The sequence below is a fragment of the Acidobacteriota bacterium genome, assembly GCA_016208495.1.
Lineage (GTDB): Bacteria > Acidobacteriota > Blastocatellia > Chloracidobacteriales > Chloracidobacteriaceae > JACQXX01.
Genome location: JACQXX010000149.1, coordinates 1 through 52,055 on the forward strand (window position 1 = coordinate 1; position 52,055 = coordinate 52,055).

33 protein-coding genes are annotated in these 52,055 nt (G+C 51.2%); 27 read left to right on the top strand and 6 right to left on the bottom strand.

The genetic code is table 11. The features are described from left to right. The first annotated feature begins 193 nt into the window (after positions 1–193). The 8 genes from HY774_27970 (at position 194) to HY774_28005 (ending at position 14,065) form a co-directional block, all read left to right on the top strand. Complete coding sequence (locus HY774_27970; GenBank protein MBI4752344.1) at positions 194–2,098, top strand: PEP/pyruvate-binding domain-containing protein; 1,905 nt, start codon at positions 194–196, stop codon at positions 2,096–2,098. Positions 2,099–2,350: 252 nt separating this feature from the next. Further along, positions 2,351–3,892: a bifunctional metallophosphatase/5'-nucleotidase gene (locus HY774_27975; protein MBI4752345.1), complete on the top strand. Its 1,542-nt coding sequence runs from the start codon at positions 2,351–2,353 to the stop codon at positions 3,890–3,892. A 525-nt stretch (positions 3,893–4,417) separates the two neighbouring features. After that, positions 4,418–6,769: an adenosylcobalamin-dependent ribonucleoside-diphosphate reductase gene (locus tag HY774_27980; GenBank protein MBI4752346.1), complete on the top strand. Its 2,352-nt coding sequence runs from the start codon at positions 4,418–4,420 to the stop codon at positions 6,767–6,769. Between the two features lie 7 nt (positions 6,770–6,776). Then, positions 6,777–7,010, top strand: coding sequence for a hypothetical protein (locus HY774_27985; GenBank protein MBI4752347.1), 234 nt, complete (start codon positions 6,777–6,779; stop codon positions 7,008–7,010). A 189-nt stretch (positions 7,011–7,199) separates the two neighbouring features. Further along, positions 7,200–8,072 carry an AAA family ATPase gene (locus HY774_27990; protein MBI4752348.1) on the top strand — a complete coding sequence of 291 codons (873 nt, stop codon included), beginning with the start codon at positions 7,200–7,202 and terminating at the stop codon, positions 8,070–8,072. Between the two features lie 259 nt (positions 8,073–8,331). Beyond that, entirely contained in the window at positions 8,332–9,303 is a 972-nt protein-coding gene (locus HY774_27995; GenBank protein MBI4752349.1) for a MarR family transcriptional regulator, read from the top strand. Positions 9,304–9,713: 410 nt separating this feature from the next. After that, on the top strand, positions 9,714–10,574 hold the full coding sequence (locus HY774_28000; protein ID MBI4752350.1) for a helix-turn-helix transcriptional regulator: 861 nt from the start codon (positions 9,714–9,716) through the stop codon (positions 10,572–10,574). Between the two features lie 260 nt (positions 10,575–10,834). Further along, complete coding sequence (locus tag HY774_28005) at positions 10,835–14,065, top strand: PD40 domain-containing protein (GenBank protein ID MBI4752351.1); 3,231 nt, start codon at positions 10,835–10,837, stop codon at positions 14,063–14,065. 232 nt (positions 14,066–14,297) lie between these two features. On the opposite strand, the gene HY774_28010 is transcribed toward HY774_28005, so the two are convergent. Further along, positions 14,298–14,663, bottom strand: coding sequence for an RNA-binding protein (locus tag HY774_28010; protein ID MBI4752352.1), 366 nt, complete (start codon positions 14,661–14,663; stop codon positions 14,298–14,300). Between the two features lie 510 nt (positions 14,664–15,173). Between HY774_28010 and ppc the strand changes: the two genes are divergently transcribed. The 6 genes from ppc to HY774_28040 all read left to right on the top strand — a co-directional run bounded on the left by ppc (position 15,174) and on the right by HY774_28040 (position 26,213). Beyond that, entirely contained in the window at positions 15,174–17,954 is a 2,781-nt protein-coding gene (gene ppc, locus HY774_28015; GenBank protein MBI4752353.1) for a phosphoenolpyruvate carboxylase, read from the top strand. Between the two features lie 1,094 nt (positions 17,955–19,048). Beyond that, positions 19,049–19,474, top strand: coding sequence for a VCBS repeat-containing protein (locus HY774_28020; protein ID MBI4752354.1), 426 nt, complete (start codon positions 19,049–19,051; stop codon positions 19,472–19,474). Beyond that, positions 19,471–23,442, top strand: a complete 3,972-nt coding sequence (locus HY774_28025) for a VCBS repeat-containing protein (GenBank protein ID MBI4752355.1) — start codon at positions 19,471–19,473, stop codon at positions 23,440–23,442. Before HY774_28020 ends, HY774_28025 begins: the two co-directional genes overlap by 4 nt. 860 nt (positions 23,443–24,302) lie before the next feature. Next, positions 24,303–24,629, top strand: a complete 327-nt coding sequence (locus tag HY774_28030; protein ID MBI4752356.1) for a hypothetical protein — start codon at positions 24,303–24,305, stop codon at positions 24,627–24,629. A gap of 9 nt (positions 24,630–24,638) precedes the next feature. Beyond that, a complete protein-coding gene (locus tag HY774_28035; GenBank protein MBI4752357.1) occupies positions 24,639–25,622 on the top strand; it encodes an ADP-ribosylglycohydrolase family protein in 984 nt (327 codons plus the stop codon). Positions 25,623–25,703: 81 nt separating this feature from the next. Beyond that, positions 25,704–26,213: a hypothetical protein gene (locus HY774_28040; GenBank protein MBI4752358.1), complete on the top strand. Its 510-nt coding sequence runs from the start codon at positions 25,704–25,706 to the stop codon at positions 26,211–26,213. An 811-nt stretch (positions 26,214–27,024) separates the two neighbouring features. Here HY774_28040 and HY774_28045 read toward each other — a convergent pair. Further along, entirely contained in the window at positions 27,025–27,879 is an 855-nt protein-coding gene (locus HY774_28045) for a ParB/RepB/Spo0J family partition protein (GenBank protein MBI4752359.1), read from the bottom strand. Then, positions 27,872–28,675 (bottom strand): ParA family protein, encoded by an 804-nt coding sequence (locus HY774_28050; protein ID MBI4752360.1) that lies wholly within the window; start codon positions 28,673–28,675, stop codon positions 27,872–27,874. The genes HY774_28045 and HY774_28050 overlap by 8 nt, the downstream gene beginning before the upstream one ends. A gap of 504 nt (positions 28,676–29,179) precedes the next feature. Between HY774_28050 and HY774_28055 the strand changes: the two genes are divergently transcribed. Genes HY774_28055 through HY774_28065 form a run of 3 tightly spaced genes read left to right on the top strand, consistent with a single transcriptional unit; the run spans position 29,180 to position 31,098 of the window. Next, positions 29,180–30,220 (top strand): hypothetical protein, encoded by a 1,041-nt coding sequence (locus HY774_28055; protein MBI4752361.1) that lies wholly within the window; start codon positions 29,180–29,182, stop codon positions 30,218–30,220. Then, a complete protein-coding gene (locus HY774_28060; GenBank protein ID MBI4752362.1) occupies positions 30,217–30,360 on the top strand; it encodes a hypothetical protein in 144 nt (47 codons plus the stop codon). Before HY774_28055 ends, HY774_28060 begins: the two co-directional genes overlap by 4 nt. A gap of 21 nt (positions 30,361–30,381) precedes the next feature. Next, positions 30,382–31,098 carry a TlpA family protein disulfide reductase gene (locus tag HY774_28065; protein ID MBI4752363.1) on the top strand — a complete coding sequence of 239 codons (717 nt, stop codon included), beginning with the start codon at positions 30,382–30,384 and terminating at the stop codon, positions 31,096–31,098. 146 nt (positions 31,099–31,244) lie between these two features. On the opposite strand, the gene HY774_28070 is transcribed toward HY774_28065, so the two are convergent. Beyond that, positions 31,245–34,838 (bottom strand): DUF4132 domain-containing protein, encoded by a 3,594-nt coding sequence (locus tag HY774_28070; protein ID MBI4752364.1) that lies wholly within the window; start codon positions 34,836–34,838, stop codon positions 31,245–31,247. A gap of 213 nt (positions 34,839–35,051) precedes the next feature. Next, on the bottom strand, positions 35,052–35,483 hold the full coding sequence (locus HY774_28075; GenBank protein ID MBI4752365.1) for an HU family DNA-binding protein: 432 nt from the start codon (positions 35,481–35,483) through the stop codon (positions 35,052–35,054). A 570-nt stretch (positions 35,484–36,053) separates the two neighbouring features. Here HY774_28075 and HY774_28080 point away from each other — a divergent pair. From HY774_28080 to HY774_28115, 8 genes are all read left to right on the top strand, one after another. Next, complete coding sequence (locus HY774_28080; GenBank protein MBI4752366.1) at positions 36,054–36,197, top strand: DUF1569 domain-containing protein; 144 nt, start codon at positions 36,054–36,056, stop codon at positions 36,195–36,197. A gap of 251 nt (positions 36,198–36,448) precedes the next feature. Then, positions 36,449–37,867, top strand: coding sequence for an insulinase family protein (locus tag HY774_28085; protein MBI4752367.1), 1,419 nt, complete (start codon positions 36,449–36,451; stop codon positions 37,865–37,867). A gap of 4 nt (positions 37,868–37,871) precedes the next feature. Next, a complete protein-coding gene (locus HY774_28090) occupies positions 37,872–40,049 on the top strand; it encodes an insulinase family protein (GenBank protein MBI4752368.1) in 2,178 nt (725 codons plus the stop codon). A 260-nt stretch (positions 40,050–40,309) separates the two neighbouring features. Further along, entirely contained in the window at positions 40,310–43,321 is a 3,012-nt protein-coding gene (locus tag HY774_28095; protein MBI4752369.1) for a PAS domain-containing protein, read from the top strand. Between the two features lie 58 nt (positions 43,322–43,379). Further along, the gene (locus HY774_28100; protein MBI4752370.1) at positions 43,380–45,059 is read left to right on the top strand and encodes a response regulator; all 1,680 of its coding nucleotides are present in this window, start codon (positions 43,380–43,382) and stop codon (positions 45,057–45,059) included. An 84-nt stretch (positions 45,060–45,143) separates the two neighbouring features. After that, positions 45,144–45,662 carry a hypothetical protein gene (locus HY774_28105; protein ID MBI4752371.1) on the top strand — a complete coding sequence of 173 codons (519 nt, stop codon included), beginning with the start codon at positions 45,144–45,146 and terminating at the stop codon, positions 45,660–45,662. A 218-nt stretch (positions 45,663–45,880) separates the two neighbouring features. Next, a complete protein-coding gene (locus HY774_28110) occupies positions 45,881–48,682 on the top strand; it encodes an ATP-binding protein (protein ID MBI4752372.1) in 2,802 nt (933 codons plus the stop codon). A gap of 106 nt (positions 48,683–48,788) precedes the next feature. Continuing rightward, on the top strand, positions 48,789–49,604 hold the full coding sequence (locus tag HY774_28115; protein ID MBI4752373.1) for a mechanosensitive ion channel: 816 nt from the start codon (positions 48,789–48,791) through the stop codon (positions 49,602–49,604). Positions 49,605–49,721: 117 nt separating this feature from the next. Here the strand turns inward: HY774_28115 and HY774_28120 are convergent, their stop codons facing one another. Beyond that, the gene (locus tag HY774_28120) at positions 49,722–50,429 is read right to left on the bottom strand and encodes a hypothetical protein (GenBank protein ID MBI4752374.1); all 708 of its coding nucleotides are present in this window, start codon (positions 50,427–50,429) and stop codon (positions 49,722–49,724) included. 262 nt (positions 50,430–50,691) lie between these two features. Here HY774_28120 and HY774_28125 point away from each other — a divergent pair, with 262 nt between their 5' ends. Together HY774_28125 and HY774_28130 are read left to right on the top strand one after the other, a co-directional pair. Next, positions 50,692–51,408: a hypothetical protein gene (locus HY774_28125; GenBank protein MBI4752375.1), complete on the top strand. Its 717-nt coding sequence runs from the start codon at positions 50,692–50,694 to the stop codon at positions 51,406–51,408. Between the two features lie 111 nt (positions 51,409–51,519). Then, positions 51,520–51,918, top strand: coding sequence for a nuclear transport factor 2 family protein (locus tag HY774_28130; protein ID MBI4752376.1), 399 nt, complete (start codon positions 51,520–51,522; stop codon positions 51,916–51,918). Positions 51,919–52,055: the final 137 nt, after the last annotated feature.

Consider the following 52,055-nt stretch of genomic DNA (forward strand, 5'->3'; position numbering starts at 1 on the left):
TTGCCTGGGAAGACAAATTCAGGCGTGTTCTTCTTCGCTTTGAGCGCTATGCCCAACGTCATTTAGGCTTCAAACTTCTGGCCTTTACCCTCATCAACTTACGGGAGTTTTGTAAGGCTTAAAACTCGCAACCAGTTCTATAGTTCACCTTCGTCAACCAGTTTATTTCCAAAAAGAACAAGGTATTCGCTCCATGGTTTTGAAAGTGATTGGATCGTTCTTACTCCTGTGCGTACTGGTATTTCCAACCGTTGCTCTTCAAAAAAAGAAATCACCACATTTCCTGCATCAGCTTACAAAGCAAGCTGAATTTGACACGCTGAAACGGGTCTACTACCGGGGGCGGTTCGCTTCGATTCCGCATCTGATGTTTGTGATTGACCGCAATGAAAAGACGATTGCCTATGTGAACTCAAACCGCTACACGTTTCACACTGACTTTGTCTTTTCTAACTACTGGTCACTTGAACGCGGCGCGAAATTCTTTGAAAAGAATTATTTAAACCCAAACCGGCGGTTTATTCTGGGAACGCTGGCCTATCAAACTGAGGCGAAACTCTTCACGTTTGAATTTTGGGAAGGCGACCTGATCCCGAAAGAGCTGGTTGAATACACATTTTCCACGATCCAGAACTCATTTTTCGCGCCGATCAAATTTAAACCTAATTCGCTCCGACAAGAGCAGCTTTCCGACGAACTGCCCACCGTCCCCCGAATCCTGATTTCTGAACTGGAGCCGTTTAATACTGAAGAAATTATCCATCCTGGCGAAGCAGTCGGCATTTTGCGCCTGCGGGAAAATCTCCCGGATGAACAACCCGTCGAACCTGAAGACATCGTGATTTTCAAACAGGTCCCGATTTCGGTAACGCCGATTTCAGGCATTGTCACCACACGGCCTGGAACACCGCTGTCGCATCTCAATTTACTTTCCAAGACGTGGAACATTCCCAACGTCTTTGTCAAAGAGGCCGATGAAAAATACAAGGCGTTGCTCAACAAATGGGTCCGCCTCAAAGCCAGAAACGACGAAATTGTCATTGAACCTGTGGATGTCAATGCCACCAAGCGACTGAGTCCGCAGGTGGCGAAGCGGCTGCAACTCCAGGTGCCACGAGCCGACCTGAGCTGGAATCAGTTGACCGACCTGACTCAACAACGAAGCCGCGACGTCGTTCGCTTTGGTGCCAAATCAGCCAATCTCGGTCAGGTGGCACAGGCTAAAATCAAAGGTGTGATCGTCCCCGAAGGATTTACCATTCCTTTTGCCTGCTATGTGGAATTTGCCAAAAAGATTGGTCTGGAAGAACGCGTTCTGGAATTGCTCAACGACGAACACTTTCACCACGAACCAAAAGTCCGCAAAGTAAAGCTGGCTGAACTGCGTGCCTATGTGCAGACATCACCGATGCCGGAAGCATTAAAAGCAACTATTTTGGAAAAGGTCCATCGAGAATTTCCCACCGCCGGGCTTTTTGTCCGGAGTTCAACCAATGCTGAAGATTTACCCAACTTCAACGGCGCCGGGCTGTACACGACGGTGCCCAATGTCAAAGGTGACGACGCCCTGATTGAAGCGGTCAAAACGGTCTGGGCTTCAATCTGGAACTTCGAAGCCTTTGAAGCCCGCGAGGCCGCCAAAATTGATCATCTGGCGGTGTATCCGGCGGTGTTGTTGCAAACCGGCATCAACGCTGAGAGCGCCGGCGTGATGATTACCACCAACCCGTTTGATCCGCAGGATGCTGGCGGTGTCTATATCAACGCCAAGCGCGGATTGGGAATGAAAGTCGTTGAAGGCCAGAAGATACCGGAACAGATTATTTTTTCGACTCGGTCCAATGCCGTGCGGGTTCTCTCCCGATCAGGTGAAGACAGCCTCCTGACGTTTGATCAAAATGGAGGCGTCAAAGAAATTCAGTTTTTCTCAGACCGGGCCATTTTGACCGATGCCAGTGCCCGACGGTTGTCAGCCGCCGCGCTCAAGATCAAACACCTTTTCAATCAGAAAGAACAGGATATCGAATGGGCACTGGTCGGTGATCAGGTTTATATTCTGCAATCTCGACCCTATATTGACCCGCTCGCCCGACAGTGAGGGGTTTCAGCCCGATCTTAAAGCGGCAGAACGGGTTGAAAGTTTTGTTTATTTCAGACATTTTCGAATACCTGCCGCGCCACTCTGGGATAAAGCTCACTGATTATACCAATTTGCAATAGAATCCTCGCATTAGAAAACAGTCAAGTAATTCAATCAGATAAACTTAGTGAACTACTGACTACGAACTACTGACTACAAACTGGCATTAGACCCCGAGCTTTCGTAAAGAATAAGGACATCACACACCAGATGACTCACCTGACCTACATTTGCGGGCTGTTGCTTGTGTTTTCACCCTTCAGCCTCTTTGCCAAACCGGCTCAACCCATCGTTCCCCAATCAAAACCAAAAACCGTTTCAATCTTGTTTTTCAACGATGCCCATCAGGTGATGCCGATCAGCGATCACCTCGGTATCCGAGGGGGCGTGGCCCGGTTGAAAACCATTATTGACCAGGTCAAGCACGACAATCCGAACACACTGGTGGCGTTTGGTGGTGATCTGGCGGGTGGATTGCTTTTTGGTGCTGTCTTCCATGGTCACCCACAAGTACTTGCATTTAATCAGCTTCCGGTGGACGTAGCTTCGTTTGGGCAGCATGATTTTGATTTTGGATCGGCTGAAACCCGCAAACTGGTTGCTGAGTCAAAATTTGCCTGGATCACATCCAATCTGGTCGAACAATCGGGTCAGCCATTTGCCGGCGTTCCCCGGTACCTGATTCGTGAAGCTGGCGGCCTGAAAATTGGATTCATTGGGTTGACCGATGATTTTGACACCACACTGCCGGAAAACATCGTCACCCAACAAAATATTTTGCAATCCGCCAAATCTGCAGCTTCATCATTGCGCAAACAGGGTGCGGATTTGATCTTTGCTCTCTGTCAGGCAGATATGTCCAAAAACCTGCAAATGCTTGAACAAATTCCAGATATTGACGCGGTTTTTGGTGAAGAACAGTCTGAAAACCGAAGTATCATCCAGTTTGCAAACAACCGCCCCGTGCTCTCCCCTTGTGGAAATATCGGGTCAGTGGTTCAACTTGATATCGAACTGAACCAGGGCAAGTATGTTTTTTCAGTTCGGGTCCATTCAGTTGACGAAACGGTGGTCAGCGACCCCGAATTGCTCAAGATTGAACATCGGTATCAAACCGAGCTTGATACCAAACTGGCTCGCCCCCTGGCTCAGGTCAAAACACCTTTGCTTGCCGGATACAATACCGATCATGCCCTCCGACGACGTGAAACCAATATCGGCAACTTTGTGACAGATGCCTTTCGCCACCATTTTGGAACTGAAATCGGCCTGATCAACAGCGGTGGCATCCGGGCCGAAGCCGAAGGACCAACCTTTACTTTGAAAAATGCGGTGAGTTTGCTCCCTTTTGGAAACCGGCTGGTTGTTGCGAAATACACTGGCGCTCAGCTTCGGCAAGCCCTCGAACATGGCACCAGTCGGGTTGAAATTAATGGCGGGCGGCTATTGCTGGTTTCAGGGTTGAGTTACGAGTTTGATCCGAGAGCCCCGATTGGAAGACGGATTCAATGGGTTAAGGTCCAGGGGAAACCGCTCAAAGATGACCAAATCTATCGAGTGGCGCTTCCGAATTTCCTCCAACTCGGGGGAGAAGGCTTTGACATGTTCAAAACCGATACCCTTGAATCCGAGCCGCCCAATGGCTGGCCAGTTGATGTTGATGTCCTATCCGAATATGCCCGTACCCTGGGCGTGATTGATGTTGGAATTCAAGGCCGCATCGTGGCGAAGGATCAACTAAAGAGTGAGTAGCGAGGAGTGAAGGAGCGAAGGAGCGAGGAGCGAGGAGTCAACCCAAAACTCGCTCCTCGCTTTCTTTTTTGAGGTGCTGGCTGGCTGAAGTAGTGGTGGAAGGATTTTGGGACTGAAGATAATACCAATTTGCAATGGAGTCCTCGTATTAGTAAACAGTCAAGTGGTTCAACCAAATAAACTTAGCGGACTACTGACTACGAACTACTGACTACAATCTGGTATAACTGGTGGCTCTGATGAGTGAGAATCGGAACCCGGAACCCGGCTTTTCAAACCCTCAACCCTCATGATTTAAGTCACATCCAGAAGACCCCAGATACAACTACCCTGTAGACACCTTTTTTTCTGGCTTCGACTTCGGCCAGGAAATTGCTCTGTGTACATTCGTCATTTTTTCATTTTACCTACGGCACACGCTAACAGATTGATTTCAAATAACTTACAAAATCATCACTTTATTTTGACTGGTTAGCGTGCTGCGGAAATCTACTCAACCTTCCTTTCTTCAAGATGAAAACCATTATGTCCAAGCCAGTTGCTTCGCTCTCTCAACCAGTTCAATCAATTGGGATCAATGCTCAAACGGTCATTGCCAGACGCTATGCCCGCAAAGATATCAACGGACAACCGCTTGAAACCTGGCCGGAGATTGTCTCCCGTGTGGTCAAATATGTCGCCAAGGCTGAATCAGACCCTGACACCCGCCATCAGTTTCACCAGGAAGCAACCCAATTGTTGCTCAATCGCCAGTTTATCCCGAATACGCCGTGCCTGGTAAATGCCGGCCACGAACGCGCTCAACTTGCGGCCTGTTTTGTGCTCCCTATTGCAGATTCAATAGCCAGCATTATGGAACACGCCAAACAATGCGCCATCATTCATCAAACTGGCGGCGGGACTGGAATGACCTATGAATTGCTTCGCCCCGCTGGTGCCATCGTCAAATCAACCCATGGCGTGGCGTCCGGTCCGGTTTCGTTTATGAATATTGTCAACGCCACGACCGAGACAATCCGGCAGGGAGGCGTTCGACGTGGCGCGAATATGGGGATTCTGGCCATTCAACATCCAGATATTCTGCGCTTTATCCACGCCAAAAATGACCAGAACAGCCTTACGAACTTCAATATCTCCGTGACGGTGACCGATGCGTTTCTGCAGGCGGTTGAGCGCAACGAATGGTTTCAAACCGAGTTTGACGGCAAGCCCTGGGTGCAACCCATCATTGACCCGCTCACCGGGCAAAATTACGTGTTTGAAGGAACTGAACCGCCACAACCCGGCATGGTGTTTGCCCCCGATGTCTGGCAACGAATTGTCTTTTCAGCCTGGAAGTACGCTGAACCTGGTATCATCTTCATTGATGAAGTCAATCGCCGAAACCATGTCCTCAAGAGTTTGGGACGGATTTCGGCAAGTAATCCATGTGCTGAACAAATGCTCCATTCATATAATGCCTGCAATCTGGGCTCGCTCGACGTTGCGAAATTCGCAAATGAAGCTGGAGAGATTGACTGGGCCGGGCTTCAAAAAGCAATCCGCACCTGCGTTCGGTTTCTCGATAATGTCATTGAGATGTGCTTCTGGCCGCTTCCCGAAGTCAAACAGATGGTTTATCGCACCCGTCCGGTTGGGCTTGGAATTATGGGTTTTGCCGATTTGCTGCTTAAACAAAAGATTCGGTATGCCAGTCCTGAAAGTCTGAAAGTAGCTGAAGAACTCATGAGCTTTATTCGCCACGAAGCCTGGCTGGCCAGTTGCGAACTGGGCAAAGAAAAAGGCGGCTTCCCCGAGTTTGAACCAAATCACGAAGCCTACCAGTCATTTTTTGAGAATGAGTTACAAATTTCAGCCACCGAATGCACGCCACGTAACTATGAAGTCACCACCGTTGCCCCAACCGGTACGATTTCACTCGTGGCCGAAACCAGTTCAGGGATTGAACCAAACTTCAGTTGGGCCTATGTCCGGCGCGATACCATCGGAACACGGGTTTATGTCCATCCGCTGGCCGCCCGGGCACTTGGAATTGAATTTGATCCACAGGACCCGACCTCGATGGAGCGGGCAGCCACAGCAGTGTGTGACCGACAACGCCAGCTTCCAGTCGAGTTTATAACCTCGCACGAAATTTCTCCGGATGAGCACTTGCAGATGCTGGTGGCTTTTCAAAAACACGTGGACAACAGCATTTCCAAGACCGTGAATGGACCGGCTTCGCATACAATTGAACAAATTGATCAGCTTTTTCGAACGGCGGCCCGTCTTGGGGTCAAAGCTGTTTCCTACTATCGAGACAACAGCCGCGAAGGGCAGGTTTTAACCCAACTGGCCAGCCCCAAATCCAGCGAACCGCCCGCACCGACACCAGTTTCAACTCCACCAGAAGAGACCGTTGCGGTCATTGAACCAACCACCAAAAACCGACCCAAAGAGTTACAAGGCTGGACCTGGCAAATTCCATTTGAGGGCCAAAATCTCTATGTCACGGTCAACCACGATGGCACCAACGTGCTTGAAGTTTTTGCCACGGGGCCGGTGAGCGGTTCAGTCGGAATGCTTGTTTCGCGAATGCTTCGTGGTGGGTTTACGCCACCTGAAGTCGCCCGCATTTTAAATAAGGTCACTGGAACGCACGCGACGTGGTTTAACCGACGCTGTCTTTCAAGCCCGGAACAGGCGATTGCTGAATGTATCCTCCTGACAATGAACAGGTTAGAAGGAAAGATCGAACCTTCGTCCGGAAAAGTCGCTTCTGTCAAAGCAACCGCCTTACGCACCGGGTATCGTGCCTGTCCGGAATGTGGAAGTGAGGTCAACCATGCCTCAAACTGTGATATCTGCCCGGTTTGCGGGTGGTCGAAATGTACGTAGCAGGGTTGTGGCTTACCTTCGCCTGCAGGTTTTTGGATTTGCACCGCGAAGCGTTGCCGTTCGGACAGCCAGTCGGTTGGCCGCTTTGGGCCTACCACCGGCTAACTTTGCTCCATCCCTCCGGGATGAGAACCAAAAACCGACACGTGAAAGCTGGTGGCTCGAAGCTGAAGAAGACGGCGGAAGAACTGGTTTTATGTCATCCCTCATCCTTCATCCCTCATCCCTTCAATCGCCCTGAGCCCTCAGCCCTGGTTTTTTCAGCCCCAATTCCAGGGGGTGGGGTCTGGATTTAACCTTTATTCCTGCCCCCCCCTTCTGATTTCCTGCCTTTTCTATGCCCCCCCCTTCGTTTTTAATACTAATTCTTACCCCCCTCCCCCGGAATTAACTTCATTTTTCGCTGTGTCTCTGGTATACATGGCTGGATATGAAGGCTCATCAATTTTTTGGACTCCTCGAAAATTGTTTTGCTCCCTCACCCAACCCCCGATATCTCTTTTTGACTGACCAAATCAGTGCCTGTTTATTTAAATGCCGGTTTGTGATCGAAGAACGTCAAGGGTTATCAGCCATTATCGGCAAGGTCGGGTTTGGGAAAACCAGCGTCGTACGCTGTCTGGTGGACGGGTACATCGATAATCCTGATTATCGAATTGTGCTTTTGCCCAACGGGAATTTTCCGTCCGAAATGCAACTGGCCAAAACCATTTCTGATGAACTTGGTATTTCCAAGCGCCGATCAATGCTTGGGCAATTGCACGAAATTCGGGATTTTGCGATTGAGACCTATCATAAAGGCGGCAATGTCGTGATTTTTATTGACGAAGCCCAGGCCCTGCGTGGCAGTCAATTTGATTTTCTGCGGGAATTACTCAATTTCGAGACCAATGAATCGAAAGTGATTCAAATCGTGATTGCCGGCCAGCCCGAGATTGAAATGAAACTGGCCACCAAATCGGCCCTGGTTTCCCGCATTATTTTGACCAGTTATTTAGACACCTTCACGTTGGAAGATATGGTGAAAGCCATTGAACATCGAGTTCGGGTTGCCGGCGGGCAGCTCGACCAGGTGATGAACGAAAAAGCCCTGCATAGCCTGTATATTGCTTCGCGGGGCATCCCGCGTGAAATTGTCAAAATAGCCAATGCCGCCATGTTACTGGCTGCCATTAACGAAATTCGGCCAATCTCGGCGGAACTCGTTGAACTGGCAGTTGATAACATTCTGCAGTCCGAGGAAAGTCTGCATGTCGGACCAACCGAAGAAGCCACTGAACTTCGCCGAAGCGCTGCGGATTAAACACGGTGCGGCTCGATCCGGCCAATCTCAGTCTGCAGTTCCTGCTTCTCCCGCCGAAGAAAGCCTGACCGGGGGTATACCGGCTCAGGTCGTTCAGCTTCCATCTATTTCACCTCCACAACCACTTCCAGGCCCACCTCCTCCATCTCCAGCACCCGAAACTGGCACCAATCAAGCCCAATCACAACCTTCTGAAACCACCAACAAAACAGGCAAACGGGGACGTCCGAGGAAAAATTCATCGGAATCCACTAGCCTAGTGGATTTAAATAACCCAAAGAATAAAAATGATTTTTTGGGTTATTTTTTTACTAGCCTAGTGGATTTAAATAACCCAGCCGAAAAAAATAAAAAAAGCCTATTTAATGACCCAAACATCAATTTATTGGCCAGTCTTCCAACGACCGACGGCTACTTAAAATTACACCGACAAATCGTTGACTTTTTATATCCCCAGCTTGATCCAGCAGAACAGGCGATTCACCTCCAACTCTACAGACTCTCCTGGGGATATAATAAAACCACTTGCATCATAGGGTTACCTAAACTTGCCCAGCGCTCTGGAATGTCAACTTCAGCCGCCCAGCAAGCCGTCAATCGCCTGATGACAAAAGGGCTTATCAAAAAGGTCCGCATGATCTTAGGAAAAGGCATCGAACAGGGGGTTGAGTACGAGGTTCCATTACCCGATAGCCTATTTAATTCCACTAGCCTACCGGAATCCACTAGCCTAGTGGATTTAAATAGCATAATAGAAAATAAATACATAATAGAAAATTTTGACGCGCGCGCGCCCATGCGCGACACGCGTGCGAGGGCCGCTTCGCGAAATAAAAAGATCCAAACCCATTTCCAAACGTTGACCGGTAAACCGTGGCTTCCAACTGATGAACAGGCGCTGGACCTCATCGAACACCTTGGCGAAGACGCCATCGTCGAAATGATGACCCGCATCAGGCAACGCAGCCCAGAACCGATTGGAAGCTTTGCCTACTTTGCCAGAGCCATCATTCGCGAACTGCAGTTTCCAGAGCCACTCACCAACCTTGCGCTCAAACACCGTATCGCGGCCATTGTCGCCGAACTGAGAGAACTCCGAATCGGAGAATCCTATCCACCATCGGAACTGGTTCACGATTTGAAAAACCGCTGCCTGCAAGAAGACCTGCCCTGGAACGATGACCTGGTCAACGCAGTGCTCGCCAACGAAAACAAATCAAAACCAAAGTAGCGAAAGTGGAAGCCATCGGAATTTGCTTAAATCGCCTAAAACGCCCGTAAAGGGACGAAAAAACCGGAAACCAGCCTGCTACGTCATGTCACCCAGAAAAACACGCCAGAGAGCCGATAAACGCAATTAAACGCATACTCTCAAGCCACACTGTGGTCAGGAAACATCCCCGAAACAAAACATCACGTTTCCGAAAACAAACCCAATCGAAGGGAACGCGACCGAAAAACCAGCGATTCCACTCCACAAACCACATCCGAAAAGGTCAGGCTTTGCCGGCGGACCTCCTCCCCAAAACCCCAATGCAACCCATGCCCGGTTTGCTCCGTACTGGCTCGACATCCAAAGCCAAACCAACTCTGTTTCCAATCCACATCAGGCCAAGCATTCACTTTCACGGGGGGTCAGTGATGAAACCAGTCACCATCTCCGCTCAGCCGGGTTTGAGCGCCCCGCCAGAACCGTTTTACGGGATGACTCGTGAACGCTGGCGACTGACCGGAATTACCTTCTCGGAATCGAGTTATCCGTCGGGGTTGACCATGGCCCGGCACGACCACAACCATCCCTACTGCAGCTTCGTCCTGGCTGGCGCCTACACCGAAACCGTCGGTTCAAAAACCCGCTCGGTTGAATCGCACCACATTACGTTTCATCCCCGCGAAGAGGCTCACGCCGTCGGGTTTGGAAACCATCCGACACGGATCTTCCGGGTGGAATTCAATACCGACTGGCTGGTTGAACTGGTCGGAAATCACCGGACGCTGCACCTGCCGCTGCACCTGCGCAACGAACCGTTCAAACGTCACCGGGTTGCCCTGTACCGCGAATTTTCCCGCCAGGACCGATGGTCGGCCCTGGCCGTGGAAGGGATCGTGCTCGAACTGATCGCCGAGCTTGGCCGGTTGCTCGAAACGCGATCCAGCCCGTGCCGTCAGCCACTCTGGATTCAGCAAATCCGCGAGCAATTGGAGGCTGAGTTTCTGACGCCTCCATCACTGACCCAACTGGCGCAATCGGTCAATATTCATCCGGTAACCGTGGCGAAAACTTTCCGCTCTGTTTTTCACGTTACAATGAGTGAGTTCATCCGTCAGCAACGCATCGAATTTGCTTGTGATCAGCTATTACAAAGCCAGTTACCGATTAACCAAATTGCGCTTGAATCAGGGTTTTATGATCAGAGCCATTTTACGAATGCCTTTAAGCGGGTCATGGGAGTAACTCCGGCTGAATATCGTACAATAAATCAAAAAACTGTAGATTTGTAATTCTCTCCGCTTTTTTTTGATGTCAGCCTGGTTGCCATTTCTTCCACCACAACTGACTGTATCTCAAGCCGTCCATTTTCGACTTTGAACATCAGGGCTGAAGTTAATTTTTCCAACCACCCTAATTTTTTCCAAGACAGAATCAATTGTCTGAAAATAGAGTCACAACTGGCGCCGTAAAGAGTTCCTGCCAGCATCCTGCCGGCATCTGAACACAGCACGTGACTTTGGTGGAAACTTCAAAATCGAGGGATGGAAATATGAGACAATGGTTGTGGTTGGCATTGGTGTTTGGACTGTGGTCACTGTCGGTTGGCGGGCAACCGTCTGAAAAGCGATTGTATGCACGGGTGACGGCAAACCAAACCCAGATTGTATTTAGCCTGGCGGGTGATCTATGGACGGTTGATAAAGCTGGCGGCAGTGCCCGGCAACTCACCAATACTCCCGACGAAGAAGGAATGCCAGCCTTTTCTCCTGATGGACAACAGCTTGCTTTTTCACGCCAGTCAGGTGGCAACTGGGACATGTACCTGATGCCGGCAAGCGGTGGCGAAGCCCGGCGGCTGACGTTTCATCCACGCAATGACGTTGTTGTTGGGTGGCATCCGGATGGAAAACACATTCTCTATCGCTCAAGTGCCAGTGGCGTGCCGAAGCTGTATTCTTTGGCCGTGGATGGTGTCTTGCCGACTGAATTGCCCTTTGATCGAGCGTTCACCGGGTCATTTTCGCCAGATGGAAACCGGGTTGCTTTTAATCCAAACCTTTCGTTGAGCGACTGGCGCTACTATCGGGGCGGCTATCAGGGCCAGATCTGGCTCACTGAAGTGAAAACAGGTGTCACGGAGCGGGTGCCACAACTCGATTTCAATAATGACGTGCCGGTATGGATTGGGAATACCATCTATTTTTTGTCTGACCGAACTGGTGTTCACAACCTTTTTGCCTTTGATGTGAAAACCCGGCGCACAACACAGCTTACCAGCTTTGAACAATTTGGAATTCAAACCCTGGGCCAGGGACCACATTCGCTCGTTTTTGTCCGCGATGGCCAGTTGTATCTTTTTGAACTGGATAAACCGGGGCCCGCGCCTGTTTCTGTTTCGCTCACGGCCTCAGCGCCTGAGCGGTTGCCGCGAACGGTTGATGCGTCGCGGTTGATTGATTCGGTTGCCTTTGGAATGTCAGGTGATTCCCTGGTGGTTGGTGCCCGAGGGGAGGTATTTCTGGTTGAGCCAGCCACCGGGAAAAAGACAAACCTGACGCAAACTTCAGGCATTGCCGAACGCTGGCCGGTGGTGTCACCCGATGGAAAATGGGTCGCCTATTTCTCAGACGAAACGGGTGAATATCAGTTATGCGTGAAAACGACGTCAGGCTCAGGGGCGGTCAAACGGCTGGCCATCGAAGCCAAACCGTCATTTTACCGCGATTTGCTCTGGTCGCCGGATGGCAAAAAACTGGTCTTTTGTGACCGCCGGCTTGGGGTCTGGCTGGCTGAACTTGATCAGGAAAAGGTATCTCGCATTGATACCACACCCTATTCATATCAAATTGATTGGAATTTGAACTGGTCGCCGGATGGACGCTGGCTGGCCTATTCCAAAAGTCTTGCCAGCCGAATTCGGACCATCTTTTTGTATGACACCGACAATCGGCAACTCCACCAGATGACCAGCGGAAAAATCTGGGCTGAATTTCCCTGTTTTGATGCCGGTGGAAAGTACCTGTATTTTGTTTCAAGTCCAAATGCCGCGCTCAGTGGCTATGGATGGGGTGTCTTAAACGGTGTGATGGCTCGTCCGGGCATTACCCGGCGATTGCACCTGGTTACCCTTCGGGAATCTGACCCGCTCCCGTTTTTACCGGATGGCAAACCAAACCCGGCGGCACAGGCTGACGAAGTGCTGACCAGTATCACGATTGATTTTGCCAACCTGGCCACCCGGATGGTCAATGTTCCGGTACCAGAGCAGGATTTTGTGCAAGTGCTGCCCGGCAAACCGGGTATGGTGTTTGCGCTCACCAATGAATGGCCGTCGCCGCCAGTCTTTACGGCCCGTCCACAGAGAACCCTTTTCCAATGGAATCTGACATCTGCCAGTAAACTTGAAAAAATTGCCGAGAATACGCCCCTGGTCACTGTTTCCGGTGACGGTACAACCCTTTTCTATCAGGCTGATCGAAATTGGATTGTGGTTTCAACCGCCAATGCGCCCTCGGCTGAAAAGAAAAAGGTTGACCTTTCAAAGCTGGAACTGAACCTGGATCCATCCGCCGAATGGAAGCAACTGTATCGTGAAAGCTGGCACATCATGCGCGACTGGTTTTATGACCCAAATTTTCATGGTCAGGATCTGGCGTTTCTCGAACACCACTATGCGGCGTATTTACCAGGCATCACCCGTCGGGCTGATCTCAACACGCTGTTGAACCGAATGCTGGGCCATGTTTCAGTCAGTCACCTGGTAGTAGATGGTGGAGATGTTCCGCCTCCGGCTGGCCAGCCATCTCGTGGGGGTCTCCTGGGGGCAGATTTTGAAATTGCCGAAGGAAAATACCGGTTCAAACGCATACTCAGAACCAGCACGCTTGAGGATCCGCTCGGGTTTGTTCCAGCACCGCTTGACCGACCTGATGCCCGTGTGGCGGATGGTTCGTTTGTCCTGGCGATTGATGGAAAACCAGTGGAGGTTTCCAAACCAATTGATCTGTATCTGGAAGGCAAAGCCAATCGTCCGGTTCAACTTACGGTTGCTTCCGATGCCAGTGGGCGCAATTCGCAGACGCTGACGGTGTATCCACTTGCCAATGAGGCAACACTTCGGGCGGCCAATCAGGTCAAGGCATTTCAAAAACGGGTTGAAGAGGTTTCTCACGGCCAGCTTGGCTATGTGTATGTCGCCAATTACGGGGCGGCGACCATGGATGCCATTCGTGGATTGCTTGGAAACAGCCAGCGGAAAGGTGTCATCATTGACCAGCGGTATAATGGAGGCGGGATCACACCTGATTTTCTGATTGAATGGTTACAGCGTAAACCGTTGTATTTCTATACCTTCCGCGAAGGAGACGACATTGCAACCCCGGTCAATCCCGGTCCACAAGTGAAAGTATTGATGACCAACGAACTCAACGGCTCGGCTGCCGAAACATTTGCCTTGATGTTCAAACTGGCCAAACTGGGGCCCATTGTCGGAAAGCGAACCTTTGGCGGAGGCATCGGACCCTATTTCCCGACGCCAGATCTCATTGACGGAGGTTTTGTCCAGTTGCCCAATCGGGCTGCCTACCAGTCGGACGGCACCTCCTGGGGGATTGAAAACATTGGTGTCAGCCCAACCATTGATGTTGACATCCTTCCGACTGATGTTTTGGCGGGTCGCGACCCGCAGCTTGAAAAGGCAATTGAGGCAGCACTGGCCGAACTCAAAAAAACGAACCCCCCGACGGTTCGAAAGCCGAAATATCCGATCCATCCGAAATGATAGGGCTGAAGAATATCGGGCTGAAGAATATCGGGCTTGGGGCTGAAGACTCGCAAGCTCAGAGCTGAAGAAACTGGGTAAAACCAACCTCAACCCCACTGTCTTCAGCCCGACTTCTTCAGCCCGAAGTCTTCAGCCCCTGGTTTTTCCCCAAAAACAACAACCCCCTGGTTGTGTAACCACGACCAGGGGGTTGAATGTTGTAACGATCAGGGGCGATCAGATGGAGAAATTACCAGCGTGATCCGCCGCCACGATGACCGCCGCCACCGCCGCCGCCGCGGTGACCACCACCGCCGCCGCCACGATGACCGCCGCCGCCGAAGCCGCCGCCGCGATTGCCGCCGCCACGTTCTTCACGAGGACGGGCTTCGTTCACGGTCAGGGTCCGACCATCAAGTTCGGTGCCATGGAACTGGGAAATTGCGCGCATACCATCTTCTTTGGAGGCCATTTCGACAAAACCAAAACCGCGTGAGCGGCCAGTTTCACGATCAACCACGACAGTGGCGCTATCAACGGTACCAGCCTGGGCGAACAACTGGCTCAAATCTTCTTCAACGGTTTTAAAGGACAGGTTGCCAACGTAGAGCTTCATAAACTTAAATTCTCACCATTCTAAATAGGAGCAGGAAGCGAAATCCAAGTGGGTTCGGTGAATCTGACAGCAAACAAAACTTGCTTTGAAAAGTACCCAGAGAGGCTTCTGCAGGTTATGACCACCCTCTCAAACAATCCCAACCTACCGCCAGTTCACCCAAACAAGAAGCTACGAGGCAAATCACCGAAGGCCGAATGAGAGGAAAAAAGAACTCGGCGCAGTATGGGGGAAGAATTCCAAAAAGGCAAGCATCTGTTGCAAAAAAATTGTGGGTTTATTCTTCCAAAATACTTCTTCCCATTTGAGATTGACACAAGCACTGCCAATTCAAACTCAAATTTGGGAAAACACCTCAGCCCGCAAAACCAGCGGCGACTTTTTCGATGGCGATAACCGTGGTTTCTGTGATTCAAACAAGTTTTGACATAAACTCCACTCTTGGACACAATCCTCACTTTTTGAGTTCCCCCAGAATTTCTGATTCCTTCAGATGCAGGCTTTACTTCCATGACAGAAAAACCACTCTGGCATCCCCAGAATCAGGCAGAACGCCTGACCGAATTACTCAGTCAGGATCGAGCCGTTAAAGACACCCCCTTACGGCGTGATGTGCGCCTCCTTGGCCGCTTGCTTGGCGATGTGGTCAAAGAACAGGTCGGCCAAACACTGTTTGAAAAAGTCGAAGAACTCCGTCAACTGGCGATTCAGCACCGCGAACGGGTCATCCGTCAGGATACAACCGACACCGAAGCCGACTTAATGGCCCGGTTTGAAGTCCAGGTCGCTGGCGTTTCGCTTGAAGATGCCTACCGGTTGACCAAATCGTTTGCCATTTATTTTGAGTTGACCAATCTGGCTGAGACCAATCACCGCAAACGTCGTCGCCGGGCGGCATTGCTGGCCAGTGGACGGAACTCTGAACCTGGAACGTTCCGCGGGACCCTTGACCGCCTCAAAGAACACGGCTACACGCTCAACGAGGTACTTGACCAGCTTCGGAAGATCGAAGCCGTTCCCGTGTTTACCGCCCATCCCACCGAAGTTGCCCGCCGGACGGTGTTGTTTAAACGGCGTCGGATTCTGGCTGAGCTGGCGGCCCTTGACCGGCTTCCGCTCACCGAAGTTGAAGCCCTGCGCAGTGAAGCCGCCATTTCGGGTGAAATCACCGCCCTCTGGCAAACCGATCAAATCCAGCGTCGAAATCCGACCGTGCGTGACGAAATCAAAATGGGGCTGGATTATTTCCCTGGATGTTTGATTGAAACGATTCCAGTGGTGTATGCCGAACTGGCCCAGGCGTTGTGCGACGTGTATGACGTTGAAGTATCACCTTCGGACTTACCAGGCATGGTCCGGTTTGGGTCCTGGATTGGTGGCGACCGCGACGGAAACCCATTTGTCACGGCAGCCCGCACCGAAGATGCGCTTCGGATGGCCCGAGGCGTAATTTTGGAGTATTACATTCGCCAGATCCATGAACTTTTAAAATACCTGAGTTCTTCGGTTGGGCAGGTAGATGCCTCGACTGAATTGACTTCGGCGGTGGCAGCGTATCGTGAACGATTTAAACAGGTAAACCCGGCCAATCCTGCCCGTTCGTCGCACGAACTCTACCGGTGTTTTCTTGATTTTGTGCTCCATCGGCTGGAAGCGACGCGCACCACACCGACTCATATTGATGCGTATGCCGACACCAGCGAATTTCGCGACGACTTGCAGCTTTTGTGCCGCAGTCTGGCCGCTCATCGCGGTGAGCGGATTGCCCGATTGGAATTGGAGCCGTTGCTCAGGCAGGTTCAGACATTCGGGTTTCACCTGGTGACGCTGGATATCCGCCAGCATGGCCGGGTGCATTCAACTGCGGTGAAAGAACTTTCCCAGGGAAATCAATTCACTCTCGAAGCTTCCACGGCGTTGCCGGCACCATCGGCGACAACGCTGGAGCTTCTGGAAACACTCCGCACCATTGCCCGTCTCAAATCAAGCTATCCATCGGAAACCATGGAACGCTATATCATCAGCGGTTCCGAGTCGGAAGCTGATATTTTGAATTGCCGATGGCTGTGCGAACTGGGCGGCATTCGAACCGGTGGCAATCCAGCCCGTGGCGACCATGGATTGATGCCGGTTCCGCTGTTTGAATCCATCGAAGACTTACGCAACAGCCCGCGAATCTGTCGGGCGCTGTGGACATCTCCGGCCTATCAATCGCTGCTTGATGCCTGGGGACGCGAACAGGAAGTGATGCTTGGCTATTCCGACTCAAACAAAGACGGCGGCATGATGACGAGTTCCTGGGAGTTATACAAAGCTCATCGCGAACTACATCGGGTGGCTGAGGAAACCGGCGTGAAGCTCCGGCTGTTCCACGGACGCGGCGGCACGGTGGGCCGCGGCGGCGGTCCGACGCATCGGGCGATTATTTCGCAGCCGGTTGGTGCCTTTACTGGACATATCAAAATCACTGAACAAGGCGAAGTTCTCAATTGGAAATATTCAGATCCCATTTTGGCTGAGCGAAACCTGGAACTCATGATTGCCGCTTCGCTCGAGGCCCTGACCCGAACTGGAACCCCAGACACACCGCCGGGCCCTGAAATTGAAGCGGCGATGGATATGATGTCGGGGCTTGCGTTTGAATTTTACCGAATCAACATTGTCGAAAATCCTGATATTTTGACCTACTTTGAAGAAGCCACCCCGGTGAGCGAATTACAACACGCCCGGATTGGTTCGCGTCCGGCACGCCGAAGCGAACGCCGCGGGTTACATGACTTGCGGGCGATCCCGTGGGTCTTTGGCTGGATGCAAAGCCGCCACGTCGTGCCCGGTTGGTTTGGGGTTGGAACGGCGCTTGAATGTTTTGCCCGATCACAACCAGAAAATCTGACCCTGTTGCGCCAGATGATGCGGGATTTTGTGTTGTTTACCGATATGGTCCGCAACGTGGAAATGAGCCTGGCCAAAGCGGACTTAAACATTGCCCGCCGGTATGCCGCACTGGTTTCAAACAGTGCTCTCCGGGAACGGGTTTTTTCACTGATCGAAACCGAATTTCATCGCACGCGCCAGATGGTGCTTGAAATCACCGAGCAAAGCCGGTTGCTGGAAGCCAATCCGGTTTTGGCTCGTTCAATCCAACTGCGAAACCCTTATGTTGACCCAATGAGTTTTCTCCAAATCGAACTCCTGCGCCGCAAACGGGCTGGTGAATCGAGCGAAGAACTCAACTATGCCCTGGCAACCACCATCAATGGGATTGCTGCCGGATTGAGAAATACAGGGTGACAAGATGACGATTGGATTTTCCGAGCCCATCACCCACTCCTGAATATTCTAAGCCTGAGCGAAAATTCAACCCATTCGGAAAAAAAGAAAAAACTGGCTCTTTGGTATTTCCCGTGGAAACGAACGAAATCTCAAAAACGAATATTGATTCTAAAGAACTTACCGGTTCAGATTTTCATCAAAATGCTAATTTTCACGGGAAATACCAAAGAGCCAAAAAACTTTGAGCATTTTGAAGCGAAAATTTCGCGTTTGGTTATGAAGGTCAAACTAAATCTCAAAACTCGTACCTTTTGTGGAAGGATTACTGCCTGTAATTATGTGAAAAATAGATGTAACCTGGATACACCACTGAGAATCAGTGGTCACTCTGTCGTTTTGTAACCATGGTTCGCGCCGCAGGTTCGGCCAAAAGCCGTTAACACTGTACTCATACCCTTTTGGAACGATCCTATCGTATGAGCAAAAGGCTAGGTTGTTGATAAAACCGTACTTCCACCAGCCCTTAGCTCGATACCCTCAGCCCAAAATGGTATCAATCCTATCCAATTGAGAGTATCACCGACAGAAAAATCATCGAGCTATTTATAATCGTCAAGTTCCATTCTGGAAATTGAATAGAATTGTGTGCCTTGGAGACGAGGAGAATTCCTTTTTCTCGTTTTATGGGCGAGTTCTGTTCTTGATTCTTTCCAACCTGGGAATTGCGACAAATAGGTTGATTGAGCTGTATTTTATTGAAAAATAACGGCTTACTATCGTCGTTTTTCACAACTCATATTTCAAATTCATATTACTGAGGATTGGTGTGCTTTGTACGCCCATACTCAGTGTAGGTGGTTCCTTGCGATTTTTGTAACAGAAATCGTGCTGGCAATTGATAGGTTGTCAGGGGAACAAAACAAGGGGGATCAGCCTGAAGTTAGGGAATCAAGTCAGGTGAGCTGACGATACAAGGCGTCAGTGGCAGAGAGAGCGATCACATAGTGGGTTCGCTGAATAGAGAGCAGATGAACCCAAAATACAAAATGCGATCCACAGGGCACCACTCGTGCCGCTGTGGCGCAATAAATTTAAGGAGAAGGAATAGAGCTATGCAATTCAACAAGCTCAAACGCTTTTTAAAAGCGTCAGCATTGCTGATGTTGGCGGCCTTGATGGTCGTGACATTGGCACCCGTGAGCCAGGCGCAGGAACAGATCAACATCAACGCGTTGTTGCTTGATTTTCCTGGCGGTTTGGGGAATGTAATTACCGGGGGAACATCGGTTCCCGGATTGACGGTGTTGTTTCCGCGGGGAAATGCGGGATCAAACAACGGCATCTCGGACGTGATCACGGACGATTTTAACGGCGACGGATTTACGGACATTCTGGCCGGGTCATTTAGCAGCGACGAAGTGGCGCTGTTGTTGGGCCGGGGAAATGGATCGTTTGTGCGGGCGCGGCTGGGAACGCTGGTCGGCACCTGGACATCAACTTCAACGGGAACACGGCAGGAAACGTCGGGTTTTCAGTGAACGGACAGTTGGATTTCGCTGGCAACCCGGTGGCAGTAACTGTCGGTAATGTGACCGGTGGTTTAATTCCAGATGTGGCGTACCTGTGCTCAGGGTCATTCGACACCGGCGTGTCGGACGGGTTTGCGGGAATTGACATCGCCGCGGACGCGGCGACAGGGTCACCGGAACAGGTGATCGGCGGCGGTGTCGGCGCGGGCAACGCGGTGGTGAACGAAAACGGCTTCACGGGAAGTCTGTATGATGCGCAGGGAACCGTCGGCAGTGTCAACGACTATGACGATGAAGCGGGAACGATTGAAAACAACCGCCGTCAGTTTAAAGTGGCGCCGATTACCGCTTTCCAGGGGAATCTGTGCCCACGGGCGATTATGTTCTCCCGGACGTCACAGTTGCAGGATGGTTCAAACGACTTGTTGTTTGTGGCGACGGATAACGGCTCAGTCGGGGACGGCGTGGCCGGGATTGATAGCGACGGAGATGGGGTGGACGATGTGTTGTCAGCTCCGGACCGCAGTGCGAACCCAATCGGATCGGTGTTTGTGTTGTTGAACGACGCGACGAGTGCGGCATTCCAGGGAACAATTCTGCGCAATGCGCGCCGCCAGGATGAAGATTATGACTTTGGGTCAACCCCGCCCTTCCCATTTGGGAAACAGAATGGGTTGATTCTTCAATCAGGGAACCTGCCGTCAGGGTTGTCAGGTGGGGACTTCAACGGGGACAATGTGTTTGACATTTGTTCGTCAAACAATCTGTCGGCAACGGTGACGATCTTCAACTCCGGGCAGATTTCGGCGGTGCAGCCAACCGCCGCACCAACGTCACCCCAGGTGAGTTCATATCCAAACGTTTCGACGTCCTTCCTGCCAGTGGGTGGATCACCGACGACGGTGTACACACAGGATCTGAACGGGGATGGCAAACTCGACATTCTGGGAACCAACCTGTTGCCAGGCGGCTATGTGCTGTTCGGTTCATCCACCGCAGGCGGGAACCTGTTCAACCAGGGAACGCTACGCGGATTGGGTCTGGATTCAGTGACGACGAGTGGTGGCGCGGTGTCGCTGGCGGTTAACACGATTCCGGCGAGCGGCGTGATTCCGATCAACGGGCTGCGGGATCCGATTGAATTCGGGGACAATGCGGGAACGTTGCTGGATATCGTGATTGCGCGTGGCAGCACGGCTTCAGATTTGACGGGAGCGCCAGGCGGCCTCAACGTGGGCTACGGAACGGCGTCGGGAACGAACTTCGTGCAGTTCGGGACGGTGCGGTTGAGCAGCTTTGTGGGTGTGGCCGAAGGCAACATCAACAACGATGCGTTGCCGGATGTGGCGATTTTGGACCGCGGAGCGTCACAGGTTCTCACCCTTCTCAATAGTGCCGACGGACTTTCACAAACCCCAATTCGACGTGGTATTGGTCGGTTTAGCTTGCTGGACTTCTTTACTCGGACTGAAGTTGGCGGTCCGACATCATTGGATATCGCTGATGTCAATCGGGATGGCCTGCGTGATATCGTGGTGGCTATTGATGGACCGAATGACCAGGTCCTTGTCCTGACCAATCTGGGATCGAATGTGCTTGATTTTGACACGCGGTTTGCAGTGCGGTCATTCCCAGTAGGGGGGGATCCAACCTCAGTCAAGCTGGTGGATCTGGCTGGACCAGCCGGACCAGGCAGTGGGACGGCAACCGGCAAAGACGGTGCTCCGGAAATTATTGTTGCCAACCGGCGAACAAACAGTATTCAAACCTTGATCAATGACGGTGCAGGCCGATTTGGACAGGGCCGCACGGCTGAAACAGGCGGGTTTGACACGCTCTCAATCGCCCTGTGCGACATGAATGATGACGGCAAAATGGACGTTGCGGCCTTAAACCGTGGACGTCGTGGACTTGGCACCGGCACCGGCGAAGAAGACGACTCAAACGTGAGCATCATGTTGGGCAATGGCGATGGTTCATTCCAGGCCACTGGCACTTTGATTCAAGTCCCACGACAATCCGTGTCAATTGCGGCTGCCGGGTACAATATCGTGCGCAATGGAATCAACATTGACATACCAGATTTGAACCTGGATGGCATTGCCGATCTGGCTGTCGCCTCACAGCTTGGTGGTGGGTTGACCAACGATATTGACAATCCATTTACCCCAAATGATAGCGATGGAACCGACGAAGCTGGTTCGATGACAATTCTGTTTGGGAGTGCCTCACAACCGGGTCAATTCACCCGGTCAACTGACTCACAATCGCTGGTGGATACAGTTCGGAGTGGTGGCCGTGTGGCAACCTTCCCTGGATCACCAGATCCGTTGGGCCTCTATCCCGTGATTGGATATGGCTCACTGGCAATCAACGCCGACTTTAACCAGAATGGACGCCCAGACGCTCAAGTTGGCGGGGTTGAAACCAACAACGGTAATCTGATTGGCGGCGGCGGTTCAAACAATGGCGCTTTGGAAAACCTGTTTGCTGGAACAATGACGAGCCTGGATAACCTGAGTTCGGCGTTTGCCGCGCAACGGACGACCAATGTGTTTCCCTCAGGATTGAATAACCTGCAGACAACCAACGGAACAGCCCCAGTGGATGAAGACAACGTAACGGGCGTGGCGGCGGCTGGTGCCTATGTGGTCAGCGATACGGGGGCAATTGTTGGTCAAAACACCAACGATTTTGACCCTGGGAATTTCCAGACTGTGCCAGATGTGGTGAGCGTGACCCGCATTGGCCGCGTGTATGAAAGCATCAACATCACCAGTGTCTTAAATCACGCGCCCATGGTGACGACTTCAAATGGGAATCGTGCGTTTGATGGACCTGGCCGAAAGGTAGCATTGACTGAAAATGAACAAAAAACCATCAACGTGAAAGCTTTCGACGTTGACCAGACCCTGGATGGACGATTGTTGAAATTCCGGCTGTTGGAATCCCCTCCCTTTGTGACATTGACGGATAACACAAACGGGACGGCATCAATCTCAGTGAAACCAGGATTGACGGATGGTTCAGCCAGTGCCAACAACGGTTTGGGTCAAGACTACAAGGTGGTGGTGGAAGTCGCCGATCAGGACTTCCGATTGCCATTGACTGGTCTTCTCTTCTTCCGAATCTTTGTGAAAGACGCGCCAGCGCAGCCATCAATCACGCCAATTCCGGATCAGGTGGTGAATGCCACGCAGGCACTGGCCGTGCCGGTGACCGCAACCGATGCCACCAACCGCCGCTTGACGATGTCAACGACGTTTGTGAATGCATTTACCTCGTTCGCTGATGGGGGTGGTGGAACCGCACTGTTCCAATTCCGGCCAACCGAAGCCAACGGTGGCGTGTTCAACGTCAGCGTGACGGCGACTAACGACCTGGGCTTGAGCGCGACGGCGAGCTTCAAGCTGACAGTAATCGTCAACACCGCTCCAACCATTGGCGCTATCGCTGCGGTTTCCATTGCTGAAGGCAGCACCCAAACAGTGAATGTGAGCGTGACGGATCCAGATCGGGCTACGCTCAATCAAATCAACACCTTGTCACTGTCAGGGGCGCCAGGGTTTGCGATCCTGAGCGATAACGGCAACGGAACGGGAACGATCAATCTGTCACCCAAGACCGGAGATGCCGGGTCCTACTCAATCACCGTGCGAGCACTCGATAATGGCATTCCAGCCAAGACGGGTGAAGTGACCTTTAACGTGACGGTGACGTCAACGGTGAAAATTATCGCCGCCTCCTTTAAGCAGAAACGGCTCTTTGTGAGCGGTGAAAACTTCGGTCCAAACCCAACCCTGATCGTGAATGGTGTGACGGTGCCGGCCAATCTGATTGTGCCATCACCATCACCCAATAGCATCACGGCCAAGGGCAACAATAAGAAACAGTTGGGTCTGCGCAAAGGACCCAATTCAATTGAAGTGATTGGTATCAATGGGGTTAAAGCTGCCGCCTACATCCTTCCTTTGTAACTTCAATGGTTGCTTGTCAATTTAGATAAGTGATCCTTCCAGTTCGATCCTTATGAATTTCCTTCATAAGGATCGAACAAACTAACGCAACGATTCATCTTTTGAAAAAAAGAAGTATATTTCGATTATTTGCTAAAATTTTATGAGATAATTGCTTTAATAAAAAATCTAATTTCCCAAATATCTAGTAGTTTAAAACATTGATTCTTATGGAGAAAAATGAAATATATTTTAGATTTAGTAATCTTTTAAAATCTTATTTTATCTGGAATTTTCTCGATTTAAATTTAGTTTTTAGTGATATATTTTTTTAGTTGTTTTTAAGAGTTGATTATTATTGGTTTGTGTATTCAATGCTCTCTATATTTAGGATAGGTATCAGGTAGATCTTTGACTTCTCCTAAAACTCGCTCAGCTTTCAATAAATTTACAGACCTCACTCCCCACCCTGACATAAGGAGCGAGGTCTTTTTTTCTCCAGACCCACGTGACATTTTGGTGACCCACACCGCTTACTTTGAAGGTACCTCTGATTTCATCCTTCCCGTCCAAATAATTCAGGGTCCTGAAAAGCCTTCCACAGCGGCCTCGCTCAAAACACCTTTTCAAGTTGGTTTTTGGTTGATCTCTATGTGGGATTTCGTCTGTTGACCTTTAACTCACGATAATCGCCCAACTCGATAGTTCAAGGATTCGCTCAAAACCCTCAGTCGGAATTATCGGAAGCCGACGGAACCGCCTGGATTCCAGATTTCCCAATTGCTTTTCAGGTGACCCCTGCTTAAGATGCGCTCTCTCACCACACAAGTCCGGAAAGAGCTCATTTCATTCCCTCTGGAACTCAGGAGGTTGCCTTGCAGATGCCAAACACAATCAAAGAATCTGACTGGAAAATTTTCAGCAAGCTTTTCCCCGAGGCGCTTGAGCGGCTTTATCAACGATATCTGAAGGAAATCGAAGCCGTGGCCGCGGATGACTCCAAAACGTACTTCGACCGGTTTGAGGAAATCAGTACATTGACCCGCGACCGCCGCAAGGAAGTGAATCGTGGGTTTGACCGCTTCAGCCGCTCACGAGCTGTGAGCCAGCTTGCCTATATCAAAGCCCTCGATTTGCTCACCGAAGAAGAGTTTCAACGCTTTAGCCCGGAAACCCGTGAATTGATTCGATCCTATCTGGGGGAGTAATCTTCATCAATGCAGGATTTAGCCGCCAAAGTAACTGGATGCTTGCTTGGGGGTGCTGTCGGTGATGCGCTTGGGGCTCCATTTGAAGGGCTATGGTCAGACACAATTCCTGATCAGGAGGAACTCCTCGCCGGATATGCCCTCTACGAAGGATTTCCTCCAGGACAATACACCGATGACACTCAATTAACCCTGGCCACGGTCGAGTCAATTGTTCGCTGTGGACAGATCAACCTGCCGGACATCGCCCGCTCCATCTTTCAACTGTGGAGAACCGAGGGCGTCATCGGACCCGGCGGTGCCTGCAGCCAGGCTTCACGTCAGTACTTCCAGACACAAAACTGGCAAACCTGCGGGGCTCCGGTTGGAAATGCTGGAAACGGCACCGCCATGCGAACCGCAATCCTGGGTCTTTGGTTTCTTCACCATCCAGAGCACTTAGCCCCAACCGTCGCCCAGATTTCCCAAATTACTCACCACGATCCACGCAGCATTGCTGGAGGTGTGGTCATTGCCCAGGCCGCCCGTCTGCTGTCCCAACATCCTGAGATTTCCCCATTGGAATTTTGCACATCCATTGCGGAAACAATTGAACCGATTGAAGCTTCGTTTTCCAGGCACATTCGGGAATTGCCACGATTGATTCACATCGAAGACGCGCTGGCACTGGAATCCATCGCCTGGGCCGGCATGCACGTTCCCGAATTTGATCGTCCCATCATCACGCCGTTTGTGATTCCAACCGTGCTGGCAGCCCTCTGGTGTGTGCTCAAATATGGAGACAGTTGGAGCACTGCCGTTTCAGCCGCCATCAAACTTGGTGGTGATGTTGACACACTGGGGGCCATTGTCGGTGGGTTGATGGGAGCAAAACTTGGCGAAACCGCGATTCCGCCACATCTCGCTCAACAAGTCGTTCAGGCCGATCACATTCGGGCACTGGCAACGGCCTATGGAGCGCACATCCTGAGAAAAATGAGTCGCGAGTTGTGAGAAAAAAACAGACTGTCGAGCATAGGTGAACTAAATTTCTAGGACCAATTAAAGCATCTTTTCACAACAATTTAACCCGTTGTGAACGCGTTCACAATTTTCCAAGCCTTCTCAGTCTGGGTGCTGAGTTATTGCACAATTGGCTTTGATTCGATTAGGTTTTGGCTGAAGGAACCCTTTTTAGACATAAGGAACAAAACAGCCATGGCCAAACAAGCCATCCCTCAAACGATTCAAACTCAGGTCGCCGCTATCGTCAAAAAATTCAACACCGAAGAGATAAAAAATCCCAACAACTTTTTTTATCCGCGGTTCAAAGGGCAATATTTGTACCTTGATCGCGGGAGCCGTGAACGCAAAGAGCCTATTTGTCGGCTTACATATCTAGGAAAAATTGATGTCTGGGAATTTGCCATTTATAAGTACTCAAGCGAGCGATACGACCCGGAAGAATGGTTCTTCCCTGGTGTGGAATTTGTGAATGGAACCATTGAAGGTGCCATGAAAGCCGGGATGGAAGCATATCCACCATCTCATTTTGATGCCTCCAACATACTGAATGCCTTCTCAAAACTGTTCTTCAGAAAATAATGCCAGTTGGTGAATTGAGTGAAATATAGGTTTTCAGAAAAAGGTTCAGAGTATTGTCTTCAGACGAGAGAATTTTTCTTCCATCCCGCTCATTCCGTCTCATGCCTGACGGCGTTCCTTTGAATCGAAATCATTTTCCGAAATACTCTAGGACCAGTTAAAACACTTTATTCCAATAACTTAACTCGTTGTGAACGCGTTCACAAATTGAGCGAAATAGTGAAATAGTGAAATAGCAAACCAAAGCGAGTAGCGATTAGCGAGTAGCGAGTCGTTAATTCAGAAGAGCAAGGAGCGAGTTGTGATGAGAAAAAAGACCGTTCAGAGTGCACGAGCCAAAAATTATAGGACCAGTTAAAGCACTTTATTCCAATAATTTAACTCGTTGTGAACGCGTTCACAAATTGAGCGAAGTAGCCAGTTGTTTTCACCTCCAGGTGGTTGGTTTGCACCTCGAAGAGCTGCAGTTCGGATAGCCGGTCGGTTGGCCGCTTTGGGCCTACCACCGGACCCAAGCCTGCCCCCATATCTCCCGCATCAGCCACGCCCCAACGGGGCGTGGCTGATGCGGAGGAATAGAGGCCCAATGTGTTCCGGTGGTAGCTCGCAAAGCCGAGCAACCAGCCGGCTATCCGAACTGCAGCCTTTCAGGATGCTCAAGCCAAATTTCAAATCCCCTTGTCCTCTTGGAAAGCAATCAAAAAGCCTGATTGCGAAAGCCACTTGTCCCTCGCGATTTGCTCTTCTGAATTGACTACTCGCTACTCGCTACTCACTACTCGCTTTTCTGGATTGACTACTCGCTTCTTCGCTATTCACTATTTCGCTCCCGCTTGAGTTTTTCGAGAACGTCTTCAAGCGCCCGGATGTAGTCCTCAACCGCCACGGCGCTTTTGCGCGACGTCGGGCGCATTTCGATTTTGATACCTAGTTTGCGTTTTGGATCCGGGTCACGATACCGGAACGACATGGGCTTTGGTTTTTCTGGAGCGGCGGACTGTGATGGAGTCATTGCAGGCCCTGCGTGTATGGCCTGGAGTGCCGCCAGTCGTTTAGCTTCGGTCAATCGCTGACGTAGCGGCAAGGCCACCAGCCGGAGCAAGGTTCGGAGCGACAAGTTCGGAATTGTCCCGCAAGTAGCTAAAACTTCTTCGTCAAGGTCACGAATTCGGAGCCACTGTGCCAGCGCGTCACGCTTGATGCCCAGGGTTTCGGCGGCTTTTTCCTGGGTTGGGAACTGGTCGGCAATGCGCCAAAACGCACGCGCTTTGTCTATGACGTGCAGGTCTTCGCGTTGAATATTTTCAATCAGGGCCAGCAATTGCAGTTGAGTGTCCGTTGCCTTGCGCACAACAACCGGAACCGTTTTCAAGCCCAGTTTTTGAACTGCCAGCCAGCGTCGGTGACCGGCAATCACAGTGAAGGTGCCATCCGATTCAGCACGGGCCAGAAGTGGCGCGAGCAACCCGTGTTCTTTGATGGATTGGGCCAGGTCATCCAGCGAGTCTGCCGAATGGTTTGTCCGGGGCTGGAATGGATTTTCGCGAAGCGTTGAAACGGCAAGGTCCTGGATTGGTTCGTGGCCGGTGACGGGCGGCTCAATCAAGGCCGACAGGGCCGACAACCGCGCTGAAGACACCGACGTGGGATATTTATTCTTAGCCATGAGCTTCCTGTTTTTGAGGTGTGAGCGACTGGAGCACTGCGTCGGCAATCGCTGCCACATCGTCGTTGGCCGGGCAATTTTTATCAAAGACCCGGAGCGGTTTTCGAAACGTGCCCGATTCGATCACGCTTTTGTATTTTCTGAAGGGCGACAGGACCTGGTAATGAAACTCTGGACAGATTTGGGTTCGCAATTCGTCAAGATGAAACGAGTGAACTTTCAGCCGGGTGTCAAACAGCGTCGGCACGACCCCGAGTACCTTGAGCGCACCCAGGCCCATATCGCGCCGTCGCCGCTGGGTCTTGGAAATTTCAACCTGGACTTCGGCAAACGATGAGACGGCTTTAAATTCGGTTTGGACTGGAATCAACAACCCGTCTGCGGCCAGCAACACCTGGACCGTGATTTCCGAAACGCGTGGCGGGCAATCCACCAATATCACGTCAAATCCAGAGCGAATTTGAGACAAAATGCCGCGAAACCGGGCCGGATTCTTTTCCTGCATGAGTTGAATTTCACCCGCAATCATCATCCGATTGCACACGCCCAGCGCCAGGTTAAACGGCGTTGAGATAACATGTGGGAGCAGGTCGGCGTCGGAAATGACTGATTTCCAAAAGGTCTGGTCTTCGGGCAGAACCTGGGAATCAAACCCCAAAAATGAGCCAAGTGTGCCCTGCGGATCGGCATCAATGACCAGAACGCGCTGATTCCGCAAACTGAGTTCATATCCCAAATCGCGGGTCAGCGTGGTTTTGCCGACACCGCCCGCCTGGTTAAAAATCGCAATCAGCATGGGTTGTATCCTTACAGTTTGGTTCGATTGGAAGAAAAGGTCGGCAAAGTGTCGAAGTTACCCTCTTTGACAGCCTTGAAGCAAGCCGATTGGCAGCGGAACCGTGTATGAAATCGCTGGGTACCACAAACTGATAAGTACCTTTCCATAAGTTTACTGAGAAATTGAATTTTGTAAGCGGTTGATTTTTTTCGTGTTTTTCGTGTATTTCGTGGTTAAAAATGTCTTGGAATTTTCGGTAAAGTACTTAGCAATTCAAAATTAACGCTTCGCTTTTGCAAAAGGCCAAATCATCGAAAGAAGTATTTTCTAAACCCTGAACCCCGAACCCTGAACCCTGTTCTTACTGTTCGGCTTTGAGACGACAGGTGCGCGAAAATGAACAATTGAAGCTGGTTGAACCTGACGAAGAGACCGTTCTGGTCGGGGCGAAAAGGTTTCTCATGTCTGGCACGCTGCTTTCTATACTGGACCTTCCACCTTTTCAATCCAGAGGAACCTCTCATGTCTCACCGCGCTTCGGTACGGCTGTGCCTTGGTCTCGCAACCGCTCTTGTGTTTCAGTTTTCACTTTCGATTTTCGGGCAAATACTGCCAGAGCAGATTTCCAGGGAATCAGCCCGGCTCAAACAAATCGCCACTGAAATTGGATATGAAGATAAGGCCGATCAGGACAATCTTTTACAGGAGATTGAAACCCTTAACCTCGCAACTCAAAAAGGTCTGGAGCACTATGCTCTCCATCGGTTGTACCGGGTCTGGCCGACGACTTCTGCCTATGAAGCCATGAAGGTCAATGACAAGATTGATAACAAAGATCTGGATGGATTTGAAAAACATTGGAAAGCCACCGGTATTGAGTTAGCCGAACAGGAAAAACAGGTTTCATTGAAAAAGCTGGCAACCCAGCCGCTTCTGGTCCGGGCGCTTGGTGAATCGGCGTTGACTCAGGTTCACCCTTTGTACCAGTCAAGCGAATTATTTGGCCAAAATACGGCCCCAATTTATGGACGTCATTACCTTGGGCTGGCTCAAGGGAATCTGACATTCACACTGTATTGTCAAAACCTCAGCTTTCCAAAACCTGCCCCGTCACCAGCGCTTCGCTCGTTTGCGCCAGAACTCAAAAAACTTGAAGCCCAGGTCATCGAAGGCTATAGCAAGCCTGAATCGAAAGAATTAAACACTGTCTACATCGTGGCCAACGTCACGTTGAAGCAAGCCTGGGACCTCGAAAAAGAAAAACGCTACGCCGGAGAGCTATTCCAATTGCTCGAAGCCACTCGCGTGATGGGTTTTGTTGCGGCCAAAGCCAAAGACCCGCAACCGTTGGCCGACCAGCAGGCCCAGCTTGCCCGGTGGAAGCAACGGCTCAAAACCGCCCCTGGCGACCAGAGTCTTGGATTGATGTTTCTCGAACAGGCCGAATATGTGCAGGGTGTTTTTTCCAAATCCAACAACCCTGACGATCTCCGACGCAGCACAGCCGTGCTGGAGCATGTGTTGCCGCTCTATGCCTCGCTGTGGAAAGTAAAAACAACATGAAAATTTTTCAGGGATTGATTCTCATCCTGGGCCTGCTCTGGTTTGGCACAACCGCCACCGCCCATCCACCACAATCAAAAACCAAAAAAGCAAAGTCCGCCATTCTGACCGTGACGCTGGTCCGCTGGCCATACACCTGAGGACTCTCTGACCCGGCAAGTTTGCTGGTCAAAGATGTCGTCAATCGGTATCCCGGAAAAGCCGAATTTGTCAGCCTCGATTGGGGCAACTCCGAGCTTCCCAAGCGCTATGGCATCACCAAATATCCAGTGGTGTTTGTCGGTGATGTCCTGGTCGCCAAACCCGAAGACTTTGGCGGATGGGGCGTGACCGAGTCCAAATACGGACCCATTAGCGAGAAGGCCAACCAGGAGCGATTTAAACAGGATTTGGCCCGAATGATTGATATTCTGCTGGCCAATCCCAATCAGAAACCGCTGGTCAACAAAGTCGGTGCAACCTCAAAAGAACCGACGGCGCTTCCGGACTTTGACTGGAAAGACATTGACGGCCAGCCACTCAAATCAAGCGAACTGGCCGGGAAAATTACGATTGTGGAATTTTGGGCGACCTGGTGCCCGCCCTGTCGCTCAACATTAAGCTGGCTCGGAGAACTCAAAGCTGAGCATCCTGACCAGCTCAATATTGTCGGGATTGCAATTGATTCGGAAGAAGCCAAAATCAAGGAAATGACCGACAAGCTCCGGCCTTCGGTTCATATCGTCAACGGTTCAAAAGATCGGATTTCGAAATTCGGCACCATCACCAGCGTTCCAACGCTCTATGTGTTTGATCAAAATGGAAAGCTGGTACAGGCGTTCTATGGCGCCCCACCAGACCTCCACGCCAAAATCAAAAAGGTGCTGGAGCAGTTGTAATACCATTTAGGGTTTAGGGTTCAGGGTTCAGGGAAACCAGGTTATACCATTTTGGAATGAACCTATTGCATTACGGGGAAGCTAAATTATTGAAAGAATTGTATTTCCCTGAACCCTAAACCCGATACCCTGAACTCAAAATGGTATTACGCAGGCGGTACTGACTTCTTCCCCATTGCCCCAATGGCCTGGTAATCGGCAACGGCTTCACACAGCAGTACCGGAGGGACATCTTTCAGGTCCATCCGGGTACCCTTGCGTTCGTGTTCACGCCGTCGGCGAAAGCTCAATCCGGCAAGCGTGACGTCGTGATCTTCAAATGTGCCACCTGAAATTTCACCGGTGATACCGTCAAACTCAATCACAACTTCGCATTCAAGTGCCCGAAAGCGGCGGAAGTATTCCGTATAGGTCCGCTCAAAATCAGCCGCACCGCGAGCATAGCCTGATTTCTCGGCTTTGGTGCGGAGCTTACTGGCTTTGATCACATAACCATCACAACTTGTCCAGGTCTTACTGGTTGCCTGTTCGGAACTGAGCAGGACAGGTGGTTTGTCAAATTGCGGGAAGAGCGGCTGGATTTCATAGTCCGCCAGATGCTGCTGCCACTGACGGGCCAGTTCGTCCCCAATCGTGACGCGATGGGCCAGCCGGACGTGATGGGCTGGATCGAGCACAACCGATTCATCCTGGCAATCGGTGAGCGTTCCGTCTTCGAGTGGACGAAACGTCGTGACCAGGGTTTCACCGTCATACAGCGCCCAGACCAGATGCTGACAACAGCGGCCTAAAACTGGATGCTGGTTCAGAAAAGCACTCCATTCGTCGGCGCGCCAGCTTCGCTGGGTGCACATGGCTTCGTACAACCGGGCTTGCTGACTTTCAAGAATCGTTTTGAGTTGTTTTTTGGCATCCGAATAGATTTTTTTGGCTTCTTTGGCCAGTTCTTCGGAATCGTCTTTCTTTGGATCCGGAAGCGCCTTGAGTATTTTCCCGCCAGCATCGGTCAGGACCAGTTGCAGGTTTTGATCAATCCGCAGGGTGAATTGCTGGCTGCCAAAGTCGAGGGTGAGTTCCGGACCATCTTCAAACCCGGCGGTTGGAACAGTTCGGTCAGCAAGTTCGTCCACGGTCCAGCCTTTTCGGTCAGCCAGGGCCTGAACTTGCAGCGCGGCTTCTTCGCGAATGGTTTTGACCCGAAAGCGACCCGAAACGGACAGGAGCAACTGGACGGATGCCGTGTCATCTACCCAGGCCAGCATTTGCACCAGGGCTTTGCATTGGGCCAGCCGATTGCCGTGGAAGGTATTGAGAAACCGCTTCACAACGGGGGCGGCTGATTGACCAACACAGGCAGCGGCAACCGCGAGGATACCTCGTTCTTTCAACGCACTTCCTTTGAACTGTTTGGCCAGCTCCCGGCGATACTCAGGAAGGTAGCTGTCAATCTGGGCCTGTGTCCAGCGGGAGGTAAGCAAATATTTGCCATACCGTTCAACCTCTTTTTCGAGTGCTTCCGGGGTGTAGGCGGGCACGGTATCCTGGGCAATCCAGGCGTCAAGAATAAACTGCCCCAACGCCTGTCGTTCGGCTGGAGGAATCAACCCGGCGTAGCGCCGCAGGATTGGGCCCGGCTCCGGTGTTCCCTGTTTATTGGCCTGGACCAGCCACCACGTCACAATTTTGGAATCAACCAGTTCTCCGGTATCCGCCCAGTGAACGGCTGGCAGTTGCGCAAATGGAAACCACGCCAATACGTCTGGAACGCCTTTTTTGAGCCCGTCGGCGGCTTCGGCCATCAGGCCATCGCGGTTGAGGAATTCATCCACCGAAGCCCCCAGTTTTTCGAGTGCCGTCAGCAACAACCCGCGACCCGCTTCGGATTTTTCTTTTCGAAGCAACGCCTTGAGTGGCTCAATCGCTTCGGGACGATTGAGTTTGGCCAGCCATTCAACTGCCGCCTGCCGTGTTGCCAGGTTTTTGTCTTCGAGCGCCCCTAGAATCCGTTCAAAACTGCCCGGGAGCGATTCCAGGCATGGTTGGGCCAATGGGCGTTCAGTTTTGCTCGTCCCAAGCGCTGTTTCCCATAACACCGGAATCAAGGCGAGAGGAGGTGTCGGAAAGATTTGTAACACCTGCAGGGCATTTCGACGGCGAGCGGCCTGATCCTGCTCAACCCCATACCCGCTGAGCACTTTCTTGGGGCTAAATACATCCTGAAGAAGATTCAGATTTTCGGCAAAGTATGGCCACACGGCTTCGGGTTCATATCGGAAAATATCGTACCGGTTCCAGCCGCCTTCGGCGTGCAGAATTGTTCCACCCACCCGATTGGGATTGACCCCGGCGGCCTTGACGACGGCGGCCAGTTGGCGCAAATCAAAGGCTGGGGAGTGGGATTGACGATACAGGTCCAGCAGTCCAGCCCCAGGACCCTCAGGATGCAGGAGTTCCTCGCTGTCACGATACCGGCAGGAAATATAGTCGGTCATTACCATCAACCGAATCACATGAATGAACTGCACCTGCGGATGGGTCACAAACTTTTTCAGTACAGCGCTGAATTTTTCCCAGTTATCGGGCCAAAGAGGTGTTTTCTCAAGAATTCCGACTGTTCCACGCGCCAGAGCCTGGCTGATGGCTTCGGGTTTAGGGCGTTTTACTTCCTTGCTGATGTAGGGCAAGATTTCAACCAGGATCTTTTCAAGCTCCGCTGGCAACGGAACATCGGTTGCAACCGGCGGTAGTGGCGGGAACGTTGGGAGCTGGATTTGAGCCACTGGCTGGCATGCCCCGAGATACTCCCCGATCTGGGCTGATACCTTGTCATCTTTGGCTTGTTCTTGCCATTCAAGCAGGGTCGAAGGGGCTTCAGTTCCGGCCAAATCCATCAGCAGTTTCAGGCTTTGGAACTGATCGGCAGCCTTTTGATCAGCAAAATGTGACTTTAACCAGGCCACCGCGTCGGGTTTGGCTTTTTGGAGTACCGCCACGGCCAGCTCGCGCACTTTCTTCCCAGCCTTGAGCGCCAGCCCGACGACCTCTCCCAAGACTGCTGAGAGGTTTACTTTGTGGGTATCCAGGATTTTCAACGCCAGGATCACCTGAGCCTGGTTTCCAGCCGTCAGGGCTTGGCGAGTGGGTTCAGGGTATTTGGCACAGTACTCAGCAAAGCCAGCCAGGGCCTGACACATTTCAGAGATATTGATTTGGGGAGAATCCGGGTTGGCGAGAAAGGCGAGTCGGGCAATGTAATCCGGGTCGTGTCCGGCCAGGACGCACATCTGAGCGACCAGTTCAGCCTCAAGTTTTGGTTTTTCACGAACGGTGGGCGCCAAACAGGGCGAGCCTTGAACCAGTTGATACAGAAAACAATCCAGGTGGTCGGTTTCACCAAATCGGGCATAAATAAATTCGCCACGGAAATCATTGGAGGCCAGCCGGCTATAGACCCGAGCCAGGCGATAAAAAAATTGAGGATCGCGGAGTTGAATCAGCCGGAAAAACTTCCCCCGGCGTTCGTGATAGGCCGTCGCCAACTCCATCGCCGCCCCGCCGCCTTTCACCGTGGTCAGGTCCTCAATCACGGTAGCCGGCTCGCCGGTCAACACATACGACATCACGCGCTCAGGCAAATTAGTTTGGATTTTCGATAGCGAGTTAAAATCAGTTCGAAGTAACTTTTCCAGTGCGGGAGATAAAGCACCTGCGGGTCCAGTGGTTTGGTTCACGTTGGACATGATGAAGATCCTCTCATCAAATAAATTAGGTGCGGGGAAGATCAAAAATCAAGAATTTGGATTTTTCAATTACCTGGTTATACGATTTTTTACTTTTCGTCAAGAATTTTTTAAAAGCGGCGTCAAGCTGCCGCACTCCAAAGAAAAGAGGGCAGCCCGGTATGCGTGTCATACCTGACTGCCCTCTGGGGCTCAATTGTGGTGAAACGGGCCTTATTCCTGAACCGCTTTTTTAATGGTTTCAGAAATGACAAATTTCAGTTTTTGGCCACCGGGAATGGTGATGGGTTCGCCTGTGCCTGGGTGACGGCCCTGACGCTCTTTGACTTCGCGGAACACAAACTTTCCGAGGCCGGGGAGCATAAAGCCACCTTTTTTTGCTTCTTCAGCGGCGACGACCACCAGCTCATCCAAAATCGCTTTGGCTTGAGCTTTGGCTTTGCTGTCGCCACCGGATTTGGCAGCCAGACGGTCAACCAGTTCGGTCTTGGTCATAAGTTTAACGACCGGTTTGGCGACTTTCTTTGGCGCTGGCTTGGCCGCCGCTTTTTTGGTCGCCTTGGTGTCTTTAGCTTTCGCTGTTTCTTTCGCTTTGCCCTTAGCCGGGGCGCTCTTGGGTGCAGGTGCTGCTTTTTTGGTAGCCATGGTACTTTTTTTCGTTCACTCCTGATGGTTGGGATGGAAATTAAAGATGGAATACCATTACAAAAAATTCAGAAGAAACGCAAGATTTTTTTTGCTGAAAGACCGCCCAGAAGCGGAAAAACTGCAGTCAATTGAAAAAAAATTGCAGAAATAAGCCAGGAAAATTCAAAAAGAATAGTCACCTTCCTTTCATTTATGCCAAATTTTGCTAATTTGACTGGGTGAAAAACCCTCAAAAAAACTGGCTTTTTCTTTGGAGAATTCACCGATGTATTCACTTTTTGACCCCGAAGGGGCGCAGACACTCCTTCAAAGATTTCACCGACTTACTCCAGGTCATTCCCGACATTGGGGAACAATGTCAGCCAACCAGATGATTTGCCATCTCAGCGACCAGCTCCGAGTGGCACTGGGGGAAATCCCTTCGCAACAACGAAAAAATATATTCTGGCGAACATTCATTAAATGGATGGTTCTCTATGTTCCGTTGACTTACCCCAAGGGCGCCCCGACCACGCCGGAGATGAAAATCACCACTGCCAGCCAGTGGGAGGCTGACAAAGCTGAGTTTTGCGCCTGTTTGAAGTCTTCCGCCAGCGTGGCCCCGCCGGTCAATGGTCGCTACATCCGGCATTTGGCCGTCTGACCGGCACGGAGTGGGGCATTCTGGCGGCCAGGCATATGAACCACCATCTGCGTCAATTTGGTGAATAATAGCTCCGCCGGATTGAACAAAATGGTTTGGAGTGGTAAATGGTGAAGGTTTTCCGTCGCATTCTTTTTTTCAGGACTTCTTCAGGCATAGATCTTCAGATACATATTTCCTGGGAGCGCCGGCATCCTGCCGGCACAAGGCGGTTGAGTTTCAATCAGATGCCGGCATCCTGCCGGCGCTCCCAGGGAGGAATCTTTTCTATATATGTCTGCCTTTGAGGTCTTATTTATCCAATAAGGAGTCACGCCTCATGTCTATTCGACAGCGATTCTGTGCCTGTCTGGTTGCGGTCTGCCTGAGCAGCGTTTTTGTGCTCAGCCAACCAGCCCATGCTCAGATTAAACCGCCCGTTTTAAAAATCACCCAAACCAAACTGAAAAACAACCTTACGGTTGTGCTCCACGAAGACCACACCGCACCAATTGTCAATGTTCAAGTCTGGTATCACGTCGGGGCCAAAGATGAAAAACCTGGCCAATCGGGGTTTGCTCACCTCTTTGAGCACATCATGTTTAAAGGCACCAAACATATCGCCCAGGAAGAATACCCCCGGCTGATCGAGGAAACCGGTGGCATCCAAAATGCCGGAACCCTGCAGGATTACACCTTTTACTGGCAAACCGTCCCGGCAAATTATCTTGAGCGCGTGTTGTGGATGGAATCCGAGCGGATGAAATCACTGACCGTCAACGAACAAAACTTTGCTTCGGAACGGCAAGTGGTGTTGGAAGAAAAGAAACTCCGGTTTGATAACACTCCGCTGGGCAAAATCTATGCGCTGTTGTTGTCCAACGTCTTTAAAACCTATCCTTACGCCCACCTTCCCATTGGCTCGGAAGAAGATTTGAATGCCGCGACGGTGGCTGATGTCAAAGCCTTTCATGATCGCTATTACGTGCCTGACAATGCCACCGTGATCATTGTGGGTGATTTCAACACCGCCGAAGTCATCAAGCAAATCGGAAAATACTTTGATGATGTTCCGGCGAGTGCCACGCCCGTGCCGCGCATTAAACTCGAAGAACCCGAGTGGACCGAGGAACGTCGCTCGGTTGTATATGACGCCCGCCTGCCGTTTGGTGGCGTGACGATTGCCTATCCGACCGTCAGCGCCAATCATCCTGACCGTCACGCGCTGGAGCTGCTTTCAAACATTCTGGCTCGTGGCGAGACGTCCCGACTCTATCGGAGCCTGGTGTATGACAAACAACTGGCGATTTTTGCGGCTGGGAGAAATGAACCGCTCGAACTGGCCGGTATTTTTTCGTTTCAGGCGGCCATGGCGGTTGGAAAAACAGCCGAGGAAGGTGAAGCCGCACTGCTGGCTGAAATTGACAAAGTCAAAGCGGAGCCGGTGAGCGAACAGGAACTCAATCGGTCAAAAGCACAGTTGATCAGTTCGCTTGTCCGTCAGCGTCAAACGGTCCAGGGCAAAGCTGACAATATTGGCTATGCGACGGTGATTATGGGTGATTACCGACTGGTGAACTCCGAACTTCAAAAGTACCAGGCGGTGACCATCAAAGACCTTCAGCGGGTCGCCCAAACCTATTTCAATCCATGGAAACGGCTGGTGATTTATTTCCTCCCTGAGTCAATGCGCCCGAAGCAATCTTCAGTGGTGCCGACCTCCACGCCGACAACTGAGACTCAAAAAGGAGCGAACTAACGCCATGCCCTGGTTGAACTTATTTCAGAATTCAAAGACGTTGCGAATGCACTCGCTTTGCAGTTTGCTGCTTTCAGGTGTGTGCCTGCTGACACCACTTTCAGGCGTCACCCTGGCGGCGCAGGAGAAACCACCCGTGGCACCGCCGTTTCATGCGAGGCCGTTTCCGGCGTTTGTTGATCAAACCCTTCCCAATGGATTGCGGGTCCTGATTGTTGAAGACCATCGCCAGCCACTCGTTTCATTTCAACTTTCGCTTCCGGGCGGGGCCATTTACGACACGGATCAAAAAGCCGGTGTGGCTTCGATGACCGCCGATTTGTTGACCAAAGGCACCAAAACTCGCAAAGCCAGGGATCTGGCCCAAACCGTGGACGATCTGGGCGGCGCGCTCGGTGCGGATGCGGGTGATGAATATGCCCGTGTCACTGCCTCATTTCTGTCAAATTCCACCGCCCTGGCGCTCGAACTTCTGGCCGATGTGACACTCAATCCGACCTTTGACGAAGATGAACTTGCCCGGGCAAAAACCCAGGCCATTTCCGGATTTCAATTCACTTCAATTTCAGGCGGCTTTCTGGCGGGTGGCGTCTTTGACCGGCTGGTATTTGGCACGACCCCATATGGACGTCCATCGAATGGAACACCGGAAACAGTCCCTACAATTTCACGAGCCGATGTTGTGGCGTTTCACCAGAAGCATTACACCCCCAAAGGGGCCATTCTGGTGGTGACGGGTGACGTACAGCCAAAAGCCATCATGCCGCTCATCACCAAACACCTTGGCGGGTGGACCGGGGAAGCGGTTCCACCGCTCTCAATTCAACTCCCAACCGAACCAAAGGGCGTGCGCATGGTGGTGATTGATAAGCCAGATGCTGTTCAAACTGAAATCCGCGTCGGTCGCCAGGCGTTTCCGGCCACGGATCCAGATCGGATTACCGCCTCGCTGATGAATGTCGCCCTTGGCGGTGGGTTGTTTACCACGCGTCTGATGCAGGAAGTTCGCGTCAAACGCGGGCTGACCTATGGCGCACGATCATCGCTCCAACTCTTGACCAAAGGCGGAAAATTCACGCTTTCAACCAACACCAAAACCGAATCAACAGTGGAGGTAGTGCGCATCCTCCTTGATGAGCTGAAAAAGTTGCGTGATGTGCCGATTTCTGACGTGGAACTTGCTCAGCGGAAATCATTTATGATTGGGCAGTCGGTCCTCAACGCTGAAACCCCGGCGGACGTGGCCGGCAACCTGCTTGATGCCATTCGACAGGGAGGCGGGAAACAGGACCTGGATACGTATGCCCAGAAAGTGTCCGCCGTCACCGCCGAAGCCATTCAAAAAGTGATGCGCGACCGGCTCAACCCGGACTCAAGCACCATCGTGCTGGTGGGAAATGCCGCCGGATTTGAAAAAGAACTGGCGTCACTGGGGAAATTCGAGAAGATTCCGTTCCGTGACGTGGACTTAATGGCGGCCAATTTACGCAAGCCATCCCCCCTGGAACGACCTGCCACTGATGCTGAAAAGACGGCTGGGTCAGAGTTCCTTAAACAAACGGTTGCCGCTTTGGGTGGCGAGGCGTATGTGAACCAAAAAACGGTGATTCGACAGGGGAGCGGTAAATTCTCACCGCCAGGGTTGCCGCAGCCTTTGGCGGTGCCTTCGATTACCAACACCACTGGGGAGGGCGGTAAGTCGGTGCTTACGATCAAGCATCCAGCCTTCGAAGTCAGCTTTGGAACGGCTGGAGATGGAAAGATCTGGGTCGTTTCGCCACAGGGCGTGCAGGAATTCCCCAATCCAGAACAAGGCAAATTTGGCCTGGATGTGTTGAATAAAGCGGCGGTGCATCCCGAGGAATTCCTGATTCGCAGCCTCCCGGATGAAGAAAAAGAAGGTCGGAAATACAAAGTGTTTGCCATTTCAGATAAGGACAAACACACCACACTGTTTTACTGTGACCCGGAAACCAGTCTGGTATCCCGACTGACATACAAAGGACAACAGGGAGACACTGAAGAACTTTATGCCGATTATGCCGACTTCAGCGGTTTGAAAGTGGCCCGAAAGGTGACCTACAAAACCAACGGCGCGATGTTCCTTGAAGCCACCTTCACAGAGATCAAGGTCAACGAAGCGGTTCCTGATTCCGTGTTTGCCAGGCCGGCTGGGAAATAGGGTTCCGGGTTTTTGGAAGGGATGGGGGATGAGGGATGAGGGATGAGGGATGAGGGATGAAAAAAATCCCTTGTCCCCTTGTCCCATTGTCTCCTTGCCCTTGTCCCCTTGTCACCCAGTCACCTTGTCACCTTGTCACCTTGTCACAGGGTGTTTGATCTAGTCTGAACCCTCCACTCAACCTGCTGCCGTTGGGTTCAACCGGTCAGGGCGACCGGTTGAACCCAACCTCCACTGTTCGATAAAGGCCGGGTGAATTTGTGAAACCCAACTGCCCTCCGAAGTCCCCTTCCTCAAAAAAATCCCCGGCACTTGCCGTACCTGTTTCAACACCTGCGTCACGTTCCACCAACCAGCCCGCACCTGTCGCCAAAGACGTATTTCCAGTGGTTGGGATCGGTGCGTCGGCTGGAGGGTTGGAAGCCTTTACTCAACTGCTTTCCACGTTGCCGCCCGATACGGGAATGGCTTTTGTCCTGGTTCAACACCTTTCACCTCATCACAAAAGCGAACTGGTCAACTTGCTTTCCAAAACCACCGCCATGCCTGTAAGGGAAGTTGAGCAGGAACTCCCAATTCAACCCAACCATGTCTATGTGATTCCGCCAAATGCCAGTCTGACAATTTCAGATGGAAAGCTGGTCATCACTGAACGTCTGCCAGAGCAAGGGATATCGTTGCCAATCAATACTTTTTTCGAATCACTTGCCCACGAATATAAAGAACTCGCGATTGGTATTATTTTATCCGGCAATGCGTCGGATGGGGTGGTTGGGCTGAAAAATATTAAATCTGAAGGCGGAGTGACCTTTGTGCAAACCGAAGGGTCCGCCAAATTTCCCAGCATGCCGCGCAACGCCATCCTGTCTGGCCACGCGGATTTCATTCTGCCACCTGATCAAATTGCCGCTGGGTTGGCCCGACTGAGTCAGCATACATTTACTCATATTCATTCATTTCAGGAATCTGGGGACATCCTGGATAACAAAAAATCTGAATTGGATAAACTGTTTGGGATGATCCGTGCCGCGACGGGTGTGGATTTCAGGCATTACAAATCAAACACCATTCAGCGTCGAATTACTCGCCGGATGAAGGTCTGTCAGATTGATACCTTTTCAGCCTATGTCACATTTCTAAGAAAGAATCAGGCGGAGTTGGACCTGTTATTTCAGGATCTGCTGATTCCGGTGACCCAGTTTTTCCGGGACCCAGAGAGTTTTACCGCGCTTCAGCGCCTGGTGTTTGCTCGCCTGACAAACCTTCCACCTTCTGACCTGCCGTTGCGAATCTGGGTACCCGGCTGCTCAACAGGCGAAGAGGCGTATTCGATTGCCATGGTCGTGCTTGAAACTCTGAGCGATACCGCCAGTTCACGCCAAACCCGAATCTTTGCCACCGACGTCAATTTAGCGATGGTGGAACGGGGACGGCTTGGGATATACCCCCGAGAAATCGAAGCCAATGTCAGCCCGGAACGCCTGAGTCGGTTTTTTGTCCCCACCGAAAATGGGTACCAAATATCGAAAACCATCCGCAATATGTGCATTTTTGCCCACCAAAATGTGATCAGCGACCCGCCGTTCTCAAAAGTTGATCTCATCAGTTGCCGCAATGTGTTTATTTACTTCGATAGCCCGCTGCAACGGCAAGTGCTCCATACCTTTCACTACGCCCTCAAGCCAAATGGGTTTCTGTTGCTTGGAAATACTGAAACGATAGGTGTCTGTGCTGATTTGTTTCTGCTGGTGGACAAGAAGGGCAATCTGTATCAAAAAAAATCCAATGCCCTGGTTAGCCCAGTTCATTTTAAAATGAGCGAATTACCAATCATACCAGGCACTGGAAAACAACCAATGAGTTCAAGTCCCACGATTTTTGACCCTGAAATCCTCAAAGAAGCGGATCGGCTGGTACTTGCTCGCTATGCACCACCCGGAGTGGTGGTCAATGCGCAACTGAATATCGTGCAATTTCGAGGTTCAACCGGGCTTTATCTGGATCCAACGCCTGGAGTTGCCAGCCTCAACCTGATGAAGATGGCCCAGCCAGGGCTCTTGCCCCATTTGAGCCAGGCTATTTCTGAAGCCGACCGGAAAAAAGCACCGGTGCGCTGGGAAGGGGCGACACTTGAGTTGAAGAACGGGTTTCAAGGTATCACGGTGGTGGTGATCCCGCTGTTGATGGCGGAATTGCCGGAACCCCATTTTCTGGTGTTATTTGAACCTGAGCCGACTGGGTTGAGAAAACCAGATGAGACCAAATTTCTTCCTGAAGTATCTGAAACCCCGCCGCCGGAGTGGGAACTCGAACGCACCAGCCTCCGCCAGGAACTCGTTGTCTTCAAGGAATACCTGCAATCGGTGATTGAAAAACAGGTGGCCACCAACGAGGAACTCCAGTCCGCGAATGAAGAAGCGCTCTCCAGCAACGAAGAATTGCAAAGTCTGAATGAAGAACTTGAAACCGCAAAAGAAGAACTCCAGTCAACCAATGAAGAACTCATCACGGTCAACGATGAGCTTCAAAACCGAAACCAGGAACTGGCCCAGCTCAACAACGACTTGAGCAACCTGCTCGACAGCGTGGAAATGGGGTTTGTGGTCCTTGACCGGGAATTGCGCATCAAACGGTTCACTCCGATGGCCGGAAAAATACTCAACCTGATTCCAACCGACCTTGGTCGCCCATTCAGCCATATCAATCCAAATTTGCATCTGCCGGATTTGCCTTCAATTTTCGATGAAGTGGTCAACCAGTTCCGCAGCAAAGAGCTTGAACTTCAAGACCAAACCGGACGCTGGTACTCGCTCCGATTCAAACCCTATAAAACGCTGGACTACAAAATTGACGGCATGGTGATTGCACTCGTTGAGATTGACCTGCTCAAACGCAGTGTCGAGGCGGCTGAATTTGCGCGTGAACTCTCTGACGCCATACTTGAAACCATCCAGGTCCCAATGGTGGTGCTGAACAAGACCTTGCGAATTGTTCAAATCAACGAAGCGTTCCGCCAGCGATTTGGGGTTCAGAGTGGTGTCATCGTCAACCAGCCGTTTTTTGAATTGGGGACACTGCCTTCAAAATCATTGCCGCTACGAACGCTCCTGGAGGACATGCTCTTTCAAAATCAATTATTTCAACGGGTTGTAATCGAGTTGGAATCTGATACCATGGGACGAACCCCCACGATAATCAATGTGCGTCGAATCGAAGGTCATCGAGATCCAGCTCCATTGCTGTTGCTGGCCTTCGAACTTCCCGTACCCTGACTGGAACCTGAAGTCTCTGTATCATCACCCGATAGCTTTCGAATTCAAAGGAGACACAATGTCTGAGTATAATCATTTGAGTCGGGAGCAACTCATCAAAGAGTTAGATCACCTTCGAACACGATTTGAAACCGCCGCCGCCAGTCATCTGACAACAGTTCAATCCCTTCAACATCATCAAGTTGAACTTGAAACCCAAAACAGCGAACTGCTCGAAGCCAGGGCCCAGATCGAAGGATCGCGCATTCGGTATGTGAACCTCTATGATTTTGCTCCGGTTGGGTATGCCACCCTCTCGTTGACGGGGTGTATTTTGGAAATCAATTTAACGGGTGCCAGGTTACTCAATACCGAGCGATCAGCGATCACAGGCAATTTGTTTGCTCAATATGTGGTGAAATCTGATCTTCCCGTGTTACTCAATCACCTGCATCAGTGTCGAAATTCCACTGTCCCGGTAACCACTGAAATTTCAGTGAAAGGCCCAGACGGTGGTGCGATCACGGTTGAATTGCTCAGCCGACAAAATGAGACCGAGGAGGGCCACCCAACCATTCTCACCGTTTTGACCGATATCGCCGACCGCAAACGGCTTGAAGCTCACCGCCTGACCATTTCCAAACTGGAAAGCCTCGGGGTACTGGCCGGAGGGATTGCCCACGATTTTAATAACCTTCTGACAATTATCACTGGCAATGTCAATCTGGCCAAACTTCAATCTACAAATCCAAAAGTCATTGAAAAACTGGACCGCATCGAACAAGCCGGAGTCCGGGCGCAAGGATTGGCCCGGCAACTGGTTACCTTTGCCCGAGGCGGTGAACCGGTTCGGAAAGTAACCGCCCTTGCCGGAATCATTCAGGAAACGGCGACTCTGGCCTTGAGTGGCTCAGCCATGGAGTTGACCTGCACGATTCCCGAAGCTACCTGGAGGGTTGATATTGACGCTGGTCAATTTGGTCAGGCACTGCACAACATCTTGATCAATGCCCGGGAAGCGTGCCCGGAAAATGGTAAAATTTCGATTCAGGCTGAAAACATTTTCATCTCGTCGCTGTCTGGACTTCCGCTCACGATGGGAAACTATGTCAAGCTTTCAATTCAGGATACTGGAGAGGGAATCCCCTCTGATATTTTGGGGAAAATCTATGACCCGTACTTTACCACCAAGGAAACTGGAAGCGGCCTTGGGCTGGCAGTCGCCAATTCGGTTGTGACCAGGCACGGCGGCTGGCTGGCCGTAACGACAAAAGAGAATCTTGGCACGACGTTTACCATCTACCTGCCCGCCGCCAAAGACGTGACCCCTTCTGAACATCACCCACCTTCGATAGCAGGCGGTGCTCAACCATCAGCGACTCCAGCCCGCATTCTCGTCATGGACGACGAATCAATGATTTTGAACATATGTCAGGAGATTCTGGAGAGCAACGGGTATCGTGTCGAAGTGGCCACGAACGGAACTGAGGCCATTGACCTGTTTCAGGCGGCAAAAGCCAGCGGATATCCTTTTGATCTGGTGGTGCTCGACCTCACGATTGTGGGTGGGATGGGTGGACGCGAAACCATGGAACACCTGCTCAAACTCGATAAGGATGTCCGGGCGATTGTGTGCAGCGGATACTCAAACACTCAGGTTTTATCCAGGTACGCGGACTTCGGTTTCCGTGATTTCCTCTCCAAACCTTTTCAGATGGACGATTTATTGCACATGTGCAAAAAGTACTCCCGTCGGTAACCAACCCATATCCGGCTGATATTAAATTTTGAGTGCCGTATTGACAGAGCGGAACTTTTTCCCCAACGTTGTGTCCAAACTGCTATGTTGAACATCCGTCATATTTCCACCAGCCAGCGCTGTGATATTTGCCACCAGTCGGACCAGTTTGATCCGATTCAGGAGGTGTGTTTCCGATGTGCCGGGGTGGAAATCGGTTTCCGTGTCCCACTTTCACGGCCAGCACCGCTTCCGCCATTTCTGGCAGCTTTGCTCATTGCGCCGCCGGCTCGGCCCAAAGTGAAAATAACGCTGAGGAAAGTAATCCATTTCACGTTGGGGTTAATACTGGCACTGGTTCTCAATGGCGGCGCGCTGCTGGTGGCCTGTACCTTCAATGAGCCAGCCCCAAATGTCCAAACCACCAGTTCTGAGGAAGGGTGGACATTCCCGCACTATCAGTCAAAAACAGTTGAAGAACATCTGGTTGAATCGTTTGAGGGATTCCCCAGGATTTTGCTGCCCGGTCTCTGCTTTGGAGTCGCAAACACTCTGCTTTGGATCGCGATAGCTCAATATCTTCCTTCTTCCCTGAAGGAGATTGGGTTGGAATTGTCAGAATAAGGGCTCTATAGCATTTTGCAATGAATAAGTACCTTACCGAAAATTTCCAGACATTTTAACCACGAAACACACGAACGACACGAAAAGAATCAAACGCTTACCCAATCCAATATCTCAGGAAACTTATGACAAGGTACTTATCTTGGGTTAGGAGACAGTCAAATAATTCAATCAAAGGGATTTAGTAAACAACTGACAACTGACTACGAACTGGAACTATGTCAATGCTTTCGCTTGAATCAACCTTTCAAGACAACTGGGCCGCGTTGGTTCGCCGACTGGAGGCACAAACCCAGGAATCAATCCGTGAACTGCTTGCGATCTGGCAGGATGTAAAGGAATTGGCAACCCGACACATTCTGGAACGGCAGGTTCCTGAATTTCCAGAGGCGAGTGGCTCCGATCTTGAAGCCTATCGTCACTTCCGCCATCAAACGGCCATTGATTTGATCGAAACCGTTCTGGCAGAGGTAGACCGAAAGCGAGTATTCAAGCGAATCATCAAACTGATTGAAACCTTTGACCGCAGTGTTGACGAAGCACTTAAAAATTTGCCTGAAACTCCAATCATTTCAGAAAAACAGGTCAATGAAATGTTTGAAACCGGGGTCAATTCAACACTGGCTCGACTCTGGTTGAAGCTCCGAATCCGACAGAAAAAACTCAACTGGCAATTGGTCGTGACCGAAGAGTGGCAAACCCTGAATCGAGAGCGACTCAAGCGGGAAGGCCAGTTGCTGCTAGACCTCGTTCTGCTCTTGCGAAAATTGCAATCACCCTGGGAATTGACCCGGATCCATCTGGATGAACGCGTGAAAGGTAAGCGGACCGGCCAGATTGATTCCAGTGCCCGGCTTGAAACCCAAAAGCAAAATGTTTTGCGACGAATCCATCAGTTTGAACTTGCGTTCACGCGGTACAAACTGTTTTCTGAACGGTTGCGCTCAAAGCTGGAAACCCGGTTGTCACACCGGCTGGCCGTGCGGTCATTGGCGCCGCTGCCAAAAAAATCACCGCCACCGGGGCCCGAATTTCTCAAGCTGTGGGTGGAACAACTCCGAGCAGTCGAGGCGGAAGCGCGGCTTGAAATTGAATTGACCCGCCACGAAGGAAGGCTGATTGACCTTTTTACACAATTCCTCGACCAGGTCGAGCGCGAACGGATGGCACTCCGCACTGAACTCCAATCCCTCACTCGGGATGTTCGTCGTCAGGTGGAATCAAATGGGCCAGTCACGTTAACGGATCTGGAAGCCGATGTCGTCCCAGCGCTCAGTCGGGTTCACGATTTAGAATCCACCTTTCGCAAACAACTCAACCCACTCCGGGCGCCGGTTGAACTGCTGGCCTGGTTGAGCCCTTACCCGCCCAAAAAACCCAAACCGAAGCTCCTGCGACCATTCGATTTTTATCAGCGCACGTTTGACCGTCGGGTGCAGACTGGGGTCGAACACATTTTTAGGGACCTTGAAGCACAACATACGGCGATTGTGACTCAGGTTGAACAAGCCCGCGAAGTCATTGTTTTTGGCACCAGCGCACTGGATGCTCATTTGGAAAATGATCGGATGGTGGCGCGTGAAGCCTTCCATAATGCCCTGCGCATGCTGGAACGCCTGAACCAGCCTGACACCAGTTGGCGGCTCCCGGTCGAACGTCGGTTGCTGGAGCTCCTGGCCGGAATGTTTCTTGAAGTTCGGGTTTTGCTCTCGCGTGATTATCTAGGGGCACTCGCCTATCTCGCCCAAAAAGGGACCAGTTCCGCGCTCAGCGAAAAGCTCGAAGCTGGTTCCGAGGTGATGACCGAACTGATTCAAAAATCAGTGGATGTCAGCGAGGCCGGGTTTTCCGAATTTCTCGTGGCCATTGGCTGGAAACAAAAATTTGATCCGGGCAAATCTGAAATCTACCGCCGCACCTACCTTCCAAAAGAGTTTACCGCCGATCTCTCCAAAAAAGAAATGCCGACTATTTACCGGCGCTTGTTTCGGTTTGAAGCGGTTGATGATCCACGCTTTTTGATTGGTCGCGCCGAAGAACTGGCTGCGATTGCCGAAGCCCGGACCAACTGGGAATCTGGCCGCCGGGTAGCCATTTTGATTACCGGTCCCCGTGGCAGCGGCAAAACCAGCCTGATCAATTGTGTCCTCAAACGGCATCTGGCCGGGGTCGAAATCATTCGAGGTGATTTCGGCGAACGCATCACCTCGGTTGAACATTTGCACGCTCATCTGGCCCGGTTGTTTGGGGTGGATTCCTCCGATGAACTTGAACCCTTCCTCCTGGAACGTCGCCGAATCATTATTTTGGAAGAAATCGAACGCCTCTTCCTCCGTCAAATTGGACATTATGTGGCGGTTCGTGAACTTCAGCGGTTGATGGCCGCAACCTGTTCGACCACCTTTTGGATTCTCGCGGGGAACCAGGTGGCGTTTCATTTTCTGGATCCGGCGGTTCAATTTGGAAATAGCTTTTCCCATCGGATCAATGTCGGAAATGTCAGCCGCGATACCCTGCAGCAAGCCATTTTATTGCGGCACAACCTTTCCGGACTCCGGCTCGAATTTGCCGAACGCCCGCGAGAAGAAACCTGGATGTCCCGGCTTCAGGACAAACTGGCTGGCCAAATTGACGCTGAAACCCAGTTTTTCGACACATTGTTTGAAGAATCAAACGGGGTGTTCCGCACGGCTTTTGAAATCTGGTTGGGTCATCTGGACCGGGTTGAAGCCGGGTCGCTCTATATGAAAGTGCTCGACATTCCAGACCTTGAGCCAGTGATGGAAGTGCTGACCCAGGAAGACTGGTTTGCCCTCAAAGCCATCCTGCAACACGGCAGCCTGACTCCGGAAGAACACGCCGTCATTTTTTTGGAAACAACCAGTGCCAGCCGGGCCCGGTTTGATCAATTACTGGCTCGCGAAATCATCGAACCGGATCCGTTGAAACCTGGTCTTCGCGTTCGTCCCGAAGCCCTGCGACTGGTGAAAGAAGGGTTGTACAAGCGGAATTTGCTTTAGCGTTTTGGGAAAAGAGTGAACGGACATAAAGGACATAAATTCGAAACCCCGAACCCCGAACCCCGAACCCCGAACCCCGAACCCCGAACCCGATTGAAAGATTTCTATGACACACCTGATCGTTTTCCTGTGGTTGCAACCTGAGATGGATTTTTCTCAGGATTTCTGGAAGTGGATTACCCTTGAGAAAATCCTCGAAGCCAGTCTGGTAATTGGCGTCGCTGTGCTCCTGGTGTATGTGACTGGCCGGTTGCTTGAAATGCTCAGCATCCGGGCGCCACGGGCGCGGTTTTTTTTCAAACTGCTGACACCCATCCTGCGCTTTGGCATCTGGTTTACCATGACCATGCTGGTGGTGGCCATTTTTGCCCCGTCGCGCGAAACCATGCTTGCCGTTACGGCTTCGATAGGGATTGCCCTGGGGTTAGGCGCGCAAGATTTAATCAAAAATTTGATTGGTGGTTTGATGGTGCTCATTGACCGGCCCTATCAACTTGGGGACCGCGTCAAACTTGGGGATGCCTATGGTGAAATTGACCACATTGGTTTGTACAGTACCAAATTGACCACGCCGGACGACACGCGGGTGACCATTCCGAACAGCCAGATTTTGAATGGTGTCCCCTGGAATTCCAATTCCGGTGTTCCTGATTGCCAGGTGGTGACAGATGTATTTGTCCCACACCATACTGATCCGGCCACGGCGCTTGAAGTCGGGTACGAAGCCGCGTTTAGTTCACCGTACACATTGCTTTCCAAACCCGTGGTCGTGCTCCTGATTGAAGAAGTAGCCCTGAACCCTTATTTGAAAGTCCGGGTCAAAGCCTATGTGTATGATCACCGGTATGAACCGCGATTCCAGTCAGACATCACCCATCGGGCCAAAACCGAATTTCTCAAGCGGGGCATCGTTTTCCAGTGAGCCGAGGCGGTGCGGGTTTTGAGCGGCAAAAGGACATAAATTCGAAAACCCTGAACCCTGAACCCTGAACCCTGAACCCTGAACCCTGAACCCTGAACCCCGAACCCTCACATGGCATTACTTCGCAAAATTCTCTTTCATTCCGGACAGAAACTCCTCTGAGGGTTCGTGTTTGGCATAGCGGGGTGGTTCAAATAAACCGTCAGCCACCTCGAGACTGATGTTGGCCAGTTCAAATCCGAGTGCCGATTGCTGGTTTTCAAGCTCCATTTTGATCAACAAATTTTGATGATCTTTGGCAAAGTAAAAAAAGACCCCGGCCTTTTCGCCGGCGATGACCATTTTGACTTTCTGAGTCGCGTAGCCATTGACGGTCGCCTCACCCAGGGGGACGATGTTGGCTTCATTCTTGAGATTGACAAATCCTTCGATCAATTTGGCTGAGTCCATAATTGGAAACGGCTCCTGGTCTTCAAATTCGGTGTACCGGTTTCGTTGTGGGTCAATGACCAAAACCGGTTTTCCTGGAATGGAAATTACAATCACCTTATAGCCTCGCATCACCTCGTTTGCGTCTGACGCACCTTCAAATGGGTGAAATTCACACCGGACTTTTCCCGCTTTTTTGATAAAGGTTTGCTTGACGGTGGAACCTTCAACCGTGACCGTCATGTCCCCCATAAAATCAGGCTGCCCGGTGAGCTGATTGAAGAACTGTGCTTTGGTATCGGTGGTGTTTGGGGCCGATGGTTTGCTGGTTTGCGCCAACGTTTCATTTCCGGAGAAAACTCCAAGAAACACACAAACAAGGAAAACTCGAAACATCTTTGGAAATCCTTTTGAAAAAATGAATATTTTGACCATTCCCAACGTGACGGTGTAGAAATGTGGTGGAAAAGATTGGGAAAATAAACTGAATTCTGCAATCTTGCGCCAGAACCCTCATCCAACTTGCAGGTTCAATGAGTAAAGGTACCGCAAGTTCGCTTCACGTCGTGCATTTCCCCTCCATCTCCGGCACAATGCACCATCTTCCACAACAAAAACCTTTTCGAAGGCTTCTGATTCTTCCAGGCTGTTGGGTGTTATGTATTTTTCTTGGATCAATGACACTGTTCACCAAACACAATCCATCGCCGCAAAAGTGAATCTGGTCTGGCTTCACTTCACGGCTGAAATTGTTGAAGGATTCTCCCTGATTTGGAAAGCGGTTCAATGGACCGTGATTGTGTTTGTGCTGCTCCACCTCGTGCTGGTCATCACCTGTTGTTTAAACCCGATGCTGAACTGGGAGGAAAAAGCCTTTCTGGCGGTAGGCATTCCAGCCGTTGGCGCCATTCACGGGGTGATGGTCGGGCTGGTCATTGGGGGGATTTTACTGGGCTGGCGGCTGTTTGGGTGGGCCAACCTGGTCCTGATCGTCAGTTTGTTTGTCTGCACGAGTTTTGCCTACTGGTCGGGGAGCCATTTTATTTCCAGCTTTTTTGATGAATTGATCCTCACGCTCGCCACTGGATTCACGCAAGTGACCACGATGCAGGCCGCGCACATTTCACAGCCAATCGTGATGATCCTGCTGCTCCCGCTCCTGTTGATTAAATTTCTCACGCTGGTGGACGCCTGGATGGCATTGTTTCAACTGGTGATGGCGATTTTCGCGGTTGGCCTGGCGGGCGTGGCGAGCGGTTTGACGCTGTCGTTTGTACCGCTGGCCTGGACAATGCTGAACCGGCTCCAGGCACGCGGTCAGGCTCAGTCACTGGTGTTGCAGTCAGTGCCTGGAAATAATCCTTTCCCGCTGTAAAAAATAAAAAAACGGTTTCAAACAATTTACCTGAACCAAACAACTTCTCCGAAAAGCTGATGTAGAGTGGGCTACACCGTTCATCCAATCCAGCCTGTTTCGGAGTTTCCCATGAATCACTTTGCCCTCGCGCTGCTCCTGGCGCTGTCTATTCTTCCGGCGTCAATCCCTTGTCAGCAAAAAGGAACCTCGGTCTCGGCTCGTGAGACCGATCTGGCCGAACTCCGGCACATTAAAACCGTCCTGTGGCCCAAAGCCTATCGCGAACAGGACACCGCGTTGCTTGACCGGATTTTGCACGATCAATTTCAAATGATTGACGATGGTGGTTCAATCAGTACCAAAGCCGAAGAAATAGCCTATATTCGGGCCAACAAACCAACCTATCAGTCATTTCATTTTGAGATTGAGCGACTCGAAATTTTTGAAGAACGATTTGCCGTGGTGGCCGGAACCGGCATTATCCGAAACCAGACCCCCAAAGGCCCAACCGAAACCCGATACCGGTGAACCTTTCGGCCATAAATGGCCGAGCTTCTGGGTGGGATCATCCAGCTTACACTGGTTGATCTTGAGCAGTTCGCGCTTCTGCCTGACTGCCATCAGTCAGGGTTGCGGGCTGCGCCGGTCGGCTGTCCTTCCGGCGT

Coding starts and splice junctions, on each gene's coding strand:
- HY774_27970 (MBI4752344.1), top strand. CDS start 194: ATGGTTTTGAAAGTGATTGGATCGTTCTTACTCCTGTGCGTACTGGTA.
- HY774_27975 (MBI4752345.1), top strand. CDS start 2,351: ATGACTCACCTGACCTACATTTGCGGGCTGTTGCTTGTGTTTTCACCC.
- HY774_27980 (MBI4752346.1), top strand. CDS start 4,418: ATGTCCAAGCCAGTTGCTTCGCTCTCTCAACCAGTTCAATCAATTGGG.
- HY774_27990 (MBI4752348.1), top strand. CDS start 7,200: ATGAAGGCTCATCAATTTTTTGGACTCCTCGAAAATTGTTTTGCTCCC.
- HY774_28000 (MBI4752350.1), top strand. CDS start 9,714: ATGAAACCAGTCACCATCTCCGCTCAGCCGGGTTTGAGCGCCCCGCCA.
- HY774_28005 (MBI4752351.1), top strand. CDS start 10,835: ATGAGACAATGGTTGTGGTTGGCATTGGTGTTTGGACTGTGGTCACTG.
- HY774_28010 (MBI4752352.1), bottom strand. CDS start 14,663: ATGAAGCTCTACGTTGGCAACCTGTCCTTTAAAACCGTTGAAGAAGAT.
- ppc (MBI4752353.1), top strand. CDS start 15,174: ATGACAGAAAAACCACTCTGGCATCCCCAGAATCAGGCAGAACGCCTG.
- HY774_28020 (MBI4752354.1), top strand. CDS start 19,049: ATGCAATTCAACAAGCTCAAACGCTTTTTAAAAGCGTCAGCATTGCTG.
- HY774_28030 (MBI4752356.1), top strand. CDS start 24,303: ATGCCAAACACAATCAAAGAATCTGACTGGAAAATTTTCAGCAAGCTT.
- HY774_28035 (MBI4752357.1), top strand. CDS start 24,639: ATGCAGGATTTAGCCGCCAAAGTAACTGGATGCTTGCTTGGGGGTGCT.
- HY774_28045 (MBI4752359.1), bottom strand. CDS start 27,879: ATGGCTAAGAATAAATATCCCACGTCGGTGTCTTCAGCGCGGTTGTCG.
- HY774_28050 (MBI4752360.1), bottom strand. CDS start 28,675: ATGCTGATTGCGATTTTTAACCAGGCGGGCGGTGTCGGCAAAACCACG.
- HY774_28055 (MBI4752361.1), top strand. CDS start 29,180: ATGTCTCACCGCGCTTCGGTACGGCTGTGCCTTGGTCTCGCAACCGCT.
- HY774_28060 (MBI4752362.1), top strand. CDS start 30,217: ATGAAAATTTTTCAGGGATTGATTCTCATCCTGGGCCTGCTCTGGTTT.
- HY774_28070 (MBI4752364.1), bottom strand. CDS start 34,838: ATGTCCAACGTGAACCAAACCACTGGACCCGCAGGTGCTTTATCTCCC.
- HY774_28075 (MBI4752365.1), bottom strand. CDS start 35,483: ATGGCTACCAAAAAAGCAGCACCTGCACCCAAGAGCGCCCCGGCTAAG.
- HY774_28085 (MBI4752367.1), top strand. CDS start 36,449: ATGTCTATTCGACAGCGATTCTGTGCCTGTCTGGTTGCGGTCTGCCTG.
- HY774_28090 (MBI4752368.1), top strand. CDS start 37,872: ATGCCCTGGTTGAACTTATTTCAGAATTCAAAGACGTTGCGAATGCAC.
- HY774_28100 (MBI4752370.1), top strand. CDS start 43,380: ATGTCTGAGTATAATCATTTGAGTCGGGAGCAACTCATCAAAGAGTTA.
- HY774_28105 (MBI4752371.1), top strand. CDS start 45,144: ATGTTGAACATCCGTCATATTTCCACCAGCCAGCGCTGTGATATTTGC.
- HY774_28110 (MBI4752372.1), top strand. CDS start 45,881: ATGTCAATGCTTTCGCTTGAATCAACCTTTCAAGACAACTGGGCCGCG.
- HY774_28115 (MBI4752373.1), top strand. CDS start 48,789: ATGACACACCTGATCGTTTTCCTGTGGTTGCAACCTGAGATGGATTTT.
- HY774_28120 (MBI4752374.1), bottom strand. CDS start 50,429: ATGTTTCGAGTTTTCCTTGTTTGTGTGTTTCTTGGAGTTTTCTCCGGA.
- HY774_28125 (MBI4752375.1), top strand. CDS start 50,692: ATGTATTTTTCTTGGATCAATGACACTGTTCACCAAACACAATCCATC.
- HY774_28130 (MBI4752376.1), top strand. CDS start 51,520: ATGAATCACTTTGCCCTCGCGCTGCTCCTGGCGCTGTCTATTCTTCCG.